Consider the following 45,162-nt stretch of genomic DNA (forward strand, 5'->3'; position numbering starts at 1 on the left):
ACAGTCCCTTATTTCTTTTACTTACACGGCTTAGCTTATGAAATCCTTGCTATAAGCTGAGCAAGGATAGCTTTGTCCAGAGGTTTGGTCATGACGCCATCAAATTGATGTAGCTGCCCTTCTGGAATCTGTACGGTTACTTGTGATTCATCTGACGTCAGTGCAATAACTTTGCTATTCCATCCCTTTACACTATTGTTGTCTTTGACCGTATTGAGGATATCCCAACCGGTAGGGCCATGCATTTTGAGATCGGTGATAATAATATCCGTTCTATTTTCCTTCAGATAGGCTATTGCAGTAGATGAATCCTGATAGATTTTCACATCTTCGAAATGTTGCAATGCTTGTTTTACGAATAGATTATTGATCGGATTGTCATCAATAACGACAAAGCGTAGCTCTTTTGAGAGCTTATCCAAGCTCGTAATTTGTTTCCTATTTTTCTTTTCTTCGGTGAATGGAACGAGTAACGTAAATGTTGATCCCTTGCCCTGTTGACTGCTAACACTTAACGTTCCGTTTAGCTGTTCGGCCATGAGTTTAGCAATATGTAATCCCAATCCAAAACTATTCTTGGATTTCTGATCGGTCATATAATACTGTTCGAAAATATGCTCCTGATCTTTTGCCGAAATACCTTTTCCTGTATCGTTGACTAATATATGTAATTTGGATCCCTGGTCTCTGCTGATAAAGGCTTTTACCTCTATCTGCCCCTTATCTGTATATTTAATGGCGTTGCTCAAGAGGTTAGAAATAATCTGTCGTACACGATACGTTCCGCTTTTGATTAAGATGTCGGGATCGATATCAATGTAACTGATGAGTTTTAACCCTTTTTTGTCTGCTTGAGCCTGCTGCATTTTTATGAGGTTCGCGAGCAATTGAGTTGGCGAAAAATACTCAGCCTTAATTTCGAGTGTACCAGACTCTAGTTTACCGAGATTCAGAATATCTTCCACAGTATCATTGATCACATGGATATCTTGTGTAATAGAGTCTAATAAAATAGGGTTGACCCGATTGTTTGCCGCATTGCTCTTTAGCAGATCAATAACACTGACCAAAGAATTGACCGGTGTGCGCACATCATGACTTACATTTGCCAGTATACTGGCCTTCTCTTTCGCTGTTCGCAAGGCATAATCTCTAGCGGCAGTAAGCTTACGCTCATACACAAGTGTATTGTAGTGGTAGGACAACAAGAGTGTCACCATAATAATCATGAGAATAATAGAAGCGATGACCTGTTTGCCAAAAATAGAAGAGTTTTCCCGATAAAGCTTGAAATCTTGAATTTCAGCAGCCCTTAATACCTCATCTTCATGGGTCTTAATGCGAAGTAAGGCCGTACTGATCGTACTGAACAAATTGTAGTTAGACTGTAGAAGCTGTCTTTCCTTTTGTTGCAGCTCAGTAAATGAACGACGGATTTTACTGAAATCTTGCCGGTGGAATGTTTCATTTTGTTCGATCAAATTTTGGATCTGGCTATGTATTGCCTTGATTTGATTAACGTTAAAATTCTGCTCCAGCTTATCAGCAACCAAGGTGTCGTTTTTAGCTTTGAAAATACGTGTAAAGAGTTTTTCTTTCTTTCGCACTATGGTATCCTTCTTACTTACATTGAGTGCTGTATCTCGTAATATTTTATTGACAACCGAATCTGCGAGGATACGATTGTTTCCGGGGCGAATTGTTCTATTCGTTTTCGTTAAGAGTGACAGCGAGTCTTTGGCCAAAAAAATCATGTTGTCAACAGATTTTTTAATGTGCGCGAACTCGTCTGAAAGGGAGATATTTTGTTCCAAGGAAGTATTCGTAGAGAAAGTAAGTCCTTTTTGGGAAGATAACTTCGAAAGGGAATCAATATAAAATCGTAACGTATCTAAACTATTACTGTAATTCTTTAAATTTTCGGCACTGAAGTCCACGGTATAAGAGCGAAAGGCATTTCCGGCAGCATTATACGAGGAAAAGAGTTCGTAAAAAAGATTCGTCAATTGATTTTTAGAACTGTAAGCTTTATTTAAACGGGCTTCGGTCTTTTGGTACTCAATATATTGATAGGTAAATATCGAACCGATATAAACCAAGGAAAGAATCAGGAAAGCAATTAAAACTGTCCTGATAATAAATAATTTTTTACTGTTTTTCACGTTATTGTTCTTTCACCCCAATAAGTTAACTATAGCCTATTTTGTTTTGTCTGGAAGTCAAATTTAATACTAAAAAATGATATCCTCTTGGTGTGCCTGTAGCCAACGAGCTACTTTTTGAAAATCTTACACAATCGTTTGATTGAAAGTTGGAGTAGAAGGATCATTTTTTATTTTTTATTTTGCATAACGAAACCAATAAACGGTCTTTTTTTTGTCTGTTTATTTAAAAATAAAAACTTAAATTTTAATGAAAACACTCCTCTGTTCAGTAGCGTTATCCCTTTTATTTGCGCAAGGGCTGCATGCGCAATCTGGGATTGATATTATCCCCAAGCCTCAGGAAATCAATATAGGAGCAGGCCAGTTTCAGTTGAATCCACAAACTTCCTTAAGTTTTAAGAACTGCGATGTGAAAGATGTGTCTTTGTTTGTTGAGCAGCTGAGAAAAGTAACGCATTATCCCCTGAACATAAAAAAACAGGCGAGCAATAGCATTGAATTTAAACTAGACCCTAAATTGACAACGCCTAATGATGAAGGCTATCAGCTTGAGGTTTCCAATCGGGGAGTGGTCGTGACAGCAAAAAGCTCCCATGGGCTTTTCAATGCAACGCAATCACTGCGGCAACTTTTACCGACAGCTTTCGAGGGTAGTAACCCAACCAAAGAAATAAGCTGGAATATTCCAGCAGTGAAAATTAAAGATTATCCCCGCTATCATTGGCGTGGTTATATGAAAGATGTGAGCCGGACTTTCTTCGATGTGAAAACTGTGAAAAAGTATTTGGATGTCATGGCATTATACAAAATGAATACGTTCCATTGGCATTTGACGGATGACCAGGGCTGGAGGATCGAAATAAAGAAATATCCGAAATTGACCATGGAAAATGTGACGGTATTTTATCGAACAGAAAAACAACCTGCAGAACGCAGTGGATTTTATACACAGGAGCAGATCAAGGAAGTTGTTCAATATGCTCGAGAGCGTAATATTACGATTGTGCCCGAGATTGATGTTCCTGGACATTCATGGCCGACAATATTGGCCTATCCTGAACTTGGGGTCAACAAAAATTCCTACCCGAATCACATTTTTCCTTTTGTGTCATCTTGGGGCTATTGGGGAAATCAATTTACCCCCAATACATTGGATCCGACAAAAGAGTTTACGTATGAATTCTTGAATAATGTGTTCACTGAAATCGCTAACCTCTTTCCGGGTAGTTATATCCATTTTGGGGGGGACGAAGTCCGTCATGACTTGTGGGAAAAAGAGGCGCATGTGCAGGATTTTATGAAACAGCACCAGATTAAGGATGTCAAAGCACTTCAGAGCTATTTTGTTCAACGCGTTTCTGATATCATCGTCCAGAAAGGGAAAAAACCGATCGGGTGGAATGATATCTTAGCTGATGCTGAAAACTTGCCGAAGAGTACGGCAATCATGAGCTGGCTTGGTGAGGAAGCGATCAAGGAAGCGACCAAAGATGGATTTAAGGCCGTAGCCACACCAGCATCGCATCTCTATTTTGATATTACACAGGCCGATCGGAATGATGGTACCATGACTGACCTGGCCTATCCGCAGATAAACTCGCTGAAAAGAGTGTATGAATTTGATCCTTCTGCGGGACTTAGTCCGGCTGAGGATCAGCTTGTCCTCGGTGTTCAGGGAAATATGTGGACAGCGTTGGCCCAGGATATTAAAGACCTGAATGTGCAGAATTTTCCGCGACTGCTTGCGGTTGCTGAAATTGGATGGGCTGCTAAGTCAGCGAAAGATTATACAGCGTTCAGCCATCGATTGGATGCCAATCTTCCAAGATTAGATTCCATGCGTATTGATTATTATCGTCCCGGGGGATATATTGCGGGATCATGGGGACCTAATGATATCAAGGAAACGTATAGTTTTCTAACTTTTGACGTGAGCAGGAAGATTTACGATAATGGACGAGCGCAAGCTGGATTTTTCTTTGTGGAGGGGAAGAATTTTCTGGAGATTGATGCCGTACAATTGCTACAGGACGGGCAGGTCATTGCAGAGGATGGACATCATGCGCTTGCGGATAAATTTAGGGGAACCAACAAGATCAAACCTTTTTACTACAATTTTACGGTAACGAACTATAATCCGCAATCGAAATACGAAATCAAAGCCCGCGTCAGAGGCGCTGGCGGTGTGGATTCAAAAGGAAATTTTACATTTAATTTGTCTCCGAATAGGCCTTTTGATAAGATAGAAAAAAAATAAAGGGTATTACCCTTTATTTTTTACTTATTTGAGTTCGATCATCTTTTGATTTGCATTCTCTTCTTTTACTTCTTGAAGGATTGCAATTTCAATAGGTGCAATCAGACTTAAAATAATCAATGCAATGAAAGCTACAGGGAAAATAATTCCGATGATTACAGCTAATAGCAGGGAGATATTTAAGTATTCTTGTCCATTCTTGGAGGAAACTTTTAAACGGGAGCTTTTGAAGGAATCAAAAAGATCTTGAAAAACTTTAGTAATTGTTTTACTGTTGATGCTGAATGTTGTTTTAGTTGCCATGATGTTTATTTTTTAATTTTTTTATTTCTTATTTGATGACTCAAAGATAGGAAGCAAATATGGCCCTGAAGAGGGGCATTAGGCCAGTCTCGAGACAATCTCGGTAAACGACCCGCTTTTATCGGTTAATACTTTTTTGAAATTAGGGTAAGTGATATGATGATCAATATAGCCGAGGGGGATATATCCTTAAACAAAAAACAGGGGTAGCTTTTTAGGCTACCCCTGTTTTTTGTCTATTATTTTGCTAGCGTGATTATAGACCTACGTGCTCTGTTTTCGATTTTGTTGGTCCCGATGGTCCTTGTTTAAACGCTGGGTCATAGTTCCATTCAATCGTGTCGGTTAATACCTTACCGTCTTTTTGGATTACTTTTGCTTCCACAGCATTCTTTCCCGGTTTTAGCTTTACGTTTTCGAAGATGTAGTGTACATTGGTCTGACCAATTTTGGCTCCTTTGATCGTTTGCCCATTGATGATCAATGTTGGCTCACCTCTGTTCGAATAAACCGTAATAGGCGTAATTTCATTACCTCTATTGATCATACGACGCTGTGTAATATATAACACGGGTTCTTTGCTCCAATTGGCTTTGTACCAATAAAAGCCATCCTTCTTCAGTTTACGGTCAAAGGAAACCAGTCCTTTATAATTCCGGGGGTTAACGTTCAGCGCAGTAATGGGCGTGGCAAAATCGAATGTGTTCCAGACATAAGAACCTAGGAAAATTGGACTTTTGGATATCACGCCCCAATGTACTTCATGAAATTTGGTTGCATATTCTTCAGGGAAAAACGATGGATTGCTCCATTGATTTCCAAAATTTCCAACTTCTTCTGCTTGATCTTCGGGAATGGCTTCTGCACCATATTCCGAAAAGATAATCCGGTAATCTTTGAATTCTTCACTGATACGTTTTGCCCAGGAGGCGACATCATCCTCTTTATCTGATTTATCTTCCAGTTCACCATTGTACCAGCCAAAGTAATGATTGATGCCTTGTACATCTGCATTATTGTTAACTGGATGGTCGATAACATTGTAACCGCTGACAGAAACGGTATAGCGATCAGGATCTTCGGATTTAGCGAGGTCATTTAATTTGGTCGTTAGTTCGACGGTATAGGCAGAAGGAGAGTATACCTCATTGTGCATACCCCATATATAGATGGAAGGATGGTTGAAATTTTGGCGGATCAGTTCTTTCAACTGTTGTTGTGCGTTGTTGTCTTCCAAGGTGGTTACCCGATTGACAAACGGGATTTCGGCCCAGATAACGAGACCCATGCTATCGCATTTTGAATAGAAGTACTCAGACTGTTGGTAATGTGCCAATCGAATCGATGTTGCTCCCATTTCTTTGATGATTGCTAAGTCTTCGTCGTGGTCTGCATTGCTTAGGGCCGATCCTTTACCTAGTCGATCCTGATGGCGACAAACACCATATAGCGGATATTTGATATCATTTAGGAAAAATCCTTCACCGGTTCGTAATTCAAATTTACGAAGACCAAGAGGTGCTGTTACCTCATCAATTACCTGGTTGTTCTTTTTGATCTGTGTGACCACCTTATAGAGATAGGGATCATCTAAACCTTGCCATAAATGTGGACTTTTGACTAGGATTTGTTGCGTAACAGTTTGACGACCTTGCGGTAACAACGTGTACTGTGTGCTTTGTTTGGCTTTAATCGATCCGTCTTTTTCGAAAACGGTTGTCAATAACTCAATTGGTTGTTTTTTTCCGGATTTGTTGTCTATTTTTATTTTTACAGCAACATCGGCTGTTTTCTTGGAGACATTTTTTTGCGTGATATAGATTCCTTTAGCTGCAAAATCATTCACCGCAATATGGATGTCGTCGGTTACAATAAGCTCGACAGGTCTATAAATGCCGCCGTACATGGGGAAAAGGGTATGGTTAACAGGAATGACCTGTGGAGTAGCTTCATTGTTTACCTTCACCAAAATCTCGTTTTCTTTTCCAAATTGGAGCATATTGGTCAGTTCGAATACAAATGCAGAATAACCACCCTGATGTCTGCCCACGAAGTTATAATTTCCATTGCGTTTCGTATTGTCGTAGGTAATATCATTTTTGCCTTCTTTGGTAGGAAGGGGCTGATTGTTTACGTATACTTCTGTGTTGGTATTGACCCCTTCAAATCGAATGAAAATGCGTTTGCCTTTCCAAGCTGTTTCGGGAACAAAAGATTTACGATAATAAGCATCACCGGTATAAAAACGCTCATTTTTTCCTAAGCTACCGGACTTAATCTCTTTGGTCTGCATATCGTTTGCATTCCAGGTGTGCGGTAAATTGACAAGTTGCCATTTCCCTTCAAACAGTTGATTATAGTCTAATGTCGAAGTAGAAAAAGGTCCCTTTTTGAAAGTCCAGCTGGTATTAAATGGAACTACGGTTCGCGCTTGTACGTTCAATAGCAGTATTCCAATAAAGATTAAGGTATAAAAGATCTTTTTTATCATACGGTTTTAACTTAGGGTGTTGTATTTGTGTCTTCAAATATAGCTAACAAAATGATAATGACTAATTGGACTAGCCTCGGTAGAACTGCTATTCGATCTTGTTTTTAATTAATAGTGATCAAAATATCGCTATTAATAATTGTTTTTTCTTTATTCGCTTTGTTGCGTCCATCCACTACAACGTTTTCGAGATTTGCGCAAACGATTGACTATACTTAGACTACAGTAATAAATAATAAATTCTTTACCATTGCATTACAAGATAAACTGTGGACAGAACCGATATAAACAGTTCATACGATGGATTTTCGTATTCCTTTTACATCGCGTGCTGGCTGTGGTGAGCCGATTATAGCACAAACTAGGTTTGAATAATGTAGGATCGAACCTCGTTAGAAACAAATACTTTACACAAGCAGATTTAATCTGATCAGTTGAAAATAACTATAGAACGGATGAAACATAGATTAATAGGAACATTTCTTTTGGTATTCTTGACGATACAGTTTGTGGAGGCACAGGTTGCTATTATCCCACGTCCGCAACAGCAGGAAGCGCGGAAGGGGAAACTGATCCTGGGTAGAAATATAGGCATTATAAGCGATCCTTATTTTGATCCCACGATATTGTATTTCAAGAAGCTCCTACTTGGGCGTTTCGGAATTTCGGCCTATGTTGCGACCAAGGTCGACGAAGCCCAGGTTATGGTAAGCTGGGATAAAACACTTGAACATGAAGCCTATCGTTTGCAGATAGATGCTACTCATATTCGAATTTACGCTTCAGATAAATCAGGACTTGTCAATGGAATTGCAAGTTTAGACCAATTGTTGTCCGTTGCAGCCCAAAGCGGTGATCAGCGTGAGTTGGATGCTGTTGAAATTAAAGATAAAGCACAATTTACATGGCGCGGTTTTATGTTAGATGAGTCGAGACACTTCTTCGGAAAGGAAAAAGTAAAGTCATTGTTGGACTGGATGGCTTTCTATAAACTGAACAAGTTTCATTGGCATTTGACGGATGAGCCTGCGTGGCGCCTTAGTATACAACGTTATCCCTGGCTGGCTCAAATAGGTGGGATAGGCAATTATTTAGATCCCTATGCTGGAGTACAGTATTATACGCAAAATGATATCAGTGAGATTATTGCTTATGCTGATGAACGTAATATTGAGGTCATTCCTGAGATTGATATGCCTGGACATGCAACAGCGGCAAACCGCGCGTATCCGTTTTTATCGGGCGGAGGTAATGAAAAACACCCTGATTTTACTTTTCACCCAGCAAAAAATACGACATATTCATTTTTAAGCCATGTGTTGCGCGAAGTAAAAGCGCTTTTTCCTTCGACTTACATTCATTTGGGCGGCGATGAGGTTGCTTTCGGTAGTGATGCCTGGAACAATGATCTAAAGGTGCAGGAGTTAAAAAGGCAGAAGGGCTGAAATCCAATAAGGAAGTGGAAGAGTATTTTATTCGACGTATGGCAGATTCCGTTGCCCGAATAAATGGAAAAATCATTGTTTGGGATGAGATGGTAGACGCAAAACTGAACAAAGCGCAGACTGTGATGATGTGGTGGCGCCATGATAAACCCGAACAGCTCAACAAAATTTTGGATAAAGGATATCAGGCAATTCTTACACCGCGTTTACCTTTATATTTTGATTTTGTGCAGCAGGAAAATCATCGGTATGGACGGAAATGGGGCAAAGGGTTTAACCCTATTCAAGATGTCTACAATTTTGCAGGCGAACAGTTGGATAGTTTAGGTGGTCGAAGAAAACAGATATTGGGTATCCAGGCCAATCTATGGACTGAAACCGTGACAAATACCAATCGATTGGATTATCTCATCTTTCCGAGAATTGCGGCATTGGCGGAAGCAGCATGGACATCTGGCAAGCAACGTAATTTTGACCAATTTACTAAAGTGTTAAAGAAACATTTAGCATTGTATCGGGAACAGGGACTCTATTACTTTGATCCATTTCAGGACAGTAACCCTGAACCAGTGGTCATGAAGAAAGTACAGAAACAGTATATTGATCGTCCCGACTAGTTGCGTTTTTTGTCTTTGAATAAGTTGGACTATATAGAATCGTGGTAATAAACAATTAGATAAAATATGATAAGCTATAACAGATTGATGATGACCTTGCTGTTGGCTGGTGCGCTATTGGCCGGGAAAACTGTTTCTGCCCAATGGACTGGGCCACGCAAAAAGGTGGAGCAAAGAATTGACGTAAAATACGGGCCATTAACGCCGGCACATCGAACCGACGAAGCTATGGCGCGTTTTCGGAGATATGGTTTAGGGCAGTTTATCCATTGGGGCCTTTATGCTATCCCAGGAAATGAATGGGAAGGGGTAAGTGCTCGTAAAGGTGCGGCCGCTTCCGAATGGATTCGTACCTGGAGTGGACCTACTGCACCAAAGGACTGGAAAAACACCTATGATAATTTATACAAGCAATTTAATCCCAAAGGATTTGACGCAAAGCTTTGGGCTAAGCAGGCTAAAGAAATGGGGGCAAAATACCTGATTTTTACCACCAAACATCACGATGGATTTGCCTTATGGCCTTCGAAGTATACTGACTATACCATTAAGAAAAGCCCTTATAAAAAAGACATCGTCAAGCAGGTTGTAGACGCTTACACCGCTGAAGGGATAGATGTGTTTTTGTATTTTTCGATCTTAGAATGGAATAATTCAAACTATATGGGTAAGGCGCCGTCTACAACGGAAGAAAAGGCAAAATTCAATAAGTTTTTGGAGTATACCCGTAACCAATTGTTGGAGCTGCTTCAAAACTATCCGCAGATAAAAGGGTTTTGGTTCGATGGTACCTGGGATCAGTCCTGGATTCAGTCCTATGATTTTACCTATAAACTGGAAAAGGAACTCCGTGAGAAACATCCGGGCTTAATCATCGGTAGCCGTTTTCGAAACGATGAATTTGGAAAACGGCATTTCGACTCGAATGGCGATATGCTGGGGGATTATGAGCAAGGCTGGGAACGCAAAATGCCGAAAGAATTTGAATGGCTAGAGGGGCGTGACTGGGATTGTGTGATGACCATCCCGCCTAACGGTTGGGGTTACATGAAAGATTGGTCGGGTATTTATACAAAGACATCCGACGATTTGATCGATATGTTGATGAATTGTGTGTCGATGAACGGGAATTTCGTATTGAATTTTGGCCCGGATGGAAATGGTCGGATGCATCCAGGAGAGGATAAATTGGCGAAAGAGATTGGTGATTGGATCAAAATCAATGGTGAAGCTGTTTATGGTGTGAGACATGCAGGACTTGCTCCATCTAAATTGGGTTATTTTACCAAAAAAGAGGACAACCTCTATCTTACTGTCTTTAATCGACCGGTCAATAATATTGTCCGCATTGCTGTACCGAAGAATTCAGCTGAGGTTCCGGTAGAGGCTGTCTTATTGCAAAATGGTCAATCATTAGCTCTTAAACGTTCCGATATTGGTTTGGATCTTGATAAGAATACATATTATGATGTTGTTCTTCCGGCAACGTTTAGGACAGATAAAGCTTTTGTTGTAAAGATGAAGCTTGGTAGGCCAAAAGGACAGAGTGATCAACTCATGGATGCAAAAATGTAATTCTTGGCATTCGCGCGAAGGTTTTCGCGATCTCATCGGCATTTCAAATGTATATGAGCGCAACTCGAGACCATTGGGAGTGAACGAGAAAAAAGCGGGACTTAAATCATTGTTGATTTAGGTCCCGCTTTTCTTTTATAGAATTTCCAACAGTTCCTGTGGATGGTGGATAATATGCTGTGCACCGTGTTGTCTTAACTCGTTCTCTTCCCGAAAGCCCCAAGTAACACCGATAGCTGTTACCCCTGCATTATTGGCGGTATCCATATCCACGGATGAATCGCCTACATAAAAGCAATCTTGTTTGTTAACACCGAGTGTTTGAATACTGTCGAAGACAATATCGGGATCAGGCTTGGCGGGGCGACCTGTTCGATGCCCCAAAACGAGATCAAATGAAATATCGGGAAAGTATTCGGCCATCAAAGGTATCACCGCTTCATGGTATTTATTTGATGCTACCGAGATGAGATAGCCTAATGATTTCAGTTCTTGTAGTAGCGGTATAGTCCCTGTGTAGGGTCGTGTATGCGATACAGGTTTTTGTTCATAATATGTCTTAAAAGCTGCAAGTAAGACTGTGATCGTCTCTACTGTCCGTGCTTCTTCGGGTAATGCCCTTTCGATAAGTTTCTGCACGCCATTGCCTACAAATTTCTTATAGGCAACGAGTGGATGCGTTGGGTATCCATGTTGTTCAAGAATAGCATTGCAGCTGTCCCCGAGGTCCTGTAATGTGTCTAGCAGTGTTCCGTCCAGATCAAATAGTATAAGCTTCATCTGATAAATCTAGTAAAAATTGCGATTGAACTATGGTATAATAATGAGATTAAATGGTAGTTTATATCTTGTGTATAATAAAAAGATTACTGAAGACTTGGGGAGATCAAAAAAAATAGGAGCTCATTTATAACGAGCTCCTATCTTTAATTCCGCTTAAGAAGAGTTAATCGGATTTCATTTATATTATTTTACCAAATAGATCAATGTTGGAAAGTGATCTGAGTAGCCATTGATAAATACTCCTCCAGAAAATGTTCGGTGCGGATAACCTTTGTTTCGACCTTCCTGTTGCACCAAAAAATCCCGATTGAAGATTTCAGCTTTGACAAAACGTAAACCCTTGTTTTTGTTGTCCAATAAAGGTCTGGAAATAATGATTTGATCAAAGAGATTCCATTGTCCCTGATAGCCCAGTGATCCAATTCCCTTATCGTAAAACGTCCACATGGTATTATATAAGCCCTGCGCAGGTACATCCTGCGGATTTTTCTTGGCCTGTAATACTTCCTTTACACTTTTATCTTTGGGATCATCATTTAAATCGCCCATGATAATAATCTTGGCCTCGGGATTTTCACGATATAGAGAATCACAGATACCTTTGGTAATACCTGCTGCAAATTCGCGAAGTTCAGAAGATTTATTGCCATAACGCGAAGGCCAGTGATTGACAATGATATGTACTGTATCTCCAGCAATCGTGCCGGATACCAATAGTTGATCTCTCGTCTTAAAGCCTGGGTTTTCTGGTAGGTTGAATGGATGAACCTTGTCATTAAAAGGCGTGAAGAATTCCGGATTGTAAAGGAACCCAACATCCACACCGCGACGGTCAGGAGAATCGTGATGAACGATCTTTAATCCCAGCTCACGGAGCTGGGGATCTCGTGTAAGATCTTCCAAAACCCGACGGTTCTCAATTTCGGCTACCCCAAGAGCAATGGGACCCAAACTAGAACTAGGTGAACCGATGGCACGAATCACTCGTGCCATGTTTTTTATTTTTTGCTGATACTTAGCTTCTGTCCATGTATTGGCACCCTTTGGTGTAAACTCATCGTCATTGATCGTTGAATCTTTTACAGGATCGTATAGATTCTCCAAATTGTAGAATGCGATGGGGTAAACCCGACGGTTGGTTTGTGCGAAACTTGTGTGTACAACAAATAAAAGGAGAAGAAAAATACAGCTGATGTGTTTATAGTTCATCTTTAATTTATTTAGTAACGATAATCGTATTGCCAGAACCGTTTCCGCCAGTTGCGCTTACGATTTTAATATTATCTAAACGGAAGCCAAATGCATTGTCAGCGCCAGTCATTATAAATTCGACGGTACTTGTCGCTGCGGGTGTAATGTTTGGAATACTGACCGTGTAATATTTATTACGGTCATCTGTTGAGTTGATCGCTACTGGTGTGCTTGGAATCGTATAAGTTGTTCCGTTGACCTTCACCTTCATAGCATTGAGGTTGGTCGCTTCACCAACATTGTAAATATTAGGAACAAGCTGGTAGCTCAATGTAAGATCCGTTTTGTTGGCTGTTTGTATTCCGGCGATTTTCAGTGTAATATCTTTGTTTGCCGGAAGCCATACTGAGGCACTGATTCCTGTCGCTGTACGAATATCTGCCGAACCACTTTCCTCGCTGTACGTCACGGGAGCTTTCATATCGAAATCGGTGAAATCTGCAATTTTAGGACGGTTGCCACTTGGGTAGGTACCATTTCCAAATGTCTCGTTGAAAATTGTTCCTCCGGTTTCAGGGTCAGTTGGTGTTGTTCCGGCGTCAGTTCCATCAAAGTCAATCACATCTGTTTTATCGCGCAGGAAGAGCTGCCAGCCTCCATTGTAACGGCCCAATATTCCTACTAATGCTCCATTCCCTTTAGGAAGAATATCTTTAGCAAAACTGGAGAAGTTACTGTTGCGGACATCCAATGTTTTGCCATTCGCATCTTTGACTACTTCGCTAACAGTCGCCGTTCCACCTGCGAAAGCATTGACACCACCATTGTTAAAACGCACATTTTTAATGATAACCAACTTGTTGACCATAGAAGCGTCTAATTTAGAAAGATCAACTTCCAATGGCGTTAAATTGGCCGCATTGGGCCATCCGTTTACTTTGGTATGCTCTTTGAAAATTTCCCAGGCGATACGGTTGGCATTTGTTCCACTGAAACCGATCTGTAGTTCACTGCCATATTTCACCATGGAAAGGCCTTTTAAGTTGATATACACTTCCTGACCTGCGCGGAAAGTTGTGTACATGCTATTTTGGTCGACTCCTAGATTGATGGCAGCAGTTTCATCCTGGATGTACAATTGTTTGTAGATATTACCCGAAATGTCGTTTCCGGTTACCAGTGCTTTAATGATCAGATCCTCATCGATTACTTTTGGATCGGTAATGTTAGCATATTTTTCTTTCAATGCGGCTATCGTTGTGTTGGCATTGGGCCCGTCATAGATCGGTTGAGTCAATAGGGGGGCTTCAGGATCACGCTTACAGGCTCCTGTAAATAAGATGAGTCCAATACAGATAACCGATAGCATCGATGTATAGACCGCTTGTATATTTTTTTTGTTCATTATTGTAGAGATTAAAATCTATAGGATACGTTCATAAAACAGTTGATTCCCTGCATGTAATAATATTTGGATGCAAACTTATTTGCTGCAGTAATATCCAAACGTGCATTTTCGAAACCTCCCGTTCTGATGTTTTTGTTATTTAAGACGTTATTGACCGCTAAATTGAAGTTCATTGAATTGCGATTTTTCAGGTAAAGAATTTTACCGATTGATAGGTCGACTGTTGCGCTATTTTTGAACTTTTCTTGATCAGTAAGGATATGATAAGCATTATCGAGCTCTGGATCGTAAGGATTGATGGTGCTGTAGTTAGATGCCAACTGACGAAGAGGAGCTTTCGATAGATACATATCGCCAGCGTAATTTAAATTAGCGCCAAAAAACCAGTAGTTTACGAAATAACGGACTCCTAAAGTTCCTGCGGTCTGTGGCATTCCACCAACATAGTAGTTATTGAGGTACACCATCTCGCGTTCATTATTGATCAATCCATTTTCGGAGTTTTGTGCTCCCATTGGGTTGTTGCTGTAATAGTATTCAGCCTTTGTGGCTGCGAGATCAATACTCCAATTGTTGTCAACTTTATAGGTCAATCCGAGCTCTATCCCTCTATTAACCTGGTTCATATCTTTTAGACCATGGTTGATAAAGGTACGGGCGGCATCGTTATAGTAACTTTGTCGGCTGATGAGATCTGTAAAGTTGGTCTGAAAGACCGATAAACGACCATTTAGTTTCGGCAGGGAGAAGACATAACTGATATCTGTAGAGAATATCTTGGCACTCTTGAGGTCTTCAAAAGTAAAGTCACTTACCCTTGGTGAGATATAAGCATCATTAGCCAATGGCGCTTTGGTCTGATAGCTAATTTTTGCATTTAATAAGTGGCGGCCATTGAATTTGTAGGTCATTCCCCCCTTGAAAGCATAGTCAAAAAAGTGGTGTTCTTGCCCTTTACCATAAGAATTGGTCGGGAAGCGTCCATTTTTCATGTAGCCTACACGTTGAAAACTGGTGTAAGAAAGCTGTGTAGCGTAGAAAAAGTCGATGTTCGAATACGTGTATTCGTTTTGTAGCCATGCATTCGCAGACTTGATATTGATGTTGTAACGATATCCAAAAATATCATCTTTGCGTGCCATAAAGTTGGGATTCAACAAGTCGTTTTGGCTCTGACCTGTATTTTGTCCAAAGTCACGTTCAGAGAATTTGTCAATATCCAGCACATATTCAGCGCCCAGCAGATCCGCTACAGTTTTATATTGCTGGGATTGTGATCCTTTGGCGCCGATACCGAGCGTCAATTTAGCATGCTCATTGATCGTTTTGTTGAGTGTTGTATTGAAACTGCTTTCCAATAGGTCGCTATGGCGTTTCTCCAACATGTAGATAGCTGCACCATCGTTGATTTTATTTTCGAGCTTGTTGACGAGGTATAAATTGTCCCAATCTACTTGCGATACTTTTGCCGATTGCCAAAGGTTGCTGTAGTATTGATTTGTGATGGAATCCGTAAAATAACTCGGCAAATTGCGGTAATAGTCGGGTCTTGGATCCGGACCGTTGTACCAGTTTAATGCTGTACTGGCATACTTGCCATAGTGCAGCGATATACCTGTCGTTAGTTTTGTATTTGGATCGATTTTCCAGATATGTGAAAGGATTGCGGTAGGGTCATAAGCAGTGACGATACGTGAGTTCCTGATTTTTCCGTCTTGGTAGCCCCAATTGGGGTTGTATAGGTTGTTATCGAGGAGATCATAGGCTTCCTGGAAAGAACCTGATTGTTGGCCGCGCTCTACCGGTGAACCAAAGGTGACCAGTGATAAACTATGTTTGCCTTGCTGGAATTGTTTTTCGATGGAAAGTGCGTAGGAGAAGTTTTTGTAAAATGTACCTTCAATATTTCCTTTGTCTGCATAACGACCACCGATTAAGCCTGTAAATGCCCAGCCATTGTCCATTAGTCCCGTTGAATAGCTCAGCATACCCCGGCTATAGTAATTGCGGTTGGTGTATGTGGCTGTTGCTTTTGCTCCTTTGGCGAAGGTGCTGGCGCGCATATTGATATTTTCGGAACCGCCGATGGAGCCGAATGTAAAGGTCGAGGCGTCCATAGCATTGTCTTGGTCTCCATTTCGGGTCAAATCATTGATGGCACCGATGGAAGCATAGTTGAAGACTCCGCGCAATTGGTCGTTGAAGTGTACGCCGTTGATGTATTTTTGTTCGTAGCGGTTGTTGTATCCGCGGAGGCGAAAACGGAATTGAGAGAGCTGATAACCAATTTTGTTGACGTATACGTCGTTAGAAAGGATAATCTTGGCTGCAATGTTTTGGTCGAAAGATTCGTTGTCATCATCCAATAGATCATCGGCAGCCATGCTTAGTTGTACCATGTTGTCGTTGTCGGTACTTGGAAGGACATAGATATCGTCCATTTTGAGCAGGCCGGAGGCCGGGATCTGAACGGTAATTTTGATCTCCTGGATATTACCACCTTTGATCAGGATAGTTTCCTCACCCGAGTTTAACTTCGGTAGACTGAAGTTCCCTTTGGAATCGGTGACGACCGACTTTTGATTTTTCTCAAAGACGAGACGTACATTGGAGAAAGGTTCTTTGCTCACTTGGTTGCGGACAATACCCTGTACATTGGCCCTTTGGGCAAATATAGGTGTACTGGCAGCAGATAAGAGGGCAAAAAGTATGTATTTTTTATACATAGCTTGAGGTTAAATAGTGAAATGTATTTAGATGACAAATGCAACACATTTTAGATGTGTTGCATTTGAAAATGTTTTTATTGTATTTTATTTTTGGCCTTTAAGAGAAATATTGTCAATACGGATACCAACAGTATTATTTGTTGCTGTCGTTGAGAATGTTAATTTGGAGCTAGCAGGAACAGATGTTGCCGCCGAAAGATCAACTTCTACCGTGTAAAAAATATTTGCATCATTATTGTCTTTCGACAATACTTTGGAAATGGCGCTGAATTTTTGGCCATTTAGATCTATCGACAAGTCTTTTACATCGAATTTCGTACCTGCATTGAATACATTGGCTGCGATGTCAAATGTAAGTTTCAATTTAGCAGCTTTTTCTGTATTGATGTTGCTGATCGCTAATTCAGCTTCCTTATTAGCAGGTAGCCATACGTGATTTGTTTGATTTTCTCCACTTTTTAAGTAGCGAATATCAGATACAGCAAATTGATCTGCATAAGTTACAGAAGTATTTGACCAGCCGTTGAATGACGCAATCTTAATGTTTGAGACTGTTGTTTCACCAAAATTCTCTTCATACAATGTTTGTTCTACAGGATCAGTTGTACCGTCGTTATCTTCGTCTTTACCGATCACGTATGAACCCGACGGTACATCGGTCCAGTCTGTAATATTGCCAGAAGCCACAATAGCAGCATTGTTTCCAGCCTGCTCTTGTAAAGTGATATTGTAGCTGTATTTTTTACCCGCTTCGTAAGTTGTTGATGATGGTAAAGTCCAGGTATAGATCTCGTTACCAATTTTGAATTCAACTTTTGCACCGGCAACGCTAGCTACAGGTAATAAGATAGTCTCTGCCGCTGTTGTTGTTGTTCCTGCTGTTGTTTTTGCTTTGATGGCAGCTGGATTAGCACCTGCAGCTAGTGTTCCTGTTGCTAGGTCGAAGTTCGCTGTAGTATTAAATCCATTGTAAGTTACGGTAAGACCAGTTAAAGAGCTTACACCAGTTCCTGCAGCAATAGTCAATTCGACTTTGCTGAGTTTGTGGCCAAATTGCAGTTGCGCATTTGGCTTATTCTTGTTGGCTCCAGTTACGTTATTAGCGTATAACAGATCAATTTTATTTTGTTGGGTTTGATCAGCTACATTAACTGGATAAATGTTGTTTGTGATTGTTGTTTGGTAAGGGTAGTAGGCAATAAAATCTACATTGGAGCCATCAGCTGGATAATTGATTTCTTCTGTAGTGCTATTCGCTTTGAAGTTTCCGTCTCCACTTGTCGTTACATACTGTTTGTTGCTTGCTAATGCATTGCTTAAACCGCTGCCGGTTTTCATGAAAACACCGATTGCATCGTTGCTTTCCCAATTTGCGCCAGCAGCCTTTGTGGTCACTTGGTTAGAGATTGTTGACGAAAAAGTCACCGCTTTGGTGATTTCTTGTTCTGAAACAGGTGCCTTTTGGCAGGAGCTCGTTACGGCAGCTGCCGCAGTCGCTAGGAATAAAAGTTGGTTTACTTTCATAATTAAACTGAATTGATATGACTAAATCGTTTATTAATTATTTCCAAATGGAGGTATTTATGTTCCCTTTTTGTGTATCATTTAGATCAGGAAAAAATGTGAAGCCAGTTGCTTTTTCGAGATCGCTTACGGTTAATCTATAATTTTCGAAGGTTACTCCTGAAGGAGGGGTTTCATTATTTATCTTATAAGCAAGGGTATAATATTCGGACCCTTTCTTCATGGCTAATGCTTTGAAATAGTATTTTGGCTTGGCGATATCTTTTCCGTCATTGTCCTGTGCAAAATCTAGGCGGCTATCTGTGCTTGTCTTAGGCATTGCACCAGTTACAATATACATTGTATCGCACTGTGCCGTCCATGTTCTGACTTTGGTTTCCAGGTTTGCCCAAATTCCTTGGTTAAGTCGAGATACCTGAGCTGTCATGTTGGTAAAATAAAACGTTGTTTTATTTTGGGTTGTATTTAAGTTGCGGTCTGCACTTGGTAACTGGTGACCTCTGTCATAGCCTGTTGGCTGGAAACCTTTAAATAGATTGGGTTGAAACGCAGTAGATACTTGCGGATCATATCCCCATGCATCTGTACGATTGCCTGATCCAAGGATGCTGCTGTATAATGGATAGGCTACCCAATAAGCCATTTTTAACTTTTTATCATAGAGCATCGCGTAATTCCTACTGTCGCTTGCATCAGGCATAAAATGTTGAATAAATACCTCGTCATTGCCTAGGTTACTCATTTTTGGGATTTCCAAATAAGCTTGTGAATCACCGATTCCACCACTTGGCTTGCCATTGTCGATTTTAATATCGAAGCTATATTGATTTCCAGCTATTAAATTTTTTAAATTCTGATTTTGCGGGATTGTCCAGGTATAGGTATCTCCATTAGCGGCCATAAACTTAATAGCTTTTCCTGTAATGTCTTCATCAGGGAGTAGTATAAATTCTATGCGAGCCGTTTTATTGGCATTTACTGATACTTTTCCTTGAACATCTTTTTTCTCCGTCGAATTGACCGTCAATTTTCCTGTTGTTAAGTCAAATCCTCCTTGCGTGCTTATGGACGGCATTTTTACGGTAATCTGGTTTGCTTCCAATGCGGCTGTATTGGTAATGGATAGATTAATGCTGACTTTACTCAATTGACGTACGAAAATAAGGGGGACCGTATTGTTACTCTTGTCGATGTTTTTAGCATTGTTTGCGTACATCAGATCTAAAGCTGTGGGATTAGACTGATCACTTAAATCAATTGGATATTGAAAATCTGTAAGGGATTTATAAGGATGATAGGCTATAAAATCTACTTTTTCAGCAGATAGGAAGATTGGGCGGGCACTTTGGAATAGTGAGCCATTGAAAGTAAATAACTGATTTTTGACCTGATCAACAATGGAAGCTGCTTCCAGGGGCTGGCCAGATTTGAACATAAATACTCCGATTTGGTCATTCTGGTCCCAGGAAGTTCCGGTAGCTTTTGTGTTGATTTGACCGACAATAGTTGGGGTAAATTGTACTGCAGCCTGCTCAATTCGAGATTCAGTTTTCTGACATGAATTAAATGTAAGCAATGCAATCATAAAATAAGCTATTCGCAACATATTCTGTCTTCGAATAGTTATGATCTTGTTAATCATATTGATAGTTAGTGTTTGTTAATAAAGTAATGACAAAAATACTTAAGTTAAGTTAAATTAAAGTGAAGCTTTTATATTCTTTTGTGTAATTAAATGTTTGGTTGATGTATCAGTTTGATTTTTAGGTATATTTGTTGCGATTTTAATTGTGTTTTGATGAATCCCATCTGGTTTAGAATATTTTTGGTGTTTTGCATGCCAATTGTTATGCTGTTAAATAGTTGCAATGACAAAAAAGATACTGCGATAGAGAAAGATAGCAGAGTTGTGTTGGTTTATATTGGGGCCAATAATAACTTGGTTTCAGATGCTTACAATAGTATTAATGCAATGGAAGAGGGAATGGTTGGATTAGATGCAGATGTATATGTGTATGCGACTTTGGCAGGTTCTACACCTAAAATTTATAAAATTGTTGCTGACCAGAGCCCGGAAATAAAGAGTACGGTCATCAAATCTTATGGGGATCAAGATTCAGCGAATCCAGTAGTGATGAAGCAAATCCTGCAGACGATGAAAGGATATGTTGGTAATCGTCCATCAGGTCTGGTTCTGTGGTCACATGCAACAAATTGGCTGCCGAATGTTGGGGTCAAGTTAATGTAGTTTAATGAAGATCGGGGAAACAAAACGGAGTTGCGAGATTTGCAGTCGATCATTCCTTCTGGGCTTGATTTTCTCCTATTTGACGCCTGTTCCATGGCAAGTGTCGAAGTATTATATGAACTTCGGGATAAAGCGAAATATACGATAGCTTCTCCAGCAGAAGTGCTTTCAACCAGTATGCCTTATCATTTGGTCTTGAAACACTTGATCGACCCTGATCTTGAACGAGGGCTGATATCTACTGCGACAACGTATTTTAATTTTTATAATCAGTTGACAGGACTCTATCGATCTGCGACTATTTCTGTGGTCAATAATGCCTATTGGTCGGATCTTGCAAAGAACGTTCACGTCGCACTGACCAGAGCCCCGCTCACAGGGATCTATCGCGATAACTTACAGCGATTGGATTTTGATGAAAAATCCTTATCGGCTGGCTTTGATTTTCTTGATTTTGTACATCAGAATATGTTGCCGACTGAGACTACCGCTATCGAGGCTACAGTTTCGAAATTGGTTATCTATAAGGCGAATACGGCAACTTTTCTAGGTAAACCCATTTTGCGATTTTCTGGACTGTCCTGTTACGTCCCTAATGATTTAAATAAGTGGATACATCCCTATTATAATTCGCTCCAATGGGCTAAGGATAGCGGTTTTAATTCCTTTGTGAAGGAGTAATAGCATTGCATTGGTTTTCTTCATTTTTCCCTGAAATCAGGTAGTAAACTGCATTCTCGTTTTCAATAAATTTGTCAATAGGAAAAAAATAGCACAATGTTTGCTGTTCATGTCAAAACATATATTGATTTGACAAATTATTAATCGTTACAACGTTGTAATGGAAGAAGTACTTAAAGTGAAAGGAAAATTGAAAAGATTTTATACGATGATCTGTGCCGTTGTAATGGCGTTGACATTATCGAGCTGTTTTGATTTTGTTGAGCAGATCGACTTAAAAACGAATGGTTCTGGGCATATTGCAGCGACATTGAATTTAAGTAAAAGCAAGACCAAGGTAGCTTCTTTAATGAAGATGAAAAGTATCAAGGGAATACAGATCCCTTCTCAAGCCGACATGGAGAAAGAAATTCGATCTGCTGTTCAGCTGCTCAAGCAGACTAAAGGTATTTCTAATGTACAGTACAGCACAGATTTTACCAATTATATCGTTAATATTTCATGTGATTTTAGTCAGATAGAATCGTTGAATGCCTTTTCAGATATATTGGCAAATCGATTTAAAACGAAGATATCGAATTCAAACCGCTATTATTATAATGCACCAAGCAATGTTTTTGAACGCAAATTTGTGGCTTCTGCTGACTGGAAGACAAAATTCAATCAGTTGGGAAGCGATAATACGAGCCAGTTTGCAGATGCATTCTATACGCAGATTATTCGTTTTGAAAAACCGATAGCATCTCAGGTAAATGGCCTGGCAAAGGTTGCCGGAAATAAGAAAGGGGTCTTGCTAAAGCTACCTTTTATGGATTTGGTATATGGTAAATCGAGTTTGGCAAATAAAATCACATTAACAAAATAACCTAATAACATTGGTGAAACCAGGGCCATATTTAGTTGCTGAAAGCGCTTCTATAGCGTAGGTTGGGTGTAGCTGAAAAATTATTTATAAGATGAAATCAAAATTTATACTGGTAGGATTAGCCTGTTTGTCTTTTGGGACAAGTGTAAAGGCGCAGGACTTGATCAAACAGATCCCTGAAGATGCAGAAATGATTGCGGCCTTTAACGTAAAAGATATTGTACAGATGGCTAATGCAAATAAGCTGAACGAGTTGCTTCAGAAAGCAGGTTTTTTTGAAAAATCAGGAATTTCAGCGAGCAATGATATTAAAAATTTAGGAGTAGACCTATCCCAGACGGCCTATTTTTATACCAGAAAGACCGATAGTATCAGTTTTACGGAATTTATATTTTCCTTGAACAACAAGGGGCAATTTGAGAAACTGCTTCATGAGGCGGGAGAACCCCAGGCATTTGCCAATGGTTATACGAGCATAGGTCTCAAAGCCGGCAGTATGTTGGTGTATAACGATCGGATTGCTCGATTTATTTCGGCGACGACAAATACCACCTTTTTGGATAATGATTCGATCGCTAGTCGTTATGGAATCAAAAAGGTGGATTACGTTGCACGTCCAGCCGACGACGAAGATGCTTGGGCAGATACAACTGTAGCCGCTGTGGATTCGGTTGCCGTAGTCTGGGATGCGGATGAAAATCTAGCTGTACCGGTATCCCCACCGGTTGCGATAGCTGTGGAGCCTGATACGATAGTAGGTGCTACGGAAGTACTGCCACCTGTTGCTGATATTGCGATGGATGAAGCGGCAGAAATACATGATCCTAGTTATTATGATTCACTTTATACGGCCTATGAAGATCAAAATCGGAAAAACGATTCTATTCGTAACGGCTTACGCGATAAATGGTTGTTGAATGAGGTTACCCGTTTGCTTTCAGGAAATCATAAGTCCCTGTCAATTTCAGATCAGGAGAAAGTTCTAAAAAATCTGGGACTTATTCGATTGTATGTTCCTCATGTAGAGGATCTATATCGTGGTCTATTGCCTTATACCACCTCTCTTCCCTATTATTACATGGGGATTAAACTGGATAAGTTCAAGACTGGTTATCAAGATGGTCTATTGGATTTAGTGCAAGAGGGAAATGTGCTGAAATTAAATGGATCTGTGGGTTTAGATAAGGCTCTTGCTGAGATGACCAAAAGAATGTATGCGCGCAAACCTAATTCGAAGTTCAGTAAATATTTAACGGATAAAACCTTAGGTTTTTTTAATGTGAATATTAATTCGGAGGCTTATCTGAGAGAGATGCCTGCTTATATGGCAAAATATTATAGCGGTTTATTGGGGCCTCAACAGGATGTCGTAGAATGGGGGCTGATGGCTCTTGAAATAGCGCTAGATGAAAAGGCCATTGCCCAGGTGATGCCAGGAGACCATTTGGTTGTCGTGAACGGTCTTCGGAAGTTCAAAAAAGACTATATCGATTACACCTACGACGATGATTACAATGCAACCGAAGTGAAAAAGACGAAGGAAGAAACACTTCCAGTATTTATTTGGATGTTCACATCAAAGGATCAACGTCTGATAAAAAAAGGCTTGGACATGGCTGTTTCAAAGCAAGTTGGGCAGGTCTATGACGGTATTTATTCGTTTTCAAAACAGAAAGCCAAGGATTTTCCAATGTATGTTCTCTTGAAAGAAGACCTTGTAATGGTCAGTAATGATTCATCGTCTCTAAATGATATCCGTCAGAATAAGATGAATGCTCCGGGAAATAAAGATTTTGTAAAACTGATGAAGCAAAACAAGATGTCTGCGGCTATTGACCTACAAAAGTTACCGACAATGTTAAAGGAAATGGGGGTTGCACCTGATAAACAATGGGAAGGAACACTGGCGCAACTCAATCAATATGGCAGTACCGCAATTACTTCCAAAGGTGTGGTTGGTAACCGTGCTGAGGTTGAAATGTCGACAAGATTGCCGCAGACCAGTGATGGTGCGATCAGTTATTTACTCGATCAAATTTTGGCGGAATTAAATAAAAAGTAACTAAAGGAGGGTGCTGAACAATTTTATTGCACTATTGTTTGGTTTTCTTTTGTAATATTATGGTTATATTTTTATAATGTTAAAATAATATTAAGATCGTTTGGCTTGTTTGTGGTAATTTTGACGTTTAATGAATTAAGTAAATAGACTAAAAAACGATTTATACATCACGGTATGGGGATATTTTCAAAATTGTTTGGAAACAAAACTCAGGAATCAAAAGTAAAGGTTGTCGGTAAATTGGCCTTCTTGGAGGTGGATATGCATAACCATATCCTTCCTGGAATTGATGATGGAAGTCAATCAATTGAACAATCATTAGTATTGTTGAAAGGGCTTGGCCGAATGGGCTTCGAGAAATTTATCTGTACACCGCATATTATGGATGGTGTACATCCAAATTCGATTCGTACGATTGATGCTGCTAAGGACAAATTACTAGCTGGTATGGTTGGGCTGCCTAATATGCCGGAAATTCATGCTGCAGCTGAACATATGATTGATGACGGGATCGTGAATCTCGTCGGATCAAATGAACTCTGTGTTATGCCCGGTGGTTATGTGCTTATAGAGATGTCCTATTTACAAGAATCCAAAGCGCTATTTCAAACGATATTGGATATACAAAATCTCGGTTATCAACCTATTTTAGCGCATCCAGAACGTTATAATTATTACCATTATAACTTTAATATGTATAAACAGATTAAGGATGCCGGTTGCATGTTGCAGCTAAACTTGTTGTCTATCAGTCGGTATTATGGTGTTGAGGTGAAATCGGCAGCTTTGACGATGATTAAATCTGGGATGTATGATTTTGTGGGGTCAGACGCACATCATGAACGCCATTTGGCCGCTTTGGAAGATGTGGTGGCTAAATATCCTGTACGTGATTTACTCAAAACATGTACCATATTGAATCTGTCATTGCAAGACCATTTGGGAAGTAATAAGAATGTGATCGCTACCGGCTAGCATCAAAATATATTCATTGGAAAAAGAGATACCTTTTTAGGTATCTCTTTTTTTGTGATAATTTTATCTTTCCTGGCAGATACCGCCTGCTTTTAGTCCAGTTAGTCTGCTTCGCAGTAAGGACGTATTTTAAAATTTCACGAGGGGTTCTTGGGTGTTATTTGCTGTTTGCGGTTGCTTTAACTTATGTAGATTATTTTCGTCCGCGTTTGTGTTTTGCCCGTATGGATATTTCGAAAATTTGGCTACTTTTGGTTTTAGCATTTTTCATATGAGAGGAAACAGAATTTTTATTCAAGACTGGATAGCACACCATACTTATCAAAAAACAAACGAAATAGATAGTTATTACTTACGCGTTGCAAATGAAATCAATGATAGTTTATCTACACTATGGTTTGAGGAGCAAGAGACAAATGATCTCATCCATACCGATGCTTTAAAGACATTGAGTATCTATCTAACGTGTTACTTAGAAGACGTTATTGCGAAAACAGGAATTTTTGCTGCTTTTAGAACGATCCATACAGAACTATACAATCAACTTTTGCCTTTTTATAATGATAATGACCTAACGGATTATTATGCTGAGGATATTAATAGTGAAGATATAGCTGTATTGACCTGGTTATTTTTCAGTGAACGTAATCCACATTTATTTATTGATCCCCGTGGTCGTTTGATCCAATTGGTTACAGATTTGGCCTATTCGATCTTGGAAGAACATTATGAAGTTGCTCCTGAAAATGAAAAGTTAAAACTAGAATATGTTTTGGACGAAGGGGCGAACTATTTTGAAGTCCGTAATTTTATTGAAAAGCTTGTTGCCACAAATTACCTGACAGCGGGTGAATATAACACCAATCTCAATCATTTGATGCAAGTTGCGGAGATAGGGCGATATCAACACGATCAGAATCAGTTACAACAGATGATCTATCGCGTTCGAGATAACCATTTCAATAATTACAGACTGCATCTGTTTGCATTGAAGGCATCTGAATTTGTAGCTGAGGTGGTTGGCAAAGAACATGCGCTATATGGTATTGTCAAAACTTTAGGTAATCGTATTAATAGTTTTTTTGAATATGTAAAAGCGGACGAGCTTTATGTGCATGTAAAACATATCGGTACAAAGACAGCATTTAAAATCTTTAAGGACTCTATACAGCAATTTGTTGAACCTACGGAAACCTTATCTTTCTATATGGAAATTGTGCCATGGAAAGATGCTTGGAATCTCTCTGGAATCATGACCGTTGTGAATACCGACGAGGTAAATTTTGATTTACCGGAGCAGTATGAGATGACTTATCGCATTGAGGCCTTGAATGGTAAGGATAAGAGCTTGAAGAAAACGGAAAAGCAGCTGAAAGATATGGGCAAATTGTTCCAGTCAGAACATAAGGCGGCTGTTGCGTTTATGGAAGGAAAAGAAGTGAAGGAATTTGCAACAGATTTCTTTAAGAAGTATCAGCAAAAATATCCGAGCAAAGAAGAATCTCCACTTCCAGAATCAAATTTGGATCTTACGGAAGATGCCCAAGTTACGGTATTCTTTAATCCAAAAACGGGTTTAGAAGTTTTTGGCGGTATAGCGGAATTTTTTCCATTAAAGAATAACAACTTTGTAGAGAAAGATGATCAAAGTGAGGTACCTTATGCACGGTATTTTTTGAATCTTTTGGTTGAAGATTTTTTCCCAAGCGAGTTGCCGAAGTACTATGTTAATCTATTTAAGGCGGAGGTGGATAAACAGTTCTTCTTTCCAGTGGACGATGCGGTGCTTGATTTCTTTCTCCGTTTCTATAAGCGAGGAACTTATTTTTTGGGACCATTTCCGTTGTTAAAATAACTTGTGTAGTCGACTAAAGAAATATAGGAATACATAAAAAGTTCCATTGCCTACCTGCAATGGAACTTTTTTATGTATTTAAGTCAGGCAATTCTTTGCTGTATAAGATTGCGCGGTCTTCTGGCCATTATTTTGTTGATCGAAAATCCCATGATACTAGTATTAATTTAATATAAATTCATTATAATTAAATTGTTACCACTTATATTGCTTGAGCTTACATGCCGCACATCCTATGCATTTCATGGGCATATTTTAAAAAATTCTCACTAAACTTGTAGGATCAATTATATGTGATGAAGGATGCCTATTGAAAATAATAATGCCCTGGATTTTAAAACTTTCTTTTTGTTGTATAAGGACAAAGTGTATAAATATGCTTATTTACATCTGAAAGAAGAACCAGCTGCTGCGGATTTAGTCCAGGAAACATTCTCCCGAATTTGGAAAAAATGGGCGGAATTAGACGGAAATAAAAATCCGCAGTCTTACCTCTATACGATTGCCCGAAACCTTGTGTTTGACGAATTGCGGAAACAAAAGGTCAGATTCCAATTTCAGGTTACAGATATCGATCAGACCAAATTGGTAGACAATTCGAATGAGGAAACTATTCGGTTTAAAGATTTGGAGCGAGTTTATCGTGAGGCCATTTCAAAACTTCCAAAAGCGCGACTAGAAATTTTTCTTTTGAGTAAAGAAGAGTTTTTGGATAATCAGGAAATTGCAGATAGGCTTGGGATTTCCGTTAATACCGTCCGTGATCAATTGGTTAAAGGCAACAAATTCGTTCGGCAATATATTATTGATCATTTTGAGATTTCAATAGCCCTATTGATTTTTTTAAATATTTTTTAGAGCCGCATCGTCTTCCGGTCATCCAGGTACGTATATGTATTTAAAGATGGGTATAGATGATGAATTCCAAAATAGCTGCTTTATATAAAAAATTCCTTAAGGGAGAACTTAGTTCCGAGGAAAACGCCATATTTCTTGATTTACTGACATCTTGTGACAGGGATGAACTTCCAGGTGTGGAGGAAGTCGTTGCGCTGGACGATCGCGATTGTGAACTAAATAAAACAACTTCCGAGGATATCTTCTTTACGATTACAGGGACCTCGTTGACTCAGCCAGTAATACCTATTTGGAAAAGGCGTTGGTCTGTCATTTCTGCCGCCGCCTGTTTACTGTTGATCGGTCTTGCCTGCCTATTCCAATTTAAAGTTAAGGAACAACATGGGACGACAGCTTCTGAAATTGTTCATTATTCCAATCCGACAAAATTTGTTAAGCGCCTTGTATTACCAGATGGTACACATGTGTCTCTTCGACAAGGGGCAGAGATTGAATTGTTGTCAGATTTCGATACAGACAGTTTACGTCGGATAAAGCTTTCTGGGGAAGCATTTTTTGAGGTAGCGAGGAACCCGGAGCAACCTTTTGTTATTGCCAGTTCTGGCGACTTTGATGTACGTGTATTGGGTACAGCATTTAATTTAAATTGTTCTGAAGGACGTAGCAGCCTGGTGTTGAATCATGGTAAAGTACGGGTCTCACGTGCCGGACAATATTCTGTTGTTAGTCCCGGTGAGAAAGTCGCCTATGATAAGCAACACAAGCAATTTGATGTATCCAAAGCGGATACGAGCACTGCATCGAACTGGAAAAGTGATCTTTTGTCATTTAATCAAGTTCCACTCACGCAGATCGTAGCCGATCTAAATAATCTTTATCCTGACAGTCATCTCGAATTAATCGATTCTTTCCGGACTGAAAGCTATACCGGTTATCTACCGGCTAGCGATTTGGAAAAATCTCTCAAGATGCTTAATACTGCATTTAATCAAACAATTATCCATAAAAAGTAATTTATGAAAAGAACCAATTACTATTTAAAACTTATGGGAAGTGCGCTGCTCTTTCAGTCGCTCGCACTTCAGACCATGGCCTCACAATTTTCAACCAGTGAAGGAATCGGGAAAATCCTCACGCGAATGGAACAGAAATTCAACGTCAAATTTGGTTATGACGCTTCGATCTCGAACCAAAAGATCAATGAAGCCGCTGACCTTGATAAATTGAAAAAGGAACAAATTGTTCAATTTATCCAGACAATTTCAGACGGAAATCTTGAGGTCAAAAAAATTGATGAGAAGCTCTATGTGATATCGAGAAAAACTGGCAACGATACTAAGGTGAAAAACGACAAGCCAGTTTCTAACGCCGCCAAAGAGATCCGAGGAAAGGTTGTCGATCAAGAAACGGGGCAGCCTATCGTTGGTGTGACGGTACGGGTTAAAGGGACTGCCATTGCTGTAACTACCGACGGAAGCGGTGTCTTCAAACTGCCAGATACTGCTGACGATGCGATCCTCCAGATTTCCTATATAGGGTATGAAAGTGTTGAAATTTTGTCGACACAAGCAGGGACTATTAAACTAGCCAAATCTTCCGAAGCATTGGAAGAGGTTGTTGTTACAGCGTTGGGAATAAAAAGGGAGCAAAGGGCTTTGGGGTATTCAACTCAAAGTGTGAAGGGAGAAGATTTGACTCGTGTGAAAGGAGTAGATGTCGGAACGACTTTGACTGGACGTATTTCCGGTGTACGTGTTATGAATAGTACAGAATTTAACAAAACACCACAAATCGAAGTACGTGGACTGACCCCTATTTTGGTCATTGATGGCGTGGCTTACGAAAATATGGACCTAAGGGATGTCCCTGTCGACAATATCCAGGATATGACGGTCTTGAAAGGAGCTACCGCTACCGCCCTTTATGGAAGTAAGGGACAAGGAGGAGCAATCATGATCACGACCAAAAAAGGTCTAGCAGAGAAAGGAACAGAGATTACGGTGAATACCAATAATATGTTCTTTTCAGGCTATCTTGCGTTGCCTGAGGTACAGCATAGCTATTCTTCAGGCGAGTCCGGAAAATTTAACAATGATGATTATGTCTGGGGGGATAAGTTGGATATTGGCCGAACTGCCGAACAATGGAATCCAATTAGCAAACAGTATGAAGTAAGTGAGCTTACGTCAAAGGGTAAGGACAATTTTAAAAACTTTTTGGAACCAGGCTTCATCACCAACAATACAGTCAGCTTTACGAATCAAGGGGACCATGGAAGCATAAGAACATCCATTAATCATATTTATAATAAAGGACAGTATCCCAATCAAAAGTTGAACCTGACAAATATTTCGGTGACAGGAACAACCAAGATCAGTGAGAAATTTGACTTGGAAACTAGGCTTGGGTATAACCGAAGTTCTTCCTCTAATAATTTTGGTTCTGGCTATAATGATCAAGGATACATCTATAATATCTTAGTGTGGACCGGCCCTGAATATAATTTGAAAGATTACAAAGACTATTGGCTGGTGAAAGACCAGTCTCAAAATTGGATGTATAAAGGATGGTATGACAATCCATACTTGATCGCGCACGAAAAAACTACTCCCGAATTAGTCAATAAGGTGAATGCTGCTGTTACCTTGAATTATAAGGTTAACGATTGGGCGAAATTCATGGTGCGATCTGGTTATGATTATTATGGCAAGTCAAGGACTCAGCAAAATCCGATCGGAATATATGGAACACGGGGTGGATTTGAAGATTTTGGTGGATTTGATAGTAAAGGGAAGTATATGAAAGCCGATTATGATGGCTTTGCGACGACGAATGATGCGATTTTTACTGCCAAGAAAAATTTTGGCGATTGGGGAGTTGATGGATTATTAGGGGGGTCTATTTTCTACAGCAAGGATAATAATTTGATCGCGAATACAGTTAACGGTTTGTCAATTCCAGGATTTTATTCATTACGGAATTCAATCGATCCGGCGAAAGCGGTTGAGTCCCGTGTTAAAGAAATGCGGAATGGCCTTTATGGACGTATTTCTTTGTCTTGGCGAAATGCGATCTTTTTGGAAGCTACTGGACGTAATGATTGGGTATCAACGTTAACGAAGGATCATCGCTCTTATTTTTATCCTTCAGTTTCAGGAAGTGTTGTTGTTACGGACCTACTTCCATCAAAGCCTCTCTGGTTGGACATGTTCAAAGTACGGGGATCTTGGGCTATTACAAAATCTGTACTGAATCCATATGAGATAAATTCAACTTTTACGGTAACAAGCAATGTTTGGAATGGCCTGCCAACAGCCTCCTATCCGAATATTATCAAAGACTATTCGATTTCACCTACGCAACGTGATTTGACGGAGTTCGGGTTTGATTTTGCGGTATTGAACAATCGGTTGTATGGTAATTATACCCGCTACTATCGCTTATTACACAATCAGATTGTCAAAGCTAAGATTTCAAAAACTACCGGATTTGAGGAGCGTTTGATAAATACAAAGGAAGAGGAAATGACTAAAGGGCATGAAATCACATTGGGAGGTACACCGATTAAGCGTGAAAATTTCCAGTGGGATATTACGATGAACCTTTCTCAGAACATGCGCTATTTCCACAAGTTGGATCCTCAATATTCAAAAGATGCATTATATGTTAAGGAAGGATTGCGGGCCGATTATATCGAATATAAGGACTGGGAGCGTTCTCCGGATGGACAGATGATACTAAATAGTTCTGGGATGCCAATTTCAGCTCAGTATGCCAATCAATTAATAGGATATACTGCGCCAAAATGGTTTTGGGGTTTTTCAAATCAGTTTCGTTATAGAGACTTCTCATTTGGTTTTAGCCTAGATGGTCGAATTAAAGGGATGTCCTACTCAACAATGAATGGTCGTTTATGGCAGACAGGTTCTCATCCTGATTCAGATACACCATACCGTTATGAGGAAGTGGTTAATGGCAATAAAACCTTTATCGCTCCGGGTGTGAAAATTGTTTCCGGTAGTGTGACCTATGATAAATACGGTCAGATTACAGAGGATACGCGTGTATTTGCTCCAAATGATAAAGTGGTTTCATATGAGGGGTATTACAAACGAGCCTATTCAGGCCGATGGAATTATTGGGACGAAACATTCATTAAACTTCGTGAATTGTCGCTTAGTTACCGAATGCCCGATAAGATCGCTTCGAAGTTTAAAGCGAAACGCGCCAGTGTCGGTGTGACTGGGCAAAATTTATTGTTGTGGACCAAAGAGTTCCGTTTCTCAGATCCAGATGTTGGTTCTGAAGATTTAAGTTCACCATCGATGCGTTACATTGGTTTCAATATTAACCTTACTTTTTAAAAATTACATGACAAATATGAACATGAAAAGATTATTGACGTATATCACCCTTGGTACTTTGGTGATGTCGACAAGTTGTTCCAAATTTGATGAGATCAATACCAATCCTGAGACACCATCGGTTGTTAAACCTTCCATGTTGGCTACTCGTATAATATTAAATTTGGCACGCCAGTCCTCAACTAAAGGTTTTATGCAGCCTTATATGCTTACCAAAGAGATTGCTTGGACAGAATTAACAGAGGGATATCAATACAATAGCCTCGGCGAATGGGATATCTCGATGACTTCGATCAATGATGCTCATTTTATGGGAGAGTTTGCAACAAGTGAAAAACTCAAGAACTCGTATAATGGTCTGATGTATTTTGCGCGTGCCATGAAGTTTTACGAGGGGACAATGAGTGTTGGAGATATTCCCTATAAAGATGCATTAAAAGGGGAAACGGATAAGGTTTATTTCCCTAAATATGATACTCAAAAAGATGTTTTTCTGGGTATTTTGAACGAGTTGGAGCTTGCAGATAAGCTCTTTTCGGAAGGTGAAAAATTTGATGGTGATCCATTGTTCGCTGGAGATGTCACGAAATGGCGCAAATTGGTAAACAGCTTTGCATTAAATGTTCTTATTCAATTAAGCAAAAAAGAAAGTGATGCCGATCTAAAGATAAAAGATCGTTTTAAATCAATCTTGACCAGTAAACCGATCTTTGGTAGTAATGCAGATAATTTTCAGGTCGTTCATGAGGACAAAGCCAGCCAAACTTATCCTTTTTATAAGATTAGTAATAGCTTTGTTATTTATCCTATTGTTTCGACAGAGGTTATTGACCGATTGAAACAATATCAAGATAGAAGATTATTTTATTATGCGAATCCTTCCGCATTACAGATCACAAACGGCAAACAATCTAATGATTTTAGCGCTTACATAGGGACAGATCCTTCTCTTTCCTTTAGTGAAATTGCTGAGTTAAAGAAGAAAAATGATTATTCTAAATTGAATGACCGTTATACGGAACTAGTTAGTGGTGAACCAACACAACAATACAGTTATGCACATCTATGTTTTGTGATAGCTGAAGCTGCCGCACGGGGCTGGGTTGCCGAATCGTCCGTTAATTGGTATAAGAAAGGAATTGAAGCCGCAATGAAATTTATTGCGGATAATACGCCGAATACGGCTCAATATACCCATAATATGCCATTGGATGCCAACTACATCAATACAGCAGTAGCAACCTATGGAAGTCAATTTCCGGTCGTACTTGAAGCACAACTGGAGGCTATTATGACACAAAAATATTTAGCCAGTTACTTGCAGGGACGTATGACTCCATATTATGATTATAGAAGAACGGGCTATCCTAAATGGAAGATCAATCCAACATCAAGTTTGAATTCAGTCGCACCGGATAAAATACCGATGCGGTGGCGTTACCCATCATTAGAGTACAATTATAATTCTGCAAATTTGGACGAGGCAATGCAGCGCCAATATAAAGGCAATGATGAGATCAACCAATTGATGTGGCTTTTGAAATAAGTCCTTCAAAAAAAAACAATCCCCGCAAATGAGATCAATCGTTTGCGGGGATTGTTGTTAAAAACGTTACATTAAAAACGACAGCGAATGGATATATTCGCTTTAAACCATTGAATTTAGTAGAGAGATAACAAATTTATTTATGGATAGCAGAAGAGATTTTATCAAGAAGGCTTCCTTGTTAGCTGGTGTTTTTGGCTTACAGAGTGCTATGCCAGATGCCATACAGCGTGCATTGGCGATTGAACCTATAACAGGAAGTACCTTTTTAGATGCCGAACATATTGTATTATTGATGCAAGAGAATCGTTCTTTTGATCATAGTTTTGGAACACTTCGTGGGGTTCGGGGATTCAATGATCCACGGGCGATTAAATTGCCTAATGGTAATCCGGTGTGGTTGCAGTCGTCGGCTGCAGGTAAGACCTATTCGCCGTTTCGACTGGATATCAAAAACTCGAATGCTGCGTGGACCGGCAATTTACCGCATTCCTGGGAAAACCAGATGGCCGCCCGCAATCAGGGTAAACACGATAACTGGATCGAAGCAAAACGGCCAGGAGGAAAGGTTCTGAAAGAGATCCCGCTAACAATGGGTTATTATACACGCGAGGATATCCCTTTTTATTATGCATTAGCTGATGCTTTTACAATCTGTGACCAGCATTTCTGTTCATCTATTACAGGTACAACAACCAATAGACATTTTTTCTGGACTGGAACCTGTGTGCCACATAAGGGGGCTAAACCATTGGTGCGGAATTCAGATATCTATTTTAACCGTTGGGCACATTGGAAAACTTTTCCTGAGCGCTTGGAAGAAGCAGGGATCTCCTGGAAAGTCTACCAAAATGAAGTCAGCATAGAAAGCGGCTTAGACGGTGAGGATCTGTTGGGAAATTTTACAGACAATAATTTGGAATGGTTTGCACAATATCATATTGAATTCAAGAAAAGCCATCTTGATTTTATGCGTAAACGTGTGGCAGAATTACCAGCGGAGATTCAGGAACTTGAAAAAGCATTAGCGAATAATAGCTCTGAGAGTGTCCAGAAAACACAGAATAAACTCAAGCAGAAGCAGGAGCAGCTGAATAGCTATCAAAAACATTTGGCACGTCTTACGGATCATGCTTTTCAGCAGCTTCCTAAAGAACAGCGTGCCTTGCATGAACGCGCTTTTCAAACGAATGAGAGTGATTCTTTCTATCGTGAGACAAGCGTAGTGACACATGAAGGTGAAAAGATTACTGTTCCTAAGGGAGATGTTTTACACCAATTTAGACATGATGTGAAATCTGGGAAGTTACCCGCAGTGTCTTGGCTTGTAGCACCACAAAGCTTCTCAGATCATCCGAGCGCCCCTATGTATGGAGCTTGGTATGTATCGGAGCTTTTGAATATTCTGACAGAGAATCCCGAAATCTGGAAGAAGACTATTTTTATTCTGAACTATGATGAGAATGATGGTTATTTTGACCATATTCCTCCTTTTGTAGCACCTAACCCGGCAGATAGCCATTCAGGAAAGACTTCGCCAGAATTAGATTATAGTGGTGAATATGTGAGTTTAGCACAGGAGCTTGCCGACGGTGAAGAAAAAGATAATGCAACGGAAGGCCCAGTGGGGCTCGGTTACCGCGTACCTTTGATTGTGGCGTCACCTTGGTCAAAAGGCGGTTGGGTCAATTCGGAGATTTGCGATATCACATCGACGATTCAGTTTATGGAGCATTTCTTTGAGAAAAAGTTGGGCAAGCAAGTGAAAGAGGAGAACATCAGCTCTTGGCGCCGGGCCATCACAGGTGATTTGACATCGATATTTCGGAAAGCTGAGGGAGCGAATGCTGTTGATTTGCCTTTCCTTGATCGGAATCAGCAGATTTACGCGATTGATCAGGCAAAATCGAAACCACTACCTAATAATTTTCATGTTTGGTCGAAAGAGGATGCCGCAGGATTGCGGTCTAAAGGTCATTCCACTTTACTGGCAAGACAGGAGAAAGGTCAGAAAAACTCCAGCGCTCTGGCGTACGAGCTTTATGTCAAAGACTCTTTTGCTAAGGAACACAATCAGATTCATCTGACACTAGAAGTTGGCAATAAGGTATTTGGTAGTAAATCGCTAAATAGCCCATTTAATGTCTATAGTGGCCCGAGTTATAAAGACGGAGTGAAATTTTGGCCATTTGCAGTTGTCGCTGGTCAGGAACTAAGCTTTGACTGGAACTTGGCGGACTTTAAAGATCACCTTTACGATTTGACGGTGTACGGACCTAATGGTTTTATGCGCGGATTTAAAGGACAGGAGGAACCCTTATCTGTTGGAGCGACCTATGAAATAGGGAAGAAAGGTCTTTTGACGGGTAATCTTGTACTGGAGGTCCATAACAAAGGGAAAAAATCATTTCAAGTACATGTAGAAGATAATGCTTACAGCACCTGGAAGAAATCTATTGTACTTGCGGCAGGGAAATCTACGAAGTGGATTGTGGAATCTCATAAAACCCATGGTTGGTATGATGTGACGCTGCACGTGGAGGGAACCAAATTTGTACGCCAGTTTGCGGGGCGTGTAGAAACAGGTAATCATTCGAAAACTGACCCTCAGTTGGGATAATAAGCAAACGATTCATCGATAAGTGGCATCTGTTGGCGGTAATTCTTTAACTATGCGATCCTAGTTCTTCGTTGGACTAGGATCTTTTGTGTGCCTCTATCGGAAGTCAATCATTTCTATTTCTTGGTATCTTTTTCCTGCTGCTATACTTTCAGGAATTTTAATCGTTTTTTGGGGAATAACACGCAGTTAGCTACTCCCCAAACCTTAGTTTTATTTTTTGTGCGTGTTTACACTTGTCAATGGGAAAATACCACTTTCGACATGCGCTTTTTCAATCAGCTGACGTAATTCTTTTACTTTCTTTGGGTTTTCCTGGGCAATATTGTGTTGTTCTTTTGGATCTTGTTTGAGATTATATAGCTCGGCTGTAGGTTGGCTACTTGTCACTTTTTGTAAGATAAGTTTCCAATCTCCTTGGCGCAGGGCTTGACGCCCCCCATCTTCATGAAATTCCCAGTACAGGTATTGGTGCTGTTTTTGTTGCTTGTTTTTACCTAGCAGCGTTGGTAAAAATGAAATTCCGTCTGTATAATGCGGTTTTTTTGTCCCGGCAAGCTCGACCATCGTCGGCATAATATCCCAAAAAGCACCCAGGTAGTTTGAGGTTTTCCCTTCGGCAACTTTACCATGCCAATAAACAATGAAAGGGGTCTTGATGCCACCTTCATAGAGGTCGCGTTTGTTGCCGCGTAACCCACCAGAGCTATTGAAAAAATTGGGATCGGCTCCGCCTTCCTTGTGCGATCCGTTGTCGCTCGTGAAAATGATAATTGTATTATCCAATAGCTTGTTTTCGCGTAACCGATCAACAATTTGACCGACATAAGCATCCATACGGCTTACCATACTCGCATACATGGCATGCGGTTTTTCTACCGAAGCGTAACCGGGAACAGTCGCTTGTGCGCCATAGTCATTTCCTTTATGTGGTTTTTCATCAAACCTGTCTGCATATAACTGATAATATTTGTCATCTGGACCTGATAATTCGGCGTGAGGAAGAACTGTAGGTACATAAAGGAAAAAAGGTTTTTCTTTATTTTCATCAATAAATTTCAAGGTCTTTTCTTGGATTAATGCTGGTGCATACTGCCCTTGGGCCATTAAACCATTGCCATGGAGTTCTATCCTTTCGTTATTATGCCAGAGGTGAGTTGGGTAGTAGCGATGGGATTGACGTTGGCAGTTATAGCCATAGAATTCATCGAATCCTTTTTGATCAGGAGCACCTGTTGTATGGACCATGCCAAGTCCCCATTTGCCAAACGCACCGGTTGTATATCCTGCTTGTTGTAGAAGCATAGCGAAAGTTTGTACAGAGTCGGCTAGCGGTTGTTGTCCTTCGGGCTCAATTTCTTTGTTACCGCGTACGTAGGTATGGCCGGTGTGCTGTCCTGTCATTAAAGATGATCGCGACGGAGCGCACACAGATGTACCAGCGTAGAAGTTGTCAAATTTCATACCTTTGGCAGCCAATGAATCGATATGCCTCGTTTCAATTTTTTGCTGACCGTATACACCAAGGTCTCCATAACCAAGATCATCTGCCATAATAAGTACAATATTCGGCCTTTGGTCCTTCTTTTGAGCTATAGCAAGAGAGGCTAGAGTCAAAAAAAGAGATAACATAAAAGATATTTTCATTTGCATTCGGTTATTTCTTAAAATTAATTTTTTTCTTCGCTAAGATTGTCCACTAGTTTATATTGCAGTGTAACTTAATCCATTAAAACAGTCAGGTGGTCCTATTTAATTTTATTTATAATGGTTCGTATGTTCTTTAGAGTAATACTTCTATTTTAAAGAAGTATTACTCTAAAAAGAATGAGCGTTAAATTTAGTCAAAAATATCTTTTTGATCGTATTCGCTCGCATTCGTGGAGGGATAACAACGGTAATGAAAGAGCCTTAATTGGATAATCTGTTCTTTTTTGCTGCCTACGCATACGATTGTGTAATAATTTATTGTGTGCTATCAATTGTAATCTCCGATATGTTCATATTTATTTTCTAATTTCACCCTAATTTTATGAAAATGCTCTTATGGCCAAATCAATTAAAGAAATAGCACAGGAACTCAATGTGTCTAAATCAACTGTTTCGTTAGTCATTAACCACAAAGCCGAGCGAGCACGCATTAGCAAGGAATTGGAAAATCGCGTACTTGCATACGTTGAAAAAGTTGGCTATAAGCCCAATGCGCTCGCGAAGAGTTTAGCAACGGGGCGGTCAAATACTATTGGTCTAATTGTAGAGAATATTGGGGATTCTTTTTTTGGTCCATTTGCATTGTATGTAGAGGAATTGTTCCGAAAGAAAAATTATCATGTCCTCTACAGTAGTACGCTTGGAGATCCGCAAAATGCACGCGATATCATCGATTCGATGTTGGAAAAGAAAGTGGAGGGTATTATTTTGGCTCCGACAGTAGATCTGGAAGAATATCAGCGCAAAATATTGGAACATAAGGTTCCGCTGGTAGTTTTTGATAGAAATTCTCCAACAGTGGAAACCCATTATGTACATATTGACAATGAAGTTAGTGGGAAGAATGCATGTGACTATTTGAAATCTATTGGTTGTAGAAATTTTGGGCTGGTAACCATCGATTCGGATCAACCACAAATGCTGGCACGTAAGCGTGCTTATTTGGCGTTTTGTGACACATATGGAATGGAACCTCGTATACTGCAATTACCTTATCAGCACCTGAAGCAGAAAGGTTCACGTATGTTGAAAAATTGGGCTGCTAAGCAGGTAGGCTTAGATGGTCTATTTTTTACCACAAATTATCTTTGTATTCTCGGATTGAAGGTATTACGGTCGGCACCTGAGAATAGCTATAATTTTCCGATGTTTTCTTTTGATGACCATGAATTATTTGATATTTTGATTCCTAAAATTTCCTGTATTCAGCAACCATTGGAACCTCTGGCTAAAACTTGTGTGAAAGTTTTGTTAAAGGAAATAGATCAGGGGATATCCATACCAAAAGAATATGTCATTTCGACCAAATTGATCAAGCGATAAAAAGGGACAACAAAAGAATATATAGAAATTGAATTGTAAAAATCATAAGACGTGTTTGTCCAATTCCAGGTCTTTATTTTGATTTAATATTCTTTTTTATATCTTTACTAATACGTTTTAGTAGAAATATTTTTATATATCCTAAATAATGAAGAAATCTTTAAGTGTTTTTCTAGGGTCGTTATTGTCTTTGGGTTTGTTTTACGCAAAACCGGTTTTGGCTCAGAAATTTAGAGGACAGCAGCTAGAAGCTGTCGATCTTGTTAATCCATTAATGGGTACCGAATCCAAATTTGAGTTGTCCAATGGTAACACCTATCCCTCGATTGCGAGACCTTGGGGAATGAATATGTGGACACCACAAACAGGGAAAAATGGCGACGGATGGCAGTATCAATATACCGCTGATAAGATTCGTGGATTAAAACAGACTCACCAGCCATCACCCTGGATGAATGATTACGGTGTTTTTTCTATCATGCCTGTAACTGGAAAGCCTGTATTTGATCAAGATGAACGTGCGAGCTGGTTTTCGCATAAAGCGGAGATTGTAAAACCGTATTATTATTCGGTTTATCTAGCGGATCACGATGTGACTGCAGAGATGACACCAACAGAACGCGCAGCCATGTTTAGGATCTCGTTTAATAAAACAGACGATGCTTATATTGTTTTGGATGCTTATGAAAAGGGATCTGAAGTTCAGATTATTCCAGAAAAAAATATGATAATTGGTTATTCTTCGAAATATGCACGCGGTCCACTGCCAGCTAATTTCAAGAATTATTTTGTTTTGGTTTTTGATCAACCTTTTGCAAGTGTCGCTACTTGGGAAGGCAAAGAGAAGAAGGATGGGCAACTTCAGATCAAAGGTGATCACACTGGTGCAATCGTCGGGTTTAAGGTAAAAGACAAAACAAAACCAGTGCAGGTGAAAGTAGCGTCTTCCTTTATCAGTGCCGAACAAGCCTTATTAAACTTAAATGAGTTAGGTAACAAATCTTTTGATCAAATAAAAGAAGACGGACGTCAGATCTGGAATTCGACTTTAGGAAAAATTAAAGTAGAAGGTGATGATATTGATCAACTGCGTACATTCTATTCGACGATGTATCGGACCTTATTTTTCCCGAACAAATTATATGAAATTGATGCGCAAGGAAAGGCTGTACATTACAGCCCATATAATGGAAAAACACTTCCCGGTTATTTATTTGGAGGAACAGGTTTTTGGGACACTTTTAGAGCGTTGTACCCATTCTTAAACTTTATGTATCCTTCCATTAATAAGGAGATGCAGGAAGGTTTACTTAACGCGTATCTAGAAGGAGGCTTCCTTCCTGAATGGAGCAGTCCGGGATATGCCGATATCATGGTGGGAAATAACTCTGCATCGGTCGTTTCGGATGCATATATGAAGGGATTGCGCGGTTATGATATCAATAAGTTATACGAAGCCTTACAACACGGTGCTAATAACGAAGGACCAATGAGTGCTGTTGGAAGAAAAGGCGTTGAATATTACAATAGTTTGGGTTATGTGCCATATGATGTTAAAATCAATGAAAATGCAGCACGTACATTGGAATATGCCTATGACGATTTCACGATCTACCAATTGGCAAAAGCGTTGAACCGCCCGAAGGCTGAGATTGATTTGTATGCTAAGCGTGCACAGAATTACAAGAATTTATTTGATCCATCGACCAATCTTATGCGTGGAAAGAATAAAGATGGAAAATTCCAGGCCCCTTTTAATCCATTGAAATGGGGTGACGCATTCACAGAGGGAAATAGCTGGCATTATTCGTGGAGCGTATTTCACGATGTTCAGGGGCTGATCGATCTGATGGGAGGAGAGAAGACTTTTGTGGGCATGTTGGATTCGGTGTTTGTTCAGTCCCCAGATTTCGACGATAGCTATTATGGTGGTATTATCCATGAAATACGTGAAATGCAAGTTGCGAATATGGGGCAATATGCACATGGTAATCAGCCAATTCAGCATATGCCATATTTGTACAATTATGCTGGCCAACCTTGGAAAACACAATATTGGGTGCGTCAAGTGATAGACCGAATGTATAAGCCTACACCTGATGGCTATTGCGGTGATGAAGATAATGGTCAAACCTCTGCATGGTATGTTTTTTCAGCGCTGGGATTCTATCCGGTTTGTCCGGCGACGGATGAATATGTGCTCGGAGCCCCATTATTTAAAAAAGCGACATTAACATTTGAAAATGGTAAGACATTGACCATTGATGCACCAAAGAACTCAGCTGAAAATGTATATGTAAACACATTGCAAATGAATGGTAAGGATTATGGTAAAAACTGGTTAAGTCACAAAGCATTGCATGAAGGTGGCACACTTAATTTTGACATGGCGGCAAAACCCAATTATACGAGGGGATCGTCCAAAAATTCAGCGCCTTATTCAATGACAACGGATTTGCAAACAAATATCAAGTTGAAATCGAACAAAAAGAAATAATCATTGGATTATGATAAACTTTAAAAACTTAAAAGTAGTTGTTACCTTATTTGGTTTGGCATACTCTTGTTCACTTTTCGCGCAGGACAACTGGAAACATACAGAAAACGACCGAAAATTGGCTGTGGATGTTGATAGTATCAGTAAAGGTGGGTACACCCTGATTTGGATAAATAAAGACAAAGATTTTAGTGCTCCTTTAAAAGAAAGGTTGGTGGCGGCATATTTTACAAACTATCCTAAACTAGCCAAGAAATATAATAAAAAGACCATTAAAAAGGTGTCTTTCGTTATTGATCCGGACTATAAAGGTGTGGCAGCGACAGCGGGCGGGATTGTCCGTTACAGTCCAGCTTGGTTTGCCAAAAATCCGGGCGATATTGATGTGGTTACCCATGAGGTAATGCATATTGTCCAAGCATACCCCGATGGGGCGGGCCCTTGGTGGATTACCGAGGGGATAGCCGATTTTGTGCGATTTGATGATGGAATAGATAATGCTGGAGCAAATTGGAAGCTGCCAGAATATAACGAAAAGCAGAAATACACAGATTCTTACCGTATTACAGCGCGCTTTTTGTACTGGATCAATCTACATGTAAAGAAGGATTTTGTCAAAAAATTGGATGCGGCGATGCGTAGCAAAAGCTATAGTGATGCTTTTTGGAAAGTGGAGACGGGTAAAACTATTGATGAGCTGTGGGCCGATTATAGCCAAAATCCCAAACTATAATTCATAAGCGATGAATATCAGAAGTTTAATCTTTTTGGGATTATTTAGTGTCCCATATCTATTAAAGGCACAAGAAACGAAATTAGTTCAGTATGTCAAACCGCTCATCGGTACGGCAAAAATGGGGCATACTTTTCCGGGGGCGACAGTTCCATTTGGTGCTGTACAATTAAGCCCTGATACGGATACATTATCGTATGCTGTCAATGGGCGGTATAACGGTGATGTTTATAAATATTGTGCTGGTTATCAGTATGATGATCCAACGATTGTCGGGTTTAGTCATACGCATTTTAGCGGTACAGGTCACTCCGATCTTGGTGATATACAGATCATGCCGACACAGGGAAAAGTCCAATTAAACCCGGGTACAGCTGATCGACCACAAGATGGTTATCGATCACCATATTCGCATGCCAACGAACGGGCTGAGGCCAACTATTACAGTGTTTTACTGGATAAACATCAGATTAAAGCTGAATTAACGACAACAACACGTGTAGGACTGCACCGTTATACGTTCAAAGAATCAAATGCATCACATCTTATTGTAGACTTAACTGCTGGGATCTATAATTATGACGGCAAGAATGTTTGGACCGTTGTCAAGGTCTTGAACGATTCAACCCTGGTAGGCTACCGCCAGACAAACGGTTGGTCAAGAACCCGCACCGTATACTTTGCGATAAAGACATCAAAAGCTTTTAAGAATTACGGCGCCAAATATGAAGATGGAAAATCTGTCTATAATGGTTTCTGGCGTAAGTTTGATCAACAGAACAATTTCCCTGATCTTGCAGCACACAATATTAAGCTTCACTTGGATTTTGATACAAAAGCACAAGAGGCCATCCTTCTGAAAGTAGCTTTAAGTCCAGTAAGCATGAAGAATGCATTGGCCAATATGGAGGCTGAGGCTCCGGACTGGAATTTTGACGGCTACGTTAAGCAAGGGCAAAACGCCTGGGAAAAGGAGTTGCATAAGATAGAAGCTGAAATGTTGAACAAGGAAGACCTTGTCAATTTTTATACAGCTATGTACCATGCAAGCTTAATGCCGACGGTGTATATGGACAGCAATGGTGAGTATAAAGGGTTGGACCAGGAGGTGCACCGTGCTGAAGGCTTTACGAATTACACCTCATTTTCTTTATGGGATACCTTTAGGGCCTTTCATCCGCTGTTGAATCTAATAAACCCCTCTCGTAATGCAGATATTGTGGCATCCATGATGGCTCATTATGATCAGAGTGTATTGAAAATGTTGCCGATCTGGTCGCATTATGCAAATGATAACTGGTGCATGAGTGGCTATCATTCCGTATCGGTTATTGTTGATGCTATCCTCAAAGGTGTTTACAAAGGTGATGCTGAGGCTGCATTAGCAGCTTGTGTACAAACAGCAAATACACGTCAGTACGAGGGGATTGGGGCTTACATAGATAAGGGATATGTTCCTGCAGATGTATCGGGAACATCTGTTTCTAATACATTGGAATATGCGTATGACGATTGGTGTATAGCGCAATTAGCGAAAAAATTGGGAAAAGAGGATATTTACACGACCTTTTCCAAAAGGGCTGAAAGTTGGAAATCACTCTATGATTCCGCTATTGGATTTATGCGTCCGAAGAATTCAGCGGGTAAATTTCAGGAGAAATTCGATGTTTTGGATACACATGGGCAAGGATTTATTGAAGGTAATTCATGGAATTACAGCCTGTATGTACCGCATCAACCTACTGAAATGATGGTATTAATGGGAGGTAAAAAACGTTTAGAGTCTTATTTGGATTCACTGTTTACCATGGAATTACCGGATAAATATTTTGAACATACGGAGGATATTACCCGAGATGGCATTATCGGAAATTACGTGCACGGAAATGAACCTTCCCATCATGTGGCATACTTGTACAATATAACCAAGAGTCCCTGGAAAACTCAGGCGCGTGTAAGACAAATCATACGGAATCAGTATCATAATGGTCATGCGGGTTTAGGGGGAAATGATGACTGTGGACAAATGTCTGCTTGGTATTTATTTACTGCATTAGGCTTCTATCCGGTGGCACCTGGGGAAGATAACTATTGGATTGGCAGTCCTTTGGTAAAATCGGCAAAGGTTAATCTTGAAAACGGACGCAGTCTTTCTATAGTTGCCCGTAACCAGTCTGAGAAGAATGTTTACGTTAAATCCGTTTCTTTAAATGGGCAGAAATTGGCTGATTTTCTATTGCCCTATAGCAGCATTATAAATGGCGGTGAATTAATCTTCGAGATGAGCAATAAACCGAACAAACAATAGTAACGATAGGTCAAGACATAAAAAGAAAA

The 45,162-nt window shown here is 39.9% G+C and carries 25 protein-coding genes and 2 pseudogenes; 17 read left to right on the forward strand and 10 right to left on the reverse strand.

Going from position 1 to position 45,162, the window contains the following annotated elements:
- Positions 1 to 35: 35 nt before the first annotated feature.
- Positions 36 to 2,162, reverse strand: a complete 2,127-nt coding sequence (locus B4N43_RS00030) for an ATP-binding response regulator (protein WP_248932934.1) — start codon at positions 2,160 to 2,162, stop codon at positions 36 to 38.
- A 250-nt stretch (positions 2,163 to 2,412) separates the two neighbouring features.
- Between B4N43_RS00030 and B4N43_RS00035 the strand changes: the two genes are divergently transcribed.
- On the forward strand, positions 2,413 to 4,422 hold the full coding sequence (locus tag B4N43_RS00035; RefSeq protein WP_248932935.1) for a beta-N-acetylhexosaminidase: 2,010 nt from the start codon (positions 2,413 to 2,415) through the stop codon (positions 4,420 to 4,422).
- Between the two features lie 24 nt (positions 4,423 to 4,446).
- On the opposite strand, the gene B4N43_RS00040 is transcribed toward B4N43_RS00035, so the two are convergent.
- Both B4N43_RS00040 and B4N43_RS00045 read right to left on the reverse strand, forming a co-directional pair.
- Complete coding sequence (locus tag B4N43_RS00040) at positions 4,447 to 4,725, reverse strand: DUF4342 domain-containing protein (RefSeq protein ID WP_075990719.1); 279 nt, start codon at positions 4,723 to 4,725, stop codon at positions 4,447 to 4,449.
- Between the two features lie 256 nt (positions 4,726 to 4,981).
- Positions 4,982 to 7,216 carry a glycoside hydrolase family 2 protein gene (locus B4N43_RS00045; protein WP_286732162.1) on the reverse strand — a complete coding sequence of 745 codons (2,235 nt, stop codon included), beginning with the start codon at positions 7,214 to 7,216 and terminating at the stop codon, positions 4,982 to 4,984.
- A 455-nt stretch (positions 7,217 to 7,671) separates the two neighbouring features.
- Between B4N43_RS00045 and B4N43_RS00050 the strand changes: the two are divergent.
- Positions 7,672 to 9,278, forward strand: a pseudogene (locus B4N43_RS00050) (beta-N-acetylhexosaminidase).
- A 66-nt stretch (positions 9,279 to 9,344) separates the two neighbouring features.
- Entirely contained in the window at positions 9,345 to 10,853 is a 1,509-nt protein-coding gene (locus tag B4N43_RS00055) for an alpha-L-fucosidase (RefSeq protein ID WP_286732163.1), read from the forward strand.
- 135 nt (positions 10,854 to 10,988) lie between these two features.
- On the opposite strand, the gene B4N43_RS00060 is transcribed toward B4N43_RS00055, so the two are convergent.
- The 6 genes from B4N43_RS00060 to B4N43_RS00085 all read right to left on the reverse strand — a co-directional run bounded on the left by B4N43_RS00060 (position 10,989) and on the right by B4N43_RS00085 (position 20,130).
- Entirely contained in the window at positions 10,989 to 11,633 is a 645-nt protein-coding gene (locus B4N43_RS00060) for an HAD family hydrolase (protein WP_286732164.1), read from the reverse strand.
- A gap of 186 nt (positions 11,634 to 11,819) precedes the next feature.
- A complete protein-coding gene (locus B4N43_RS00065) occupies positions 11,820 to 12,845 on the reverse strand; it encodes an endonuclease/exonuclease/phosphatase family protein (protein WP_286732174.1) in 1,026 nt (341 codons plus the stop codon).
- 7 nt (positions 12,846 to 12,852) lie between these two features.
- Positions 12,853 to 14,232 carry a DUF5689 domain-containing protein gene (locus tag B4N43_RS00070; RefSeq protein WP_286732175.1) on the reverse strand — a complete coding sequence of 460 codons (1,380 nt, stop codon included), beginning with the start codon at positions 14,230 to 14,232 and terminating at the stop codon, positions 12,853 to 12,855.
- Between the two features lie 11 nt (positions 14,233 to 14,243).
- The gene (locus B4N43_RS00075) at positions 14,244 to 16,961 is read right to left on the reverse strand and encodes a TonB-dependent receptor (protein ID WP_286732176.1); all 2,718 of its coding nucleotides are present in this window, start codon (positions 16,959 to 16,961) and stop codon (positions 14,244 to 14,246) included.
- 87 nt (positions 16,962 to 17,048) lie between these two features.
- Positions 17,049 to 18,488, reverse strand: a complete 1,440-nt coding sequence (locus tag B4N43_RS00080; RefSeq protein ID WP_075990727.1) for a fimbrillin family protein — start codon at positions 18,486 to 18,488, stop codon at positions 17,049 to 17,051.
- A gap of 37 nt (positions 18,489 to 18,525) precedes the next feature.
- Positions 18,526 to 20,130 carry a fimbrillin family protein gene (locus B4N43_RS00085; RefSeq protein ID WP_286732178.1) on the reverse strand — a complete coding sequence of 535 codons (1,605 nt, stop codon included), beginning with the start codon at positions 20,128 to 20,130 and terminating at the stop codon, positions 18,526 to 18,528.
- Positions 20,131 to 20,337: 207 nt separating this feature from the next.
- Between B4N43_RS00085 and B4N43_RS00090 the strand changes: the two are divergent.
- From B4N43_RS00090 to B4N43_RS00135, 10 genes and pseudogenes are all read left to right on the forward strand, one after another.
- Positions 20,338 to 21,417 (forward strand): annotated as a pseudogene (locus tag B4N43_RS00090) (clostripain-related cysteine peptidase).
- Positions 21,418 to 21,577: 160 nt separating this feature from the next.
- Positions 21,578 to 22,282, forward strand: a complete 705-nt coding sequence (locus B4N43_RS00095; protein WP_286732181.1) for a hypothetical protein — start codon at positions 21,578 to 21,580, stop codon at positions 22,280 to 22,282.
- Between the two features lie 91 nt (positions 22,283 to 22,373).
- Entirely contained in the window at positions 22,374 to 24,344 is a 1,971-nt protein-coding gene (locus B4N43_RS00100) for a hypothetical protein (protein ID WP_286732184.1), read from the forward strand.
- A 174-nt stretch (positions 24,345 to 24,518) separates the two neighbouring features.
- Entirely contained in the window at positions 24,519 to 25,319 is an 801-nt protein-coding gene (locus B4N43_RS00105; protein ID WP_286732185.1) for a tyrosine-protein phosphatase, read from the forward strand.
- A gap of 271 nt (positions 25,320 to 25,590) precedes the next feature.
- On the forward strand, positions 25,591 to 27,174 hold the full coding sequence (locus B4N43_RS00110; RefSeq protein ID WP_088159963.1) for a DUF3843 family protein: 1,584 nt from the start codon (positions 25,591 to 25,593) through the stop codon (positions 27,172 to 27,174).
- 303 nt (positions 27,175 to 27,477) lie between these two features.
- A complete protein-coding gene (locus B4N43_RS00115; RefSeq protein WP_286732189.1) occupies positions 27,478 to 28,032 on the forward strand; it encodes an RNA polymerase sigma factor in 555 nt (184 codons plus the stop codon).
- A gap of 56 nt (positions 28,033 to 28,088) precedes the next feature.
- Complete coding sequence (locus B4N43_RS00120) at positions 28,089 to 29,045, forward strand: FecR family protein (protein ID WP_286732191.1); 957 nt, start codon at positions 28,089 to 28,091, stop codon at positions 29,043 to 29,045.
- 3 nt (positions 29,046 to 29,048) lie between these two features.
- Complete coding sequence (locus B4N43_RS00125) at positions 29,049 to 32,396, forward strand: SusC/RagA family TonB-linked outer membrane protein (RefSeq protein ID WP_286732194.1); 3,348 nt, start codon at positions 29,049 to 29,051, stop codon at positions 32,394 to 32,396.
- A gap of 22 nt (positions 32,397 to 32,418) precedes the next feature.
- Positions 32,419 to 33,942, forward strand: coding sequence for a SusD/RagB family nutrient-binding outer membrane lipoprotein (locus B4N43_RS00130; protein WP_286732195.1), 1,524 nt, complete (start codon positions 32,419 to 32,421; stop codon positions 33,940 to 33,942).
- Between the two features lie 142 nt (positions 33,943 to 34,084).
- Entirely contained in the window at positions 34,085 to 36,562 is a 2,478-nt protein-coding gene (locus B4N43_RS00135) for a phosphocholine-specific phospholipase C (RefSeq protein ID WP_286732198.1), read from the forward strand.
- A gap of 213 nt (positions 36,563 to 36,775) precedes the next feature.
- Here the strand turns inward: B4N43_RS00135 and B4N43_RS00140 are convergent, their stop codons facing one another.
- A complete protein-coding gene (locus B4N43_RS00140; protein WP_286732199.1) occupies positions 36,776 to 38,194 on the reverse strand; it encodes an arylsulfatase in 1,419 nt (472 codons plus the stop codon).
- 414 nt (positions 38,195 to 38,608) lie between these two features.
- On the opposite strand from B4N43_RS00140, the gene B4N43_RS00145 reads away from it, so the two are divergent.
- From B4N43_RS00145 to B4N43_RS00160, 4 genes are all read left to right on the forward strand, one after another.
- Positions 38,609 to 39,595 carry a LacI family DNA-binding transcriptional regulator gene (locus tag B4N43_RS00145; protein WP_088159969.1) on the forward strand — a complete coding sequence of 329 codons (987 nt, stop codon included), beginning with the start codon at positions 38,609 to 38,611 and terminating at the stop codon, positions 39,593 to 39,595.
- Positions 39,596 to 39,743: 148 nt separating this feature from the next.
- Positions 39,744 to 42,092: a GH92 family glycosyl hydrolase gene (locus tag B4N43_RS00150; RefSeq protein WP_088159970.1), complete on the forward strand. Its 2,349-nt coding sequence runs from the start codon at positions 39,744 to 39,746 to the stop codon at positions 42,090 to 42,092.
- A gap of 10 nt (positions 42,093 to 42,102) precedes the next feature.
- Positions 42,103 to 42,825 (forward strand): basic secretory protein-like protein, encoded by a 723-nt coding sequence (locus B4N43_RS00155; RefSeq protein ID WP_286732201.1) that lies wholly within the window; start codon positions 42,103 to 42,105, stop codon positions 42,823 to 42,825.
- 10 nt (positions 42,826 to 42,835) lie between these two features.
- Complete coding sequence (locus tag B4N43_RS00160; RefSeq protein WP_286732202.1) at positions 42,836 to 45,133, forward strand: GH92 family glycosyl hydrolase; 2,298 nt, start codon at positions 42,836 to 42,838, stop codon at positions 45,131 to 45,133.
- Positions 45,134 to 45,162 lie beyond the last annotated feature (29 nt).

Source organism: Sphingobacterium sp. UBA1897 (genome assembly GCF_002337775.1).
Lineage (GTDB): Bacteria > Bacteroidota > Bacteroidia > Sphingobacteriales > Sphingobacteriaceae > Sphingobacterium > Sphingobacterium siyangense.

Bases quoted from the DNA above. Each gene is read 5' to 3' on its own strand.
- B4N43_RS00150 (WP_088159970.1), top strand. From the start codon at position 39,744: ATGAAGAAATCTTTAAGTGTTTTTCTAGGGTCGTTATTGTCTTTGGGT.
- B4N43_RS00100 (WP_286732184.1), top strand. From the start codon at position 22,374: ATGAAATCAAAATTTATACTGGTAGGATTAGCCTGTTTGTCTTTTGGG.
- B4N43_RS00140 (WP_286732199.1), bottom strand. From the start codon at position 38,194: ATGTTATCTCTTTTTTTGACTCTAGCCTCTCTTGCTATAGCTCAAAAG.
- B4N43_RS00045 (WP_286732162.1), bottom strand. From the start codon at position 7,216: ATGATAAAAAAGATCTTTTATACCTTAATCTTTATTGGAATACTGCTA.
- B4N43_RS00055 (WP_286732163.1), top strand. From the start codon at position 9,345: ATGATAAGCTATAACAGATTGATGATGACCTTGCTGTTGGCTGGTGCG.
- B4N43_RS00075 (WP_286732176.1), bottom strand. From the start codon at position 16,961: ATGTATAAAAAATACATACTTTTTGCCCTCTTATCTGCTGCCAGTACA.
- B4N43_RS00040 (WP_075990719.1), bottom strand. From the start codon at position 4,725: ATGGCAACTAAAACAACATTCAGCATCAACAGTAAAACAATTACTAAA.
- B4N43_RS00080 (WP_075990727.1), bottom strand. From the start codon at position 18,488: ATGAAAGTAAACCAACTTTTATTCCTAGCGACTGCGGCAGCTGCCGTA.
- B4N43_RS00155 (WP_286732201.1), top strand. From the start codon at position 42,103: ATGATAAACTTTAAAAACTTAAAAGTAGTTGTTACCTTATTTGGTTTG.
- B4N43_RS00120 (WP_286732191.1), top strand. From the start codon at position 28,089: ATGATGAATTCCAAAATAGCTGCTTTATATAAAAAATTCCTTAAGGGA.
- B4N43_RS00115 (WP_286732189.1), top strand. From the start codon at position 27,478: ATGCCTATTGAAAATAATAATGCCCTGGATTTTAAAACTTTCTTTTTG.
- B4N43_RS00060 (WP_286732164.1), bottom strand. From the start codon at position 11,633: ATGAAGCTTATACTATTTGATCTGGACGGAACACTGCTAGACACATTA.
- B4N43_RS00145 (WP_088159969.1), top strand. From the start codon at position 38,609: ATGGCCAAATCAATTAAAGAAATAGCACAGGAACTCAATGTGTCTAAA.
- B4N43_RS00110 (WP_088159963.1), top strand. From the start codon at position 25,591: ATGAGAGGAAACAGAATTTTTATTCAAGACTGGATAGCACACCATACT.
- B4N43_RS00070 (WP_286732175.1), bottom strand. From the start codon at position 14,232: ATGAACAAAAAAAATATACAAGCGGTCTATACATCGATGCTATCGGTT.
- B4N43_RS00095 (WP_286732181.1), top strand. From the start codon at position 21,578: ATGGAAGAAGTACTTAAAGTGAAAGGAAAATTGAAAAGATTTTATACG.
- B4N43_RS00135 (WP_286732198.1), top strand. From the start codon at position 34,085: ATGGATAGCAGAAGAGATTTTATCAAGAAGGCTTCCTTGTTAGCTGGT.
- B4N43_RS00035 (WP_248932935.1), top strand. From the start codon at position 2,413: ATGAAAACACTCCTCTGTTCAGTAGCGTTATCCCTTTTATTTGCGCAA.
- B4N43_RS00105 (WP_286732185.1), top strand. From the start codon at position 24,519: ATGGGGATATTTTCAAAATTGTTTGGAAACAAAACTCAGGAATCAAAA.
- B4N43_RS00130 (WP_286732195.1), top strand. From the start codon at position 32,419: ATGAAAAGATTATTGACGTATATCACCCTTGGTACTTTGGTGATGTCG.
- B4N43_RS00125 (WP_286732194.1), top strand. From the start codon at position 29,049: ATGAAAAGAACCAATTACTATTTAAAACTTATGGGAAGTGCGCTGCTC.
- B4N43_RS00065 (WP_286732174.1), bottom strand. From the start codon at position 12,845: ATGAACTATAAACACATCAGCTGTATTTTTCTTCTCCTTTTATTTGTT.
- B4N43_RS00160 (WP_286732202.1), top strand. From the start codon at position 42,836: ATGAATATCAGAAGTTTAATCTTTTTGGGATTATTTAGTGTCCCATAT.
- B4N43_RS00085 (WP_286732178.1), bottom strand. From the start codon at position 20,130: ATGATTAACAAGATCATAACTATTCGAAGACAGAATATGTTGCGAATA.